This is a genomic window from Bradyrhizobium sp. Mp27 (assembly GCF_029953005.1).
Lineage (GTDB): Bacteria > Pseudomonadota > Alphaproteobacteria > Rhizobiales > Xanthobacteraceae > Bradyrhizobium > Bradyrhizobium barranii.
On record NZ_JASAUS010000063.1, the window covers coordinates 1 to 47,109 of the forward strand.

A 47,109-nucleotide genomic window follows, 5' to 3' on the forward strand; every position below is an offset into this window, starting at 1 on the left:
AGCACGCCTCAAGCACCTTGCGATCTTTCCTCGAAAGGTGGACTTCTCTTGCTTCGGGTATCATCCCGACCTTGAATCACGACTCACGTTCCAAGAAAAGTGGGTACTAGTGACGCTCAAGATTACGGTCGATGAAAAGAGTAGCGTCAGTCCTGGCGTCAGTTTCGTCGGCACGAATTTCTCGGCGCCAGTAGGGGCAACGGGCGGCGCCGGTGCCACTCGCATTGAGACGATAGCATTCAGCTACTCATTTGCTGATCTGCTTGCAGAAGACGCCTTGTTGAGAAAGAATAATTTCAATGCGGATGACTGCTCCTTGAATGAGAGAGGGATTTTGATCGAGAGCAATCTGAAGATAGGCGATTTCATTCGTGATAAGATGATAGTCGCAGCAAATCCCGGAGCGGTCCAAGGGAAGACGCTGGGGGCCCCACCTTTCTCGGTGTTCAGCTATCAAGCCACTTTCGTATCAAACTTCGGCGGGACTGCTACTCCAACTTGGAAATTTATCAAGACGAGCGTGGATAGCGCTTCGGCGCTTTTCTCAGCGAGCCGACAGAAAACCCATGATGTATCCATCACGCTTGGGCCCGCGCTGCCGGCGACGAAATCAAGTCCTGCACGTCTGTCCGGACAAGCGATTGCGACCCACGAGAGTGCCGTCAACGCGATGTTCATAAGCACTGCTATTCAAAGCCAACAACTTCCACGATAACGGAGCTCTGCATGGCCAAACCACCGCCTAATACCGAAGAAGAAGCTAGTCAGCATTGCACGTTCGTTCCGAACATTACGGATATGCACATTGAAAAATATGGAAAAGAAATAACCAGAGTGCCGAGATGCGCGGAATTGGGACCGCATCGCCTCTGCGAATCGTACATGAGTAGCGATGGCAAAACCGTGTTTGCTATCTATTGCGATGAGGGCGGCAACTGCCTACGTCGATATGAATGTCCGGCGTAAGCTAACGCTCGTCCGCTTTCCTTCAGACTAGTGGCAGGGCGCGCTCTCGCTCCGTAGCGCGCCGCGTGAGCTGATCGAGCTCTGCGGCTTGGCTGCGAAACGGCTGCGGTGTCCGATCCGCAACTGACTGGACATAAGAACAAGAACGGGGTTGGTCAGGTGCGCCCCGTACCCTTGATCAGACCTTTGAACGAACTCGCCCGCAGCAAGCCTTCCGACGTGATGTCCCGGCATTCAACATCGGCATAGTACTTCGGCTCATGTTGCCCTCGGGCACGCGCGAACGGGTCCTCAAACGAGTCCGCTACCGCCGCCGCTGCCTTCCCCTCAACGGATACTATTTCGATAAGCTGACAGCGCGTCTGCACGCCGCTCTACACATCTACCGGAATTTACTTTGCTGCGGTGATGTAGCCACACTATCCGGAGCTGGGACAGTGCGAGCGGCCAGCCCCCTTCAGCCGCACGTCCCGCAGCTGTCTGAACGCTCAACCGGGCGTTCTCATTACCGATAGAAGCCGATGGCTGGCGGTGATCCAGAAGGCTACTTCTCCAAAGATGAGGCGACACAACAAATGTTAGGTTGGAACTCCGAAAGACTTCACATAGAACTGCATTGAAATGCAGCCGCAACACCCCACATCGATGAGATGAAGCAATCTGATATTCTTAGAGAAAATGCCGACAACTGCCTACGGCTCGCCGAAGGTCGGTCGGATGAGCCGTCCTTCAAGCGCTTTCAGAGAATGGCAGCTAGTTGGCGGGCGTTGGCCGACGAACAGGACTGGCTTGATGGCGAAATCCATCCGACCCAACCACGGCCCTATTTTCGCGCCAGTCCCTTGAACGAACTCGCCCGCAGCAAGCCTTCCGATGTGATGTCCCGGTACTCTACATCGGCATAGAACTTTGGCTCGACCCACGTTGCCTTCGGCTTCCTGATAGGCTTGGTCAGCTTTGACTTAGGGCTGACCACGGTGTCGAGCTGCTTTCTGATCTGGCTCGAGACGGTGCGAGACCAGCCCGTGCCAACCTTGCCCATGTAAACGAGGTCTTTGCCTTCCTGTTTGCCGAGATACAGGGCGGCGACACCGCTCGGGTCTTTGACAAAGCCGACGACAGGGAATTTGCCTTTTTGCACGGCCTTGATCTTCAGCCAGTTCTCGTTTCGCTCCGACCGATACGGGGCGTCCGCCCGCTTGGAAATGATGCCCTCCCAATTCAGCTTGGCGGCATGCTCAAACATCTTCTGACCGTCGCCGACGAGATGTTCGGAAAACAGCACGGGCAGCTCGACATCGTTCTCGCCGAGGAGGTCTAGCAGCCGTTGCTTGCGCTCAATTTGCGGCAGCTTGCGGAGGTCGCCATTCCGCCAGAGGAGGTCGAAGGCGTAGTAGATCAGCCGGCCCTGCCTGCCTGCGGCCAGCTCTGCCTGTAGTTCCGAAAAGTTGGTACGCCCTTCGTGGACGACCACCACCTCCCCATCGATGATGGCTTCGCCCGAAATGGCCAGCGCGCCGGCAATCTCCGTGAAGCGCTTGGTCCAGTCCAGTCCGTTGCGGGTAAAGACTTTCTTGCGTGCCCGGTTGAGATGGACCTGAACACGATAGCCATCGTACTTGATCTCATGGAGCCACTGCTCGCCCTGGGGCGCTTTGGTCTTGAGGGTGGCGAGCTGGGGTTTAATAAACCCCGGCATCTCGATACGCTTTGGCACTCGGGAAACTCACAAAGGCCCGCACCTAGGAGGGCAATGGGAGCATTTTACTTACTTCCTGAAATTCCCGAACAATCAGGGGAAGTGCTTGGCGGTCGGTGCAATTATCCACAGCCACCATTCGCCGGGGTTCCGGCATCGCCGACTACCAGCCCTAGTGCAATTTGCGTTGCGCTATGCGACCCGCTTTGATGGGCGATGGCCACCAAGTCACGAGAAAGCATCTACGGCGCGTCGGTTCGTGCTGCAGCAGAACGGGCAGCGGAGGCGCGCGAGGCCGCCGACCGCTTGGCCTGCGAGGCATGGAATAAACGGATGCTCGGCTTTCAGGGACCGGCGCAGCCTTCTCCTGCGTTGGGCGACGCACTCAATGCCGGTTACCTCTATCTCGAAGTCAAATGCTTGGGCTGCAGCACGCACCAGGCAGTCGCGCTCAACATCGTTCGCCGACCCAAGACAACGCCAATCCATGAACTGGAGCGATACATGCGGTGCAAAGATTGCTCGCAACTTCAGGGACGGCCGTACAAAAGGAGCCATCTGGTTGCGCTGCGGCCGACCAAGATTTCCGCTAGTGGATCCGGCGTCAACATGGTGGCCGGGAGAGCGCTAAAGGGGTAGGCAAATGACAACCACTTCGACATTTGGGCCAGCGTGGTTTGGCTGGCAAGACTACAAGGCCTTTTCGGAGGCTGTCAGGAATACCCAGCGGTTCGTACGCTCTCCAGCCTCAGAGCAATTCCTAAACGAGGTCAGGGCTTCCTGCGCAAGTCGCAAGTTGACTGTTCCAAAGGAAAGGATTTTTTGGCGAGCGCGGATCGGCTGTGAATTGGGAAGACAAGAAGAGGAAGATTACCCTCCGAAAGAATTTCCATATGGTCGTGATGGCATGAAGCCGATACCGAACTGGCAGGCAGAAGGCCGAGCTAATCCGAGAGGTATTCCTGCTCTTTACATGGCGACTACACGCGACACCGCGCTTGCCGAAGTACGTCCTTGGATCGGCGCGAATATCTCTGTTGCTCAGTTGGTGACGGAGCGCGACCTGAATGTCATAGATTGCTCTAAATATCACGGACCGGAGCATTTGTTAGACACCTTCGACCACACAAAGTCGCGCCTGGACGGCATTTGGAGGGCAATTGATCGCGGATTTGCAACGCCCGTTAGCAAGGAAGATGAAGCTAAAGACTACATCCCAACGCAGGTTCTCGCAGAACTGTTCAAAGCTGAGGGATACGACGGGGTCGTTTTCAAAAGCCTTTTATCCGCTGACGGCTACAACGTTACTCTTTTCAATCTGGAAAACGCCAAGGTCATAAACAACTCACTCTTCACGCTCCACTCGATCGAGTTCAAATTCAGCGATACAGGCACGCAGGTCTTCTTTGGCTAGCTGTTGTTAAATTATGTGCAACCTTTACTCCATCACCACCAACCAAGCCGCCATCGCCGCGCTGTTCCGCGTCGTCAATCGCTATGTCGGAAACCTCGCGCCAATGCCGGGCGTCTTTCCGGATTATCCGGCTCCGGTAGTTCGCAACACCGACACCGGGCGCGAGCTGGCCATGATGCGCTGGGGCATGCCGCCGCCACCGCGCACCGGTGGACCACCGGTCACCAACGTGCGCAACACGTCATCACCGCACTGGCGGATGTGGCTGAAGCCGGAGAACCGCTGCTTGGTCCCCGTCAACAGCTTCGCCGAGTACGCGCCGGAGCCGAACCCCGAGACCAAGAAAAAGGACGTGGTGTGGTTCGCGTCGAACGAGGACAGACCTCTGCTCGCCTTCGCGGGCATCTGGACGGAGTTTAAAGGCGACCGAGGCACCAAATCCAAGCCGATCCCTGGACCGCATCAAGTCTACGGCTTCCTTACCACAACGCCGAATGCCGTCGTCGAGCCGATCCATCCCAAGGCGATGCCGGTCATCCTGACGACTGATGAGGAGCGTGATGTCTGGATGCGCGCGCCGTGGGATGAGGCGAAGGCGTTGCAGCGGCCTTTGCCGGATGATCTGCTGCGAATCGTTGCGCGTGGCGCTGACAAAGAAGATCAGGCAGCTCCGCCGAATGTTTGACCGTGAAATCGATCTAAAAAGGCCCGAAGGATCATGAAGCGACGCGTTATCGTGGTGGATGGTCCGCTCGCATTTGGCATGAGGCGATTTCGGGCAGCCCAAACGAATGAAGTCGGATTGGAGATACTGACATTACCCCTGCTTGCAGCGCGTCTCGCTGGAGGTTTTCGGCGTCTTGCCGACAGAGAGACGCTATCGTTGGCCGTTGCATGTGCCCTCCGCGACGGCGGATTTGCACATCTAGACGGCGTCAGGAATCTCCCAGGAATGGTCCGGGCCGTTCTGCTGTCGCTGGACCGCGCATGGAGGGCGGACCTGGATCTGGAAAATCTCTCCGCATCATCTCGAGTCGCCGATCTTGCAATGCTGCAGCGGAGGTTGAGCCAGCTTCTGCCGCGAGGAGGGATGTTGCCACGCCAATTGCGCGACGCAGCGCTGGAGCGCGTCCAGTTCGCCCCAAAATTGTTTGGCTGCATAAAATTGGACATGCTTGTCGACGTCGAGCCATTGTGGCGACCACTGCTGACTGCCTTATCGGCACAAATGGAGGTTTCGTGGGCTGGTTCTGTCGAGCTGGACAGAAGCTGGTTTCCTGGACGCATTGTCCTCGCCGAACCGGCAGAACCGAGGATAACGCGCGGCGAATTGTGCGCCGATCCCAGAGCCGAGGTCGTGGAGGCGCTGAGATGGGCGCGGCAGCTCCTCAGCGTCGGCACAAGCGCCAACGACATCGCGATCACCGCCGCTTCCACAGCGACTTGGGATGAACACATGCTGGTGTTGGCGACGGAGGCCGGCATGCCGGTTCACTTCTCCCACGGACTTCCCGCACTGAGTTCTTGGGAAGGACAATCGTGCGCTGCGTTGGCCGATGTGCTCGGCGACGGCCTGAGCCAGGAGCGCGTCAGACGATTGTTGATGCATTCGTCATCAAGCGCGGCGGATGCCTTGCCCGACGATTGGGCCACGGGCCTTCCACGGAAGGCCGGGCTCTTCACTGTAGATCAATGGCGGCGCGCGCTTAGATCAGCGCGGGACCGGCGCTCCGACGCGGACGCCGCCGAGCGGGCGCTCGTTCCGATGCTCGAATTGTTGGCTGCGGGATTTGAGAATGCCGAGCAGGCCGGCAAGACCTTTCTCGGCGGCGCGAGCCTCGGTCTGTGGCAGGATGCGCTTCGTAATGCACCACCTGCAGCCGTCGCGCTCTCACTTGATAGCCTACGCATCAGCGATTCCCGGGATCCGGCAAGCAGCGTTGTCTGGTGTCCCGCTTCCCATCTGGTCGGTGCGCCGCGCCGCTGGACGCGTCTGCTCGGCGTCGCCGGCGGAAGCTGGCCACGATCCGAGAGCGAGGATCCTCTTTTGCCCGATCATGTCCTATCTCGCCGTCGCCTTATTCCCGTTCCGATCTCCGAGCGCGACCGCCTGTGCTTCCAGCTGCTGCTTTCTCAGCGAGCGGAGGAGGTCGTGCTGTCGCGCAGCCGGCGCTCGGCGGACGGAGCGCTGCAATCCGCCAGCGCGTTGTGGCCCGTGACTGTGCCCGTCCGCACATGCGCGCGTACACGCGTTCCCGAACATTCGTTCAGCGAAGCCGACCGGCTGCTCGCAAGAGCGGCCGAAGCGGGAAGGTCCGGCCGCATCAAGACCGCGATGAGCTGCTGGCAAAATTGGGATCGGGAAGAGGCGACCCCGCACGACGGCGTGGTACGCGCCGGGCATCCGGCGGTCGCCCGCGCGGTGACACGACTGCATTCGGCGACTTCGCTAAGGCTAATGGCACGTGATCCGCTCGGCTTCTTGTGGCGGTATGCCCTGGACATGCAATCCGTCGACCTGTCCGAATTGCCGCTGGCGCTGGATCCACTCGCCTTTGGCGAACTGGTTCACGAACTGCTCTCGCGGACGATCGACGCGCTCGAACCCGAGCCTGGGTTTGTCCGCGCGTCGCGCGACGAAATCGAGCTCGCGTTGGCGAGCGCGGTCGATCACGTCGCCCAGCATTGGCCACTCGAACGCGCCGTACCGCCCATGCTGCTGTGGAAGCATTCGCTAGAGGAAGCCGCACGCCGAGGACTTAGAGGACTGACGGTAGACACGAGCTTCGAAGCCGACACTACCAGCTGGAGCGAGGTCGAATTTGGCTTGCCCGCAGTTCCGAAAGGCTCAGGCGCACATTCCCCTTGGCAGCTCGACGGCGAGATTCTGATCGGATCTTCGAAACTAAAGCTGACCGGTCGGATCGATCGAGTCGATTTCGCCGCCGGTGGTCGTGGCGTCAGGATTTCAGACTACAAGACCGGCGCCACGCCGCGGCATCCTGAAAGGATCGTCGTGGACCGGGGCAAGGAACTGCAGCGCGTGCTGTACGCGATGGCCGTTGGACAGCTCGTTCCGGAAGCTGCCAGGATCGTCTCCCGCCTCATTTACTTGGACGGTGTATCGCCTCCGTTTGCATTGAGCCGCGACATGTTGGAAGCCGCTGCCGCCAACGTTGCCGGTTTTCTCGACAAGGCCTGCGAGATGCTCTATCGCGGAGATTCGTGTCCAGGACCGGACGCGCGCGAGCCCTACAGCGACACGCGCCTTGCGCTGCCCGCCGACCTGGACGCCTACTTTCGGCGGAAGGCAAAGGCTTTCGGCCATCTGACCCGCGAACTCGATCCGCTCTGGAGCGCACCATGAAGCTCGCGGACCGCGAGCAGCGGCTAAGGGTCTTGACGGATTTCGACACGACGCTCCTAGTGGAGGCAGCAGCGGGAACCGGAAAGACCTCGCTCATTGCTGGCCGTGTGGTGATGCTGCTGGCGCGCGGTGCCGCGCCGTCACAGATCGCCGCCATCACCTTCACCGAACTTGCGGCTGGCGAGTTGGCGCTCCGCATCCGGGGATACGTCGCAGGCTTGCTCGCCGGCTTTGTCCCGGACGTGCTGAAGGATGCACTACCGCAAGGCCTGAGCGTGCAACAGAGGACGAAGCTAGCCTCCGCCGCCGAATACCTCGACGAGATCAGCACGTCGACCATCCACGGCTTCTGCCAGGAGATCATTAGAAGCTACGCGATCGAGGCCGCGCTGGATCCGGGATCGCGCGTGATGGATGCGCCCGGCGCCGACGCGATGTTTGAGGCCGTCTTCAGGGCGTGGCTGATCGACCGTCTTTCGGGTAAGGTCGGCGCTGACGATCCGGTCGTCGTACTCTCGCAACACGATCCTCTCAAAGTGGTCAAACTGGTCAAGGACCTCGCCGATCTAAAGAGGGATCATCCGAAGGCCAGCACCAGAAGAGCCAACTTCAAGCGTCGAACGGATATCGACTTGGTTGAAGCAGTGGATGCCTTCGTCCGTTGGTTCGCCGCGTATCCCGAAGAAAGCCGGACGGCAGCACTGCTCGAAGACCTTCGAACCCTGTCAGCATTCTTCTTCGATTGCTTCAAGACCGAGCCAACGTTTCGGGACCTTTGGCGACTCGGGCAGCCGCCACGGGTCGATGCTATGGAGAAAAAGAGCTTCCGACTCGGGTCCTACCGCCGCAAGACCGCCTGGGTGCGGAAGTACGGCGCCAACCGCGGCGAGGTGCTCAACCGCGAGGCTGAAGCGCATTTTTCGAACGTGGAGCGAGCCTATCGCGAGTTACTCGGCCAAATCGCTGACGGACTGGTCCACACGCTCTCCACCGTGCTCGACGACGTCGTCGCCGCTTACGCCGAGCGTAAGCAGAAAGCCGCGGTGTTGGATTTCGATGACCTTCTTACCATGGCCCACGAGCTGGTTTGTCGGCACGAACCCGTCAGGGCGGCGGTGAGCCGCAGATTCCAGCACGTCTTTGTCGACGAATTCCAGGACACCGACCGCATCCAGGCCGCGATCATCTTTTCAATCGTCGCGGAGGCAGCGCCGCAACGCTGGCAGGATGCACGACTTCGACGCGGTTCGCTGTTCCTCGTGGGTGATCCGAAACAGGCAATCTACCGTTTCCGTGGAGCCGACATAAAGGCCTACAACGAGGCGCGCGCGGCCATCGCCGCGCAGGCGGACGGCGCTGTAGTGGAAATCACCGCGAACTTCCGCTCGCAGGAGCAGATCATTGCGCACGTCAACCGTTGCTTCGAGCCCGTCCTCCAGTCGGAAGGGCAACCGGGTTATGTGCGCCTAACTGCGACGCTCGAGCATGCTGAACACGGCCTGCCCCCCGCCGCGAAAGTCACGGTTGCGATGCCCAAGGATCCGTCTGCGGACAGCCAGCGCGATGAGGAGGCCACGATCGTCGCGAGGATTTGCCGCAAGCTGGTCGGCTCGATCCGAGTGAAGCGCAGGGACGGATCGATCACGCCTCTTGCGGCCGGCGACATCGGCTTGCTGGCCCCCACGGGCAAAGATCTGTGGCGGTATGAAAAGGCGCTTGAGGCAGAAGGCCTGTCCGTCGCTTCGCAAGCAGGAAAAACACTTTTCCTGCAGCAGGAGACGCAGGACATCCTCGTACTGCTTCGCACACTCGCCGACGCTCGCGACACGCTCGCCTTCGGAGCATTCATGCGCGGGCCCATGGTCGGGCTCACCGATGAGGAATTGCTCGACATTGCCGAACAGCTCCGGGCAACCGGCGACGGCACGACGCCTGCTAACTTTAACGTCAGAACTCCGTTGGAACAGATTTCCCACCCCGTCGCAAAGGCGGTCTTAGCGGTGCTGCAGGATCTTCGGCGCCGCGCCGCGAGAACCACGCCGCGCGTATTGCTTTCCGAAGCGATTGAGCGTTTGCACCTGCGCGTCGTCCTTGCAGCCAGGCACCGAAGCCGCAGCGCCAGGGCACTCGCCAACCTCGATGCCCTGATCGAGATGGCGCGCCCCTACAACGTGTCGGGTCTGCGCGCCTTCGTCAGGAACCTGCAGTCGGACTGGGAAATCCGTTCACCGCGCTCAGAAGGGCGGATCGACGCTTCGAATGAGGCCGTTGAGATCGTCACGATTCATAGCTCCAAGGGCTTGGAATGGCCGGTCGTCATTCCGATCAATACGTCCACGGAGTTTCCGACGCCGCCGCAGTTCATCCATCGACGATCCGACGACACTCTGCATTGGATTCTCGGAGGAGTTATGCCGCCCGAACTTTCGATAGCCCGCGATGAAGAAAAGCGCGAGCAGATGCTCGAACGTCAACGCATGTGGTACGTGGCGTGTACCCGGGCCCGTGATTTGCTCATCATTCCTCATCTGCCCGAGGCTTCGTCGCAATCGTGGTCGAAGATCCTGAACTTGGGCCACGATACCCTGCCCGAAATCGACCTCACGGGACTGCCAGCGTCAACAGCGACGAACGAGGCTCAGCCCGTGAACGAACAGACGGCCGAATTGTTTGCCGAAGAAACAAGAACGATGGCGGAGGCTGCGCCGTCGCTGGTTTGGAAGACGCCAAGCGCTCAGGATCGCGATCGGACGGAAATGTTGGAACTTGTCGAGCGCAGGATCGACGATGCGTTCGAATTCATATCACCGATCGAAGGCGGGCGCACGCGGGGTATCGTGCTGCACAAACTCATGGAGGAGTTCCTTACCGGAGAGCTGGACGAGCGCAGTCTCAACCGGGTCGAGGCGCGCGCTAGAGATCTGCTAATCGAGCTGAAGAGTATGGAAGGAGCTGCATCAGCACCGGACCCTGACCCCGAGGAGATGGCGCGCACGGCCGTGGGCACGCTAAAATTTGCGGACGTCGCCGCGTTGAGACCGCATCTCGTTCCCGAAGTCTCCGTTTGGTCGAGTTTGGGCGACGGCAAATTGATCGCGGGCCGCGCCGACGCGGTGGCGGTGCGAGGTGAAGAGCGTCTGGCAGTTTTGGATTGGAAGAGCGACATATCGCCAAGTGGGGAAGACAGATCGAATCATATCGCGCAACTAAAGGACTACGTGAAGACGATCGGTGCTCCAAAGGGGGCCATCGTCTACATGAGCCTCGGCGAAGTGGTGTGGATAAAGTCCGGATCGACCATCTCAATCGCCTGATCGAATGTGGGTTACCGTATTTGCGCGGGTCTCCCTCAACTTGACATTATGCCATTTTCCTAGGCACTCATGCCTGACTATACTCGAAATAGGCGAGCAACCACCTTATAGTCGCGTCAAACGAGTGAATGGGGCAATTTGGTGTGAGCGCTCAAGTTGGGGAAGCGGTGGGCGGATTTCTAAAAATCACCTGCACCGCAGCGGACAACGCCAACGTGGCGTTCTACCAGAATGCCGTACCAATCATCCGTGAACTTGCGATCGAAAACACGCTGGGCCGCAATCTAACGGATATTTCCGTCCGTCTGACGGCAGAACCGCCGTTCTTGAACCCGGGCATTTGGCGCATTGAGAGCATCGCCGATAAAGCCGTCCACCATATCCGAAGCCTCGACCTAAAGCTCGATCCGACGTTCCTAGCCGGCATAAACGCCTCGCGGCGTGGCGAACTGCACATCCAGATCGAAGCCGGCGGGGCCGTACTTGCCGAACAGGCGGTCGAGATCAACCTCTTGCCGCCCTCGCACTGGGGCGGGGTCCATTCGGCACCGGAACTGCTGGCCGCCTTTGTACGGCCGACAGATCCGAGCGTCGACGTCATTTTGAGGGAGGCCTCCGACAAGCTCGCTGCCGCTGGCCGCGACGAGGCTATAGACGGCTATCGCAAGGGCACCAAGGCCCGCGCCTGGGAGATTGCCGACGCGATCTGGGCAGCGCTGGTGTCGCATTCGATCGCCTACGTCTTGCCGCCCAAGAGCTTCGAGCGCTCCGGCCAGATGGTGCGCGGCCCTAGCGACATACTGACGCGCAAGGTCGGCACCTGCCTCGATCTCACGCTGCTTTACGCATCCTGCCTCGAACAGGCGGGCCTGAACCCGGTCGTGGTGCTGACCGAGGGCCATTCCTTCGTTGGCATCTGGCTAGTGGACGAGGACTTCTCCGGCCTCGTGATCGACGACCCCCAGATGCTTCGCAAGCGCGTGCAGCTTGAGGAAATGGTCGTGGTCGAAACCACGCTCCTTACCGGATCGCACCCGGCCCGCTTCAAGCAGGCCGTCGAGGCCGCCAAGAAGCTGATTGCCGAGGACGCGGCATCCCCTTTCGAACTGGCCGTCGACGTCCGTCGCGCTCGCAGCGCCAAGATCCGCCCTCTGGACCTTTCCGGCTCCGCCGAGGCCGCCATCCGCCCCGTCGCCACCACCGTGACCGCCCAGGAAGTGGGCGAGACCCCACATTTCGAGGAGGACTTCGATAAGCGCCGCGATCCCGTGCCCGAACGGAACCTGGACCGGCTCGAGATCTGGAAGCGCAACCTTCTCGACCTCACGCTCAAAAACAGGCTGCTCAACTTCAAGGACTCGAAATCCACCATCGCGATCGAGTGTCCGGATCCGGGAGCGCTCGAGGACAAGCTTTCCGACGGCGAGCGCTTCAAGTTGCTCGGCAAAGCTACCGTGCTCGACGGCAGCGATGGCCGCGACGCCGCGCTGCTCGCTGACCGGCAGAACGAGGACGGACGCAAGGACTTCATTCTGGATGCCATGAAGCGTGGCGACCTTCATGCCAACGTCGCCGAGACCGAACTCGAAGGCCGACTTACCGACCTCTACCGGGCCTCCAAGCTCGCCTTCGAGGAAGGCGGCGCCAACATCCTCTATCTGTGCCTTGGTTTCCTGAAATGGACGCCGCAAGACGGCGCTGGCCCATATCGCGCACCGCTGATCCTCATTCCTGTCCAGCTCGAGCGCAAGAGCGTCCGCTCTGGGTTTAGGCTGGCGCTGCACGAGGACGAGGCGCGCTTCAACCCGACCTTGATGCAGATGCTGAAGCAGGACTTTGATCTGGCGATGCCGGAATTCGACATCGAACTACCCCAGGACGCTTCCGGGATCGACGTCGCCGGCATCTGGAAAACGGTCCGCCAGCACGTCAAGAGCATCAAGGGCTGGGAAGTCACCGAGCAGGTCACGCTTGCGACGCTTTCGTTCACCAAATACCTGATGTGGAAGGACCTCGTCGACCGCACCGAGCTGCTCAAGCGCAATCCGGTCGTGGCCCATCTGATCGACACGCCTACCCACACCTACGGTGGCTCGGGTGCAGGATTTATTGACGCCCGTACTATCGACGATGTTATCGATCCGGTCGACCTGTTCGCACCGCTGTCGGCCGATTCTTCGCAGGTTGCAGCCATCGTCGCCGCCCAACGCGGCGCCGACTATGTGCTGTTCGGGCCGCCCGGGACCGGCAAGAGCCAGACCATCGCCAACGCCATTACCAACTGTCTCGCACACGGCAAGACGGTTCTGTTCGTTTCGCAGAAGACCGCAGCACTGGAAGTCGTCCGGCAGCGCATGCAGGGCGTCGGGCTCGGCAACTATTGTCTCGAGGTCCACCCCACGAAAGCGCAGAAGTCGAACGTGCTGGAGCAGCTTGCGACCGCTTGGCGTGAACGCAATCTCGTCACCGAGGAGCACTGGTCGACCGCCGCCGGGGACCTCAAGAAAAAGCGCGATCAGTTGAACCGGCTGGTCTCGGCGCTCCATCGCAGGCGAGCCAACGGCATGACGGCCTACGAGGCCTTCGGGCGCGTGGTCGCCGATCGCGACCGCCTCGCCGATATTGGACTGGCTTGGCCGGCCGGCACCGTGCATTCGCCTGAACAACTCGCCCGGATGCGAGAGACCTGCGCCGACATCCGCACTGCGTTGGAGGCCGTCGGTGACCCGGCCGTCCATCCCTTGCAGGGTATCGAACAAACCCGCTGGAACCCAGCTTGGGTGCAGACCTTGCAGCTGACGATCGACCGCCTTCAGATCACGCTGCAGCGGATGCGGGTCGCTGCCGATGCGCTCGTCACCTCTCTCGGGCTGAACGAGATCACCGACGACAGCCTGTTGCCGCAGCTTGTTAAGCTCGTAGCCCTGATGCTGAACGCGAATGCCGCCGATGGCGTTCTGCTGCTGAACGAGGATGCCCCCGAACGCATCCGCACTCTCTTGGCAATGGCCGACATGGCAAGCCGAATCAACGAAAAGATGTCGGAATTGTCGACCGGATACGACCTGAAAGTTGTGCAACTCGATCTTCCGACCCTTCAGCGCGAATGGACCGAAGCGTGCGTCTCGAACGTGCTGATGCGCAGTGGCCGCAAGAAGAAAGTCCGCATTCAGCTGCAGCCCTATTGCACCGGCGAGCTGCCAGACGAGATCGGACGCGACTTGGTCGTGTTACAGGAACTGGGAGGCCAGTTGCGCGAACTTGAAGCGCTTCGGCCACAATTCCTTGGGATCGAACGGTTGTGGAAGGGACTGAATACCGACCCGGCACACGTCGCCGCCATGGTCAAATGGGCCGGAGACATGCAGCACGCGGTCGACGCCTTTCAAGTCGACGGCGTCCCAGCAGAGCGTCTGCTCGCGCATGTCGCTAGCCATCTCGCCCACGACATTTCACGCTTCCGCCCCGGTGGCCAGGTACGGCGAGCGTTTGACACTATGCATGAGGCCTTCCCCGCGATGCACCAAGCGGCCAAGGAGCTCGGCACCTGTATCGGTCTTGATCGACCCGAAGAAATCATCCGCCTCGAGCCGGGCTGGATCGAAGCGCTGCTTGAGCAAACCGCACGCTGGAAGGCCAATGTGATCAAGGCTCCGCAATGGGCAACCTGGCGCGGCGCGGCGAAGGCGGCGCGTCATGCCGGCCTTTCGCCGCTGGTCGACGCTGTCGAGGACGGCACCGTTACCGGGCACGAGATCGCCGGTGCATTCGATTTTGCCTACGCACGGTGGGTAGCGGAGACCATCGTCAACGAAGACGAAGTGCTGAGTGGCTTCCTTGCCGAAAAGCACGAAGCGGCCATCGAGGCCTTCGTAGCCGCCGACAAGAGGATCGGCGAACTTGCGAAACAGATCGTCAAGGCACGGATCGGCGCCGCGGTGCCGACCCAGACCAATTTTGGCAAGGACCCCGAATGGGGCACGCTGGCGCGCGAGATCAACAAGAAGGCGCGCCATATGCCGCTGCGTCAGCTCTTTGGACGGATCCCGAACGTGATGACCCAGCTCGCGCCTTGCGTCATGATGAGCCCGCTGTCGATCGCACAATATCTGCCGGCCGACGCCAAGCCGTTCGATGTCGTGATCTTCGACGAGGCCTCACAAATCCCGGTCTGGGACGCCATCGGCGCCATCGCCCGCGGCTCCCAGGTGATCATCGTCGGTGATCCGGAACAGCTGCCGCCGACCAGCGTCGGCCAGCGCGGCGTCGACGACGAGGATGACGACGGCTCCACAGTGCAAAGCCAGCAGAGCATTCTTGACGAGTGCCTCGCCTCGAACATCCCGAGCATGCGGCTGTCCTGGCACTACCGTAGCCGCCACGAGAGCCTGATCGCGTTCTCTAACGCCAAATACTATCGCGGCGAACTGATGACGTTCCCCTCGCCAGTGACCCGCGACACTGCCGTGCGCTACGTCCATGTCGAGGGCGGTATCTACGAGCGCGGCGGCGCCAAGGTGAACCGCAAGGAAGCCGAAGCGGTGGTCGCGGAAGTCGTCAAGCGCATGAAGACGTCGACCCAGTCGATCGGCGTCGTCACCTTCAACGGCGACCAGCAGCGACTGATCGAGAATATGCTCGATCAAGCCCGTCGCAGTGACCCTACGCTGGAGACGCATTTCGACAAGAACCAAACCCGAGAGCCGATCCTCGTCAAGAACATTGAGAACGTGCAGGGCGATGAGCGCGACGTGATCATCTTCTCCGTGGCCGTCGGTCCCGACAAGGCTGGCCGCATCACCGCGCAGATCTCCTCGCTAAACGGCGAAGGCGGCCACCGCCGGCTCAACGTCGCCGTCACCCGGGCGCGCAATGAGCTTCTGATATTCGCCACGTTGCGTCCCGAACAGATCGATCTCGGGCGTACGTCTGCCAAAGGGGTCGTCGACTTCAAGCATTTCCTCGAATTCGCCGAGCACGGCGCGCGTGCCATCGCAGAAGCCTTCTCGCCGACCGGACGCGCAACGGAATCTCCATTCGAGGATGCCGTATTGAGGGCGCTCGAGGACAAGGGATGGGAGATCCACCCCCAAGTCGGCGTGTCTTTCTTCCGGGTAGACCTCGGCGTCGTGCATCCGGATTTCCCCGGTCGCTACCTCGCCGGCGTCGAATGCGACGGCGCTACCTATCACCGCTCAGCCACCGCTCGCGACCGCGACCGACTGCGCGAGATGGTACTCAATGGTCTCGGCTGGAAGATCCGGCGCATCTGGAGCACAGAATGGTGGATGGACGCGGCGGCTGCGACCGATAAGATTCATACCCGGTTGACCGCCGATCTCGACGCCGATCGGTCTTCACGTGTGGTCGGGCAGATCCCGGAAGAACCCACGGCGGCCCTCGACGACGTGGCGATGGCCCCTTCTGCTTCGCTGTCCGCTGACCCGGCACCAGCACGACCGCCGCCGGCGATCCTTACCGAGCCGCCCGTGATACCGCCCGAACCAGCCAACGACCCCGAACCGATCGAGGAACCCAAGGTTTACGCGCGTGGACCGGATCCCATCGAAGCCAACACCGCTGCGGTCTCGTGCTACACTAAGGCCGATCCAAGCATCGTTGTGGTGCCCGATCGTGAGCGCTTCTATGACGTTGGTTACCGCAGCGACCTTCGCGCAATGATCGACCACGTGGTCGCGGTCGAAGGTCCGATCTATTTCGATATTCTGGTCGACCGTATTGCCCGTGCGCACGGATTCCAGCGCTCGGGCGAAACCGTGCAGAAGATCATCCGCGCAGCGTTGGGACGCAACCGCTTTCCATCGACAAGAGACGATGATCGCGAGATCATCTGGCCCCAGAACACCGTTACCAGCGACAAGACACTTTATCGCGGTGCCGGCGTCCGCGAGCACAGCGACATTCCATTGGCAGAGCTCGCCGGTCTTGCCGATATCTTGCGGTCGAGGGGGCTGGAGGATGACGAGGACCTAATTCGGGGCATGCAAGACCATTTTGAGCTAGGCCGGCTCGCGACTTCGACGCGTCAGCGATTTGAGGCAGCGATAAATTCAGTTCAGAGATAGACGATGGCGGGAGTTTCGACTGCTCACATTGGCTCGTTGGACAGCAGGCTGTTTACGCTGGGCAAACATCTACTCAAGATAAATCACCTGGACCGCCTCTATCTCACTGATAGCAAGGTAAAGTGGTGTGATTTCAATTCGTGTTTCGGAATGGCTTTGTTCTACCAAGTTTAGCCGTAGGAGCGTCCCATTGCTTCGTCCAGCCAAAGCACCTCGGTAAGTGGCGCCGCTCTTCGTATGAATTTCAACGAGATAGTCGTTAGCGGCACTCTGCTGGTCGATCATCTTCAAAATAGAGTCGAATTCCTCGAGATTCATCCTGTTTCCTCGTCCTGATGCATTCGACTCCGGTCCCTTAAAATAAAGCATCCGTCTAGCCAAAGGGCAGATCGGGACGCATTCTAAGGCTACCGAGCAAATCGCGTTATCAGTGAAAGCGGGGCTAGCGCTCTTGCTTCGCGGTTTTTCTGCTTGCTGGAAGAGTTGCCTCTCGTCAACTCCTATCTAACCGAGGACAGCACGATATCTGCTTTGCGGGAATGTCTTTTTTGCTGTCGTTGATTGCAGTCCGCTCGCCGACGAATTTCCGAGTGTAAACGCTTCACGGCGACGTCTAGCATGTGCGGCCAGGATGCTGCCCACGAGATCACGCGGCATCTGATACGGAACTGCCACCAAAAGTACCGGATATGATTGTGCCTTTGCGATGGGATGCATGACGCCGAGCGGCAGCATCGGTTACGTGCGCACGAGCGCTGGGGCTGTTCGACGAGCACTTTTCAGCTCGGATGCCAAAGTAGTCAGTGAGCCTTCCGCCCCTCGGCGCGGATCGCGGCTGTCTCTTCTTTAGCAACGGCTAAATCCAACAGTTCGCGACCTTCCTTGGGCAGGCCCGCGAGCGACAACTTTTCGACAACCATCATCTGCGTAAGCAGCGCCCGGATCTCCTCTAAAAGGTCGCCTTGGATCCGCTGCCCGACGCGCTCATGGGTGCTCAGTGCGCGACTGGCAACGCGGTGGATCAACAGCAACGTGCTGATCATCTCTGAATTGGTCGTTGCGGCTTCCTTGATTGCTGCGTCATTGGTCATCACTGCGCTCCTTCTGCGGATCAGATATACTGGCCGTAGTCACTCGAAACTGGAGGATTGGTATGATCAGCAACGGTAAACATCATGCTGGTTCGGCCGGCGGTGGTGAAGGAATCCCGCCGCCGAAGGACCAAGATCTGATGCTCGACGCCTGGCGCGAAGTGCTGGCGCAGGTTCTTCATACTCGCGATAACGAATGGAAACAGCAATTGCGGGCGATCAAAGCAGAAAGCTTGGCGGCGGTCGCGGAGATGCGGGCCAATGTCGCCGAGACCCGCAGCGCGATGGAAGACATGATAGCAAAGCGCCTCGCGCAAATTCGTGAGCCGGCTGACGGAGCGCGCGGCGAGCTCGGGCCACGCGGTGAACCGGGTCCGCCCGGCAAGATCGAGACCGTGCGCGCCTATGTTCACGGGGCAGTACACTACGAGCGCGATGTTGTGGTTCACGAGGGCTCCACCTACATGGCCAAGCACGATACTGCCCGCACGCCGCCGCATGATGACTGGCAGCTGATCGCCGCGCGAGGCCGCGATGCCGCAATGCCGAAGATCATGGGCACCTATCGCGAGGGCGAGAGCTATTCGTTCCTCAACATCGTTGCGCTCGGCGGTTCCAGCTTCGTCGCGCGCACCGACGATCCGGGGCCGTGTCCAGGTGAAGGCTGGCAGCTGATCGCGAGCGCAGGCCGCCCCGGCAAGCAAGGGCAGAAGGGCGAGCGCGGCGAACAGGGCCAGCGCGGAGAGCGCGGGGCGGTGGCGCCAACCATCCTCGGCTGGAAGATCGACCGCGAGCGCTACTGCGCCACGCCGATCATGTCCGACAATAGCGAGGTCGAGCCGCTGCAGCTGCGCGCCCTGTTCGAGCAATTCCATGACGAGGCGAGCTAGTTGCTTGGCGCAGCGCGCCGCCTGATCATCGCCGATCGCGCAGGAGTCACTGAGCCCAATCGAGAGCAAACTTGAACACTCACCCCTTGGCGGAAATACTGAAATTGCCGGAAAATGCCGCCTGATCGAATTCGGCATTTGCGGTATTTCCGCCATCAGAGAGGGAACTCAAAAAGACGCGGGTTGACCTCCCACCTTCGGGGTGGCCGCCCCGGTCCCGACACCTTCGCTGGGACCTCGTGCAACCAACCGGCGCGCACCAGCATGTCGAGCAGCGCCTGCGCCTCGTTGGCGTCGAGCCGCCGTGCCAGCGCGTCGCGGCGCACCTCCTCGCGCGACACCGTGGCCTTGTGGCCGGCGTGGAGCCAGCGCAGCACAGTGCGGGCATGGCCGTGCTTGTCGGAAAGCCCCACAAGGCGCAGCGCGGCGCGCCCGTGCGGCCACAGGTAGTCCTTCCACAGCAGCACGGCGCGCTCGACATGGCGCGCCTCGATCACCTGCGGCTCGACACCGCCGCTCCAGGCCCATTCGAGGAAACACAGCGTGCCCGACAGGCGCAGCACATGCCCCGTGCCCTTACACCAGTATTCGCGCTCGCGCCCGTCCAGCGATTGCCTTTCCCGGTGCGCAAATTCCGCGAATACCGCAAATTCCTGTCTGGCGTCCGCCGTCAGTGGAATGCTGCGCGGTGCGAACGCCTCGTAGTCGCCAGCCTGCAGGTTCGCCAGCCGGCTAAAGGCGTTGATGATCTCAGGATCGGTCTCGTCGGCATCGTCGGTCGGCTCACGAAATGACGCCTCCGGCGGCCAGGCATACAAAAAACGAGAATAAATGCCGTCGCTATCGCCGGCAAAACTGCGCGCCAGCAAATCCGGCTGGAATCCACCGACGACACCGACGAGAAGATGCGGCAGCATCACCGGCGGGCGGCCGAGCCGCTCCACGACGAAGGAATTGCCGTCCCAAGCCTCAAGCCAGAACGCGCGATCCGAACCACCGCTGTAGCGCTCGAGGTTCATGAACAGCCGCGCGAGTTCGTCGGCAACGTAGGTAATGCCACGCGGCCGCGCTTCGAGCAGCGGCGCCAGCCGCTCGATCGTGCAGTCGGAAACGTAAAGCCGCGGCACCACGAACGGGCGGACGTCCTGCGCCTCGGCCGGCTTGACCGGCGGCGGCTGGCCGGCGTCGACCGCTGCGGCAACGTCGTCCTTCCATTTCTTGAGCGCCGCCTTGGCGCGCTCGATGCGCGTCTCGTGCGCCAGTTGGCGCGCGGTGTTTTCCTGTTGCCGGCTGCGCTCCACTACCGACAAAGCCCGCTTGACCACGTCGAGCGATGGCGTCTTGCCCGACCCCGACAATCCGACCAAGCAGGTCCAGCACGTCATAGGCTGTTGCCACGAGCGGGTCGCCTGCACCCGGCGCGCCACGCCGATCAGGCCCGAGCCCATGCCGATCAGCGGTAGTGCGATGTGCCCGACGGTGACGCCAGCGCCACGCGCCGCCTCCAGCATCCAGCGATGCATGCTCTGCGGAAATACGTCGATCGGCAGGTCCGGCAGTTCGCCCCGGCGGTCGTCCAGGATCGACAGATCAGGATCGGTCCAATCACCGGTCTCGCGTTGCCGCTGTTTGCGCTCCTGCTTTGGTTGCTCCGGCTGCAGCTGCTGGTGTTGTTGGTGGTGGCTCGCGCTATTCCCGCCGCCCGCACGTGCGGCGCTATTGTCGCGGTCAGCGAGGTCGTCGTGCGGCGCATTGAGGCCATCGCGCAATCCGCTCTCGATCGTCTTCATCGTCGCGCGATGCCCGTGCTCGCGCAGGTAATGGTTGGCTTCGCAGGCCCGCACCAGCGTCTCGATAATCTCGCTTTCCACCAACCAGCCGCGCGCGGCCATGGTCGCGAGCCGGAACGCGGTCTTGTAGAGGCGTTCGTTGCGCTCGCCGGCCGGCGCCGCAGCGAGTTCGGCCTCGGTCCCGTTGAGCGCCGCCATTGCATAGGCACGACCGCGCTCGTCGTTGGTCTCGGTATTGCTTTGCTCGTGGGCTTCCTTTTGCTGCGGCGGTCGCAGGATCTCCTCGATCCAGTGCGGCAGTGGCGGTGCCTGATGGATCGGCATGCGTCCCGCCACCGCAGTCCAGCCGCGACCGTCCGGCAGGCGCGCACCGGGTGCGATCACAAAGCCGCCGGCCCCTCGCACGTCGATGCCGGGAGGCAGCGAGCCGCGGACGTTGCCCAACGCTTCGCCGTTCGGCTGTTTGAAAAACACATGAAGGCCGTTATTTGGGGTCGACACCACCGGCATGTTGCGCGGCAGGCCGCTATTGGCCGCGACCAGCTTCTTAAAGGCTTCTACACCATCGGGGCCGCCATGCCGGTCGCAATCGATCACGATCATTCCGTTCTGCCCGCACGCGATCGCGGGAAGCGCGGCCGAGTTGTCCCACCATGCTTTGATCTGATCGACGTTTGATGTCGCTGCTTCTTGCCATCCTTTAAGCAGTGGACGCTTGTCGGCTCCTGCGGGAAAAATCCGAATGCCGTGCGCAGCGAGCGCCAACGCGGTTTTGAGGTTGTCGTCCTGATGCTGCGCCATGGCGGGAGCTCCAGCATTGAAAATGGGAATGTGCGGCGGGAGAAGATGATCTCCCGCCCAGTCGCGCAGCGCTTAAAAGGGGATGTCGTCGTTCATGTCATCGACGTGCTTCGCCGCGGCTGGTGCCGTTGTCGGGCCAACCTCCGCCGCGGGCGGCTCACCGCTGTCCGGGATGTCATAGCCCGCCAGCGCCATAGTCTCGTTGAAACGCGATGCTGCGGCCCAGCCTGTCACCAGAATGACCGGCGTCTTGATGTAGCCGTATGCGCGATTTGGATGCTGATAGCCATCACTTGCGAGGCCGACAACAGGCAATTCGCCGAGCACGCGGCGCCGGTGCGCGGCATAGGTTCGAGTAAGCTTGCCAATCGCATCTCGCGCACCTTTCGATGAAGCGGCCAAGGTGAAGACTTCGCCGTCGTCGGCAACGACCATCGGAACGTAGCTCGTAAACTGCCACGGATCTTTCTTCTGGCCGCGATCGTCAATCTCCCAAGTTGACGGATCATTGTCGCCGAGTTCATGGCGGCGCGGCCACTGCAGGCCGCTGCTGACAATGACCATGGCGTGCTCGATAGGTTTGAAGTTTTCCCACCTAACCCATCCGGTAGCGAGGGCATGCATACCGACGATGAAGGTTTTTTGTTTAACCGGCTCACTATTCTCGCCGGCGAGCCAATCACCTTTCGAGAATTTCAAGAGCTTGCCAACGATGTGCTGTGGCGCGATCGCGTCGGCGAATGCCTGGAACGGATCGGCATCGTCAGCGATCGCGACGGCGGTATTAACAGACTTGACGATTTGGCTGGTTGTCATCTTCGTTTTCCCTTTGCTTCTTATTCTAGCTCCGAAACAGAGAAAGGCGCCGCGCAGTTTACGCGCGACGCCAAGCTGATTAATCCGCGGCGACGAGGGGAAGCTCGGACTCGGGCGCGGTAATGCGATCCAGCGCGCGCAAGATGCGATCGGCACCGAGCTTCAAGACGATGCGCTCGACGTTCGCATCGTTGACTGGGCCACGACGATGCTTGTTATGCAGGTCCGACAGCGCGAGGCGGCCGCACTCGAGCAGCACGCGTTCCTCGGCAGTGGCGGCGGCGATGGTGTTCACATAGGAGACCGAAACCCGCATCATCATTGCTGACTGCGGGCGGGTCGGATTGCGCAGCGATCCCTCCGAGAGTTGGTACGCCAGGAGGGCGCGCTCGGCGGGGCTGAGCCTGTTCAGGTGGCGGCTGAGCCAGACGCCGTCGATCTCCGTCCCGGTATCGAGCGCAATTGCACCGCCGTTGGTTGAGTTGTATATGTCCATTGTTGAAAGTCCCTTCTGCTGTATCCGGCCGGTGATCCCGTTTCCTCGCGAGGGCATAGGGATGACCGGCCGTAGTTTTGCCGGCAGTTGCGGATTCCGCGCGGGAGGCCGCCGACGTCGCCTCGCGCGGCAAAGCCGTTATGTCTCCGCTACGCTGCGGTGATTGGAAGACGCGCGCCGCCTGGCGAGACGGCGCTCACGCTGGGCGCGCAATTCCTGTCGGCGCTGCGGGGCCCTGGCATCGCGCTCCGCGATTCGCTCCTGCAGCCAAGCCTCGACCTCATGACGCAACCAGCGAGCATGCCGCCGCGCGCGGCCCGGCTCGCTGAACGAGATCGGCTGCGGAAAACCGGGATCTTCGTAAACCGAACTTTTGGAGCGGCAGGTCATTCTCATGACCTCCCGCAAATTGATGAAGTCCGGCGGCGTCGGCGTCGGATCGTCGTCTTTGGGGTTTGTCATGCGCGTCCTCCGCATACTGATGCGGACAGGATGCGCCCATTTATCGCGCTGTCACGACCCCCTGAAGTAGGTCGGTAGTAGTGTCGTTGCGACAGAGCCAAAGGCTAGTTTTGTCGCTTTCGTTTTTGATAGCGCTCGTAAGCCTTGGCAACGGCAACCAATGACTTGCCTCTGGCTTTCGCCACGAACCGCTTTGCTTTGGCGAGGTCCCCGCCAACTTCATACAGCGTGGCGACAAATGCCCCGGTATCTTCCCTCGGGCGATGCGGAGGTCGCTTTGCCACTTCGCGCTCCAGCAGTTCATGCAGCCGAGACAGCAGATCACGCAGGACGTCCAATTTTACTGAGTCGTACTCGTCGGGATGATCAAGCAGCTCCCGGACGAGAACGATCATCGTGCGGTCATCCACGACCGGCACCGCGCAATGCGACAACCTTCGCGCGGTCGGCGCGCGCAGGCTGCGAGGCGAGGAAGCCCGCCCATTGCTGCATAATCCTTCGGCGCTTCTCCAGCAGATCGCCGCGTGCATAGGCCGCTTCCGTCTGGTTGCCGATGGCATGGGCCAGCGCGACCTCCAGCAGCTCGCGCGGGACGTTGGTGCGCTCGCCGCCCCATGTCCTGAATGCGGATCGGAAGCCATGCACAGTGACGCGTTCGCCGCCATGACGATGCAGCGCCTTGCGAAGGCTCATCGCAACGATCGGCTTGCCTCCGTTGACGCTGAATAGATAGTCGCCATTGCGCGGCAGCCGCTCGATCAGCGCCAGTGCCTGCGGCGATAGCGGCACGCGATGCTCGCGCTTGCGCTTCATGCGGCTCGGGGGGACGATCCACAGCCTCGCATCTAGGTCGATCTCATCCCAGCGTGCGCCCCGCGCCTCTTGGCTCCGCGTTGCAGTCAGGATCGCGAATGCAAGACAGAGTTCGGGGATGGCGTCCGTGGCAGTCAGCTTCTGATGCAGGCCCGGCACCGCATCGTAGCCCATCGCCGGATGGTGTTCGACTGGCTTCAGCTCGCGCGGGTGCGGCAGCAATTTGTCGAAATGGTTTTTCCATCTTGTCGGGTTCGGCCCCGGCTTGCGCAGGCCGCGCACCTCTGCGAAGCCGAGCACCTCGCCGATGCGGCGGCGGACGCGATCCATGGTCTGTGGCGCGCGCTTCCACTCCGGCTCGATCACCTTGATGACCATCGCGGTATCGACGTCGCCGACCGCGACATCGAACAGCGGCTTGGCGTACGTAGCCATGCTATTGCGCCATTGGCTGGCATGCTTGGTACGCCAGCGGTCGCCATGGCTATCGAGCAGCTGGTCGAGCACTTGCTTGAACGTAGCGCTATGCAACTCGGCGGCGCGGGCCGCCATGCGTTCGGCATTGCGGTGACTGATCGGATCGATCCCAGCCGCCAACAGTTTGCGGGCGTCATTGGCCTTGGCGCGGGCCTCGGCGAGCGAAACCACCCGCGCAGAGCCGAGACCCATGAACCGCTCGCGCCGATCCAGCTGGTATCGGTAGAGCCACGCCTTGCTGACAACGCCCTTGGTCCTGGTCGGCGCGGCTTTCAGCATCAGCCCACCACCATCGTAGAATTTTCCGGCCTCCTTCAAGCTGCGCACGAAGGTCGCGCTGAGCCTGTCCCATGTCCGCATGTTCGATACCCCGATTGATCCCCCAGTCCCACGCTGGTACTGGGCGGACTTCGGCGCACATAATAGCCTTATGAGGAAAGGTGGGGAATGGCAGGAAGCCAAAAACCACTTATTTTACAGAGGCTTCCGTACTATTGCGGACTTCGGCGGACTTCGCCGGAAGGGCGATAGCCCGGATCGCTCATCCGGGCTACGCAGCGGTGCGGGCGGCCTACCGTCCCTGCCCGGCGAACTCGTGCTTGCTCTCGTGGCCGCCGACAAACACTAGGATGCCGGCGATCAGGGGCAGGACGGCCAGCACCAGCAAGCCGGTCGAGGTCTGGCCGGTGGCTTCCTTGACCCAGCCGATCAGGTACGGACCGCCGAAGCCAGCGAGGTTGCCGATCGAGTTGATCAGCGCGATGGCGCCGGCCGCCGCCGTGCCGGAGAGCCAGGCGGTCGGCAGGGTCCAGAACACGCCGAAGCAGCAGAACACGCCGATCGCAGCAACAGTGAGCACCACCATCGTCATGGTGGGATCGGTGAGGTAGGAGGAGACGCCAAGCGCGACGGCGGTGAGCAGCAGCGGCGCACCGACATGCATCACGCGCTCGCGCGTCGCATCGGAATGCCGTGCCCACAGGATCATGGCGACGGTGCCGAACAGATACGGGATCGCGGTGACGAAGCCGGTCTGCGCGTTGGTGAGGCCGAACGCCTTGACGATCTGCGGCAGCCAGAACTGCATGCCATAGAGCGCGCCGACGAAGCCGAAATAGACCAGGCTCAGCATGATCACCTTCGGCGACGACAGCGCCTCGCCGAGCGACAGATGCTTCACCGCCTGCTTGGCCGCGATTTCCGAATCGAGCCTGGACTTGAGCCAGGCCTTCTGATCGGCCGAGAGCCAGTCCGCCTTCTCCGGCTTGTCGGTGAGATAGAACCAGGTGACGATGCCCAGCAGCACCGAGGGGATGCCTTCGATGATGAACAGCCACTGCCAGCCCTTCAGCCCCATCGCGCCGTCGAGCCCGAGCAGCAGGCCCGAGACCGGCGCGCCGATCACGGTGGAGACCGGGACGGCGATGGCGAAGGCGGCGAGGAAGCGGGCGCGATACTCGGCCGGGTACCAGTAGGTGAGATAGAGGATGATGCCGGGAAAGAAGCCGGCCTCGGCGACGCCGAGCAGGAAGCGCAGCACGTAGAAGCTCGTCACCCCGCTGACCAGCGCCATCAGCGCCGAGATGATGCCCCAGGTCACCATGATGCGGGCGATCCAGCGGCTCGCGCCGAACTTTTCCAGCGCCAGATTGCTCGGCACCTCGAAAATGAAATAGCCGATGAAGAAGATGCCGGCGCCCCAGGAGAAGATCAGCGGCGTGAACTTCAGCTCCGCGTTCATGGTCAGCGCGGCGAAGCCGAGATTGACGCGGTCGAGATAGGAGAAGAAGTAGGCCAGCACCAGGAACGGAATCAGGCGCCAGGAGATGGCGCGAATCGTCGAGGTCTCGATTTCCGACTCGGCTGAGCCGGCGGAACCGGCATAGGTCGTGGTCTGGCTCATGGCTTTCCCCCCGGGGTTGTTGCTTTTATGGGCTGATCCGGGGTTTTCAGCATCGCCGCGAAAGAGTCAATGGAGCAAGCAATGCACGGGGCGCAACCGGTCAACACCGTTGCGCTGCGACAGAAATCATTGATCCGCGCCGCCCTTGCGCTGGTCGTGATCGCCTGCGGGCTGTCCTTGCGCTGGTACGGCCTTCTACTCGGGCTTCCCGCCTTCGTCGTGAAATATGGCGGCTCGCTGCTGTGGGCGACGATGGTGTTTTTGCTGGTCGGAGTGTTGCTGCCGGGGATGTCGCGGAGCCGACTTGCAGCCATCGCCGTGGCGATCGCGATCGCCGTCGAGTTCTCCCGTCTGGTGCATGCGCCCTGGCTCGATGCGTTTCGGCTCACCACCGCGGGCGCGCTGCTGTTAGGACGGATCTTCTCGCTGTGGAATCTGGTGGCCTATGCGGTCGGGATTGCGTTCGGCGCGTGGATTGATGGTCTTGTAAGGTGAGCAAAGGCGCGTTAGCGCCGTGCCCACCATTCTCCTTCGCGGACCACGATGGTGGGTACGCTTCCGCCTTCGCTCTTCGAGCTACGGCGGACAAGTCGCTTTGCCCACCCTACGAGACCGGCGCCACGGCGAGCGGCCCTCACTCCGCGAGCTGAAACCGCTCGAAGCGATCGAGCTCCTCCTCGATCACGCGCTTCAGCTCCTTGCGCCCCGCCGTCTTCTTTCCCTGCCCGACCCAGGTCCATTTCTGCATCAACAGCTTCTTCGCCTGACGGTCGGTCTTGAGGTCAAGCGCCGCGACGATCTCGTCGCCCACCAGCACGGGCAACGCGAAATAGCCGAGCTTGCGCTTGGCCTTCGGCACATAGGCTTCGAACAGATGGTTGTAGCCGAAGAACAGATTGGTGCGCTTGCGCTGGATGATCAGGGGATCGAACGGCGAGAGGATGTGAACGAGATCGGGCGCGGCGCCCTCACCCGGCTCCAGCGCCGCAGGCACGACCCAATGCTCCTGCTTGCCGGCGCCCTCGATCGCAACGGGCACGAGCTCGCCGCGACGGACGCGCGAGGCGATCAGCTGTGCGATCGCCTTCTTGCTCGGCGCATCGAGGTGGCAGATCGAATCCAGACTGACCACGCCCTGCGACCGCAGCGCGCGGTCGAGCAGATAGGCCGTGATGTCCCTTGCCGACGCCGGCCTCGGCAGCTTGTCCCAGCCGAAGTGCCGCGTCATCAGCTCGTAGGTCTTGAGCATGCCCTGGCGCGCGCTGACGGTCGCGACGCCGGTGTAGAAGGCGAGCTGCAAAGCCCGCTTCGAGGGTTTTCGGCTCTGCCAGAGATGCTCCTTCTCGGTGAGCACGTCGTCCTCGATATCGCGGATCGTCAGCGGACCGGCGCGCAGGAGCCGCATCACCTTGCGCGTATCGGCCGGCGTGACCGAGGCGTACCATTTGTGTCCCTCGCGCCGGTGCTCGCGCATTGCCGGCAGAAAGAAGCGAAAATCGTTCGCCGGCACATAGGACAGCGCATGGGTCCAGTATTCGAACACGCTCCGGTCGACGCTCTGGGCCTGGCGCAGATCGGCACGCCGGTAGGACGGAATGCGGCTGAACAGGATGTGGTGGTGGCTGCGCTCGATCACATTGATGGTGTCGATCTGCACATAACCGAGATGGGCGATCGTATCCGCCACCGCGTGCGCGCCCTCTCCGAACGGCGCGCGCTCGTCCAGCCGCTGGGCATGCAGCCAGATCTGCCGGGCCTGTGTCGTGGGGATCGGAAAGGGTTTGGGCGCGCGTGACATTGCAGGAGGCAATGTAGCCGGATTCGCGCCAGGAAAAAGGGAGGCTGAAGAGAAGAAAAAGCCGCGCTGCCATCTGCTGCCAGCGCGGCCCGGTCACGCCAGATTGGCGCGAGGTTACTTCATCGCCATCGCCTTCTCGGCGTTCACGTAGTGCGTGCAGGCGCCGCGCATGTTGCCTTTGCTCATGTCGGAATTGGCCGAGGCCATCGACTTGCGCGCCGCGATCTTGCCCGGCGTGTCTTCACCGCCCAACCCGACAACGAGCTTGGCCATGTTCGCGCTGGTGCATGACATCTTGGCGGCCGACGCGGGAGACAGGGCAAGTGCGGCGAACGCCGCCACGAGCAACAGGATCTTCATCAAGCTTCTCCTCCGGAAAACGAAGCCGGCGTGATGCCGGCCTGCGCAGCATCTATTTTTCCGGGATAGCGCTTCACAGAGAAGGAATTTCATCGTTCTAGCGTGCGGCTTTTGATCGCTCCCCGACGCTGCCTGTGGCGACATCGGGCTCGCAGGACGCTTTGCCACGCCCTTCCGCCTGGCAGCGATAGACGCTGCCGGTGAGGCGGTCGACCAGCCACATGTTCTCGTCGTTCGGACCGTCGAGGCCGACGTAACGGCTGCTCAGCCCGGTGATCAGCGTGGACAGCAGGATCGCCACCGCGATCATCGCCGCACCGACATAGATGGGCATTGAGCTCAGAAAGACTGTCCGATCCTGCGGCCCGCCACGATAGAACTGGTAATCACTCGGCCTGGGCACTGGACTGAACTCGGCTCCCTTCCTCGGCGGTTATTGGACGCGGAGTCCTGCTAGGCGCCCAACTGGCCGAATTCTTGTTCGCACGCGGGCCATCACGCGACGGCTTTGCGACGATCGGTGAGCAAGGGTTTCCGGAACAAATTGGCGGCCCGAAGCGGGCCGCCTGTTGCTTGCCGGCCGGCTCAGCGGCGGCCGAACAACCCGCCCATCATACCGCCGAACAGACCGCCGGGGCCGCCTGGCGGACCGGCACCGCCGCCGCCGTAATGGCGCCGGCCGCCACCGCCGGAGGACCGGCGACGCGCCGGCTCGTCGTCTGCCTGTTCGGAGGAGGCCGCGCGGGTCGAGACAATCTCCGACAGTAGGGCCTTGTGCTGGAGCTTGTTGAGATAACCGGTCGCAGGATAGCCACGAGCAGCCTGCCACCGCCTCATCACGGAACGGGTCTCATCGTCGAACTTGCCCGTCGCCTTGACGTCGAAGCCGAGCCCGGTGAGGCGGCGCTGCACGTCGCGGCGCTGGTTCTTGTCCAGACCGATCTGGTCTTCAGACACCTGGTTGGCTTCTTCCGTAAAGGTCGCGGGGTCGATCCCGGCCGAGAGGTTGCGGGTGGTGATGGATGGACCATCCTGCAACGCCGCGATGCGGGCGAGTGCGATCGATTTGAACGTGCCGTTGGGATAGCTGGTGAGATAGGCGTTGAGCTCCTCGACCTTGTTGGAGTCCCTGATCGAGCGCCAGAACTCGAGCTCGACGTCGGAGCCTTGCTTGCTCGCGGCCGACACTGATGCGTTCGACGGGTCGGTCGTGGCCGCAGCCGGCACGCCAACCGGATTGAGATAGACGTTGCCCGTGAGGTTGGTGTGCCCCCAGGGCAATTGCCCCTTGCTGGTCTCGTCACTGACCTGGGCACGCACCTTGGTCATCGCCTGCTGGATCTCGATCCCGGGCTGGGCAATGTTCGCGACGAGCGCGCGGGTGAACGGGCTGTTGGTGCCGGCTTCGCCGTCGAGCGCGGTCTGGCCGGGGCCGGTGGCAAAGGCAATCAGCGTGCCCTCGCCCGACTTCATCTCGGCAAGACCGGTCTGGACGTTGACGGAGCGGGTGGCCCTGGCCGAGCGGATCTTTGCTGCGAACGGATTGTCGCGGCAGGCGTCCAGGAATACGAGCTTCACCTTCGCGTCCGACATGGTCTGATCGAGCGTGAGGTCGACATTGATCGCCGCGCCCAGCTTGACGTCCATCTCGGATTTCAGGTCTGCATCGACCGGCAACAGGTAGTTGACGCCGTTCACGGCGATCCCGTGGCCGGCATAGAAGAACACCGCGACGTCGGCGCCTTCGCTCTTCTTGCCGAACTCCAGCAGCTTTGCAGTCATGGCATCGCGAGTGAGGTTGGCGCCCTCGACGACGTCGAAGCCGACGTTGCGCAGCACCCTGGCCATCGCCTTGGAGTCGATCGCGGGGTTGGGAAGCTGCGGGACGTTCTTGTAGGCGGCGTTGCCGACCACGAAGGCGACGCGCTTGTCCGCGAAGGCCGCGTTGCCGCTGACGAGAAATACTGCGATTGAAATTGCTGCGATCAAGAAGCGCATGATCATTCTCCCCTGATCCAAACTTCCTCGCTGCTCTCGGTTCGGCCTGAGCCGATCCGATGAGAGCAATCTGATCCAGTTCACAACGACGCACTGTGATCTGGATCACTCGGGGATTTCTGCTGCTCGAACCGAGCTGAGAGTCGCTGCGACGGTCGCTTTTCGGGCTGCTGACGCAGCTGGCAATACGGCTGGTGACGAACAATGGCCGAAAGATTGTACCTGCGCGGGCTGCAAGTCCAGCCGGTTCAGCAATCCGCTGTCGATGCCAAATGAGATAGCGGTTCTTCCCGGTGGCAGGGCACCGCCGCCGGCCCGACATGCCATGGATGCCGATCGGCGCCGGCGCCAGGATGCACGGGTCATTTCGGCCATCTGGAATGTGACCCGCATCACATCGAGGCTGTTGAACCTTCCCTACGCTCGCAACATCAAATCGCCGTCAGGCGTAACAGCGAGGATACGACAATGACCCGTTTTGATAAGTTTTTTGGATTGAAGGCGATTACAATCACGGCCGCGCTGTCGATGACGGCGGGCCTGGCTTTCGCCGGCGATAACGTCTCCGCCAACCAGATTCTGGATGCGCTGAGGCCGAAGCCGGCGACCCGCGGCTTGTCCGTCGGTCCGCAGGCCGATCCGACCGCGCAGGCCAAGGAAGCGACGTTCCTGAACACGGTGCGCAACCGCTCGACCCGGTCGCTCTCGATGGGCGAGCGCGAGCAGATCGCCGAGCTCGCCGCCACCAAGCCGAAGATCGATCTGGAGATCCAGTTCGACTACAACTCGGCCGACATCGCCAAGAATTCGGTACCGTCGGTGCAGGCGCTCGGCAAGGCGCTGTCCGATCCGTCGCTGAAAGGCTCAACCTTCGTGGTCGCCGGCCACACCGATGCGATCGGCGGCGAAGAGTACAATCAAGGCCTCTCCGAACGTCGCGCCGACACCATCAAGAAGTACCTGATGCAGAACTATGGTCTCAACGGCACCGATCTCGTCACCGTCGGCTATGGCAAGACCAAGCTGAAGGACGCCGCCAACGGCGCCGACCCGATCAACCGCCGCGTCCAGGTCGTCAACATGGAAGCCAAGACGACGGCGTCCAAGTGAAATTGTCCAAGTGAGTTTCAAGTGAGCTTCAAGTCATCGCCGCGTGAAACACGCCGCCTGCCATGATCGTGACAGGCGGCGATTTCATATCCAGCTCTGGAACAGCATCAACCGGTTGAACGTCTGCATCGACGTGCCGATGAAGGCCGCCGAGATCGGCAGCATCGCCGCAAAGCCGATCGCCGCGACCCCGACATAGGCCCACAGCAGCCAGCGCGGCAGCCCCTCTCGTCGCAGCACATAGACCAGCGCAAGCGACGCCACGGTTGCGGCCGGCAGATAATAGTAGAGGAAGCCGAGCGTGCGCGGCAGCAAAGCCCAGGCAAGCCACGAGCCGAAATAGAACGCCGCGATCAGGAACGCATCCCAGCGGCGCGCGACGATGAAGTCGCGCAGCACGACGGCGAGCGCGAGCAGCGCCGGCCAGGCGACCAGCGGATTGCCGAGGAAGACGATCGCGGAGACATTGTTCTCCGAGGTCTTGTCGAACAGGAACCACACCGGGCGCGCGAGCAGCGGCCAGGATGGCCACGCGCTCATATAGGTATGGCCGGCGATCGCGGTCGTGGTGTTGTCGGCGAATATCCGGCGCTGCGCCTCGATCAGATCCGGCAGCGACGCTCCGTAGAGCGGCACGAAAGCGGCAAGATATGTCAGCGCCGGCAGCACGGCGAAGCAGAGCGCGACATGCTGCACGCGAAGATCGGGCCAGAGATCGGGCCGATACCAGTCGCTCGGCTTCGCGTCGGCGAACAGCGTGCGCCAGCCCTGCATCAGCCGGATCACCGCAACCACAACGATGCAGATGCCGAGCGGAAACAGGCCGCTCCATTTGCAAGCCGCGGCGAGGCCAAACAACGCGCCCGCGAGCGCGAACAGAGCATGCGGGCGCTCTCTTCGAAAGCCGTGCATGAAGGCGGCAATCGCGAGCAGGCCGAATCCGAGCGCGCAGATGTCGAGCATGGCGATGCGCGCCTGCACGTAAACCATCTGGTTGAAGCCTGCGATCGACGCGGCGGCAATCGCAGACCCTTGCGCGGAGAACAGCGCGAGCCCGCACAGATAGATCGCAACGATCGCGAGCGCGCCGAACAAGGTCGACGGATAGCGCCAGCCAAGCGCATTGTCGCCGAAGGCTGCGATCGATGCCGCGATCAGCTCCTTGGCCAGCGGCGGATGCATCGGGTTGAGCATCGGTTGCGATAGCGTGGGTGCCAGCATCTGCCGTGCCGCGGGCACGTAATGCACTTCATCGAAGACGAACTTCTCCGGCGCCGTCAGGCCGATCAGCAGCGCGAGATGCGCGACCAGGAAAATCGCGACAGCGATCACTGCGCTCTGCGACACCTTCGGAACCGCGGGCAATTCGAACTGCTGCTGTGGGGCTATTTTACGTGGCAAATCTGCTTCACCGCGGAGAAAAACAAAGACGGCACTTTTCATTGAACGCATTCTGCCGCAACTGTCACTAAGCATAACGCACGTCCAGCGCCGCTTGTGATAATTTCGCCACATCAGAAGCGCGCGCGATCCGGTACGATCAGGGACATATCGATCGGTTGCGAAATGAATTTGCGTTTCTGGCTTTTCCCAACTCTGTTGTCGGCACTCGTCTGCGCGGCGCCCTGCGCGCAGGCGCAGACGCGCGTCGGCGAAGCCGTCGTGATCCAGAACGACGTGGTGCGCGTGGCCACGACCACGACGCCGATCAGTGTCGGCGACAGCATGCTGCGCGACGAGACCGTGCGCACCGGCACCGACAGCGCCGCGCGCTTCGTCATGGCCGACAGCACCAACCTCTCGCTGGGCCCGAGCGCCACGCTGAAGCTCGACCGCACCGTCTTCAACGACGAGCACAGCTATCGCGACGTCGCGATCCGCATGACCACGGGCGCATTCCGTTTCGTCACCGGACATTCGGAAAAGACCGCCTACAAGATCACGACACCGCTCGCGACCATCGGCGTGCGCGGCACCACGCTCGACATCCTCTCCCAGCGCGGCCGCTCCGTCGTCGTGCTCCAGGACGGTGCCGCCAGCGTCTGCACGACGAGCTCCCAGTGCGTGCAGCTCACCCAGCCCGGCGACACCGCAATCATCACCTCGACCGGCGGTAAGGTCAGCATCACCAAGACCAACACGCCGCCCTGGACCTTTGCCGCCAATTGCGCCGCAAGCGCCGGGCTGTGCTCGGTCAACCAGTATGCGGACGCCTCGCCGACCATCACGCCTGCCGTCCACGACGACGGCATGCTGTGCGGGCGGTGATGATGGCGAAACTCGACGTCAGGCGCTTCGTCCTCGCCGCCGCGCTGACCGCAACCGCTGCGTTTGCGTTCTTCGCGTTCAATGCGCGACCGGCGGCAGCGCAGGCGTCTTGCGAGTCCGGATGCGGTGGGCCGACGCCCTCTCCGTCGCCGACCTATTCACCGTCGCCGACACCCACGCCGACCCCCTCCCCTTCGCCAAGCCCCTATCCGTCGTCCTCGCCGAGCCCGTATCCACCGCCTCCACCTTCGGGCCCGACCGGCGCGGACTCCAGCGGCAATTCGATCGGCGGCCTCGCCAACCAGCGCTTCAACCAGATGATCACCAACCGGGTGCTCGGCACGGTGCTGCTCGGCGTCAACGAGCAGGTCAATTGCAGCGACTGCATCAGCGCATTCGGCTCGGCCGGCTCGTTCTCGGCCGGTATTCACGGCCGCAAGGAGCTGACCAACAACCTGTCGCTGCTCGCCGGCATCGCCTACACGCAATACAGCGAGGGCGGCTACAACATCACCAGCGCGCCGATCGGCGCCTTCGCTCTGCGCTATGATTTCAACGACTGGGGCTCGTCGCGCCCGTTCTTCGACGTCGGCACCATCCTGACGCCCTGGGAGAAGGCGCGCTACACCCGCAGCTACAACACCAGCCTCGGGCCGGTGAGTGTCACGAGCTCGACCAACGCGTCGAACTACGCCGTCTATGGCCGTGCCGGCTGGATGAGCCGCGTGTCCCCGCGCGACGAATTCGCGGCCTCGATCGAAGTCTGGCAGCTCTGGCAACGCGTCTCCGGCTATTCGGACAGCGCCGTGGCGTTCAATCCGTTCGACGCCACCATCGCTACCGGCACCGACCGCACCAGCCTGGTCAAGATCGGCGGCCAGTGGACGCACCTCTTCGGCAGCAACATCGAGACCAACATCAATGGCGGCTGGGTGCAGTCCTTCGCCAGCCATGGCGGCATCGTCGCCACCGTGACCGGCGACGGCCTAGTGGTGCCGACGATGGGCAACCAGGGCTGGTTCGAATATGGCGGCCGCCTCGGCTTCCGCGTGCAGAAGGGCTGGATCGTCGACCTGTTCGCCAACGGCACGCTGGGCCCGCAGCCGGTGGGAAACACCATCCATGGCGGCGTGGGATTACGGATCAATTATTAGCCGGGCACGCACGGTCTCGTAGGGTGGGCAAAGCGAAGCGTGCCCACCACCTCTCTCAACCGTAGACGGACCGTGGGCACGGCGCTGTCGCGCCTTTGCCCACCCTACGGCACCGATCGTGTGGCGAGCGCTCCCGCCTCACGCCGCCGACTTGCCCTCGAACGCACGCCGCAGCACTTCCACGTCCAGCTTCACCATCTTCATCATGGCTTGCATCGCGCGCGCAGCCGCGGCCTTGTCGGGGCTCGACAGGAATTCGAACATCACCTTCGGCACCACCTGCCAGGATACGCCCCAGCGATCGCTGATCCATCCGCACTGCTGCTCCTTGCCTCCATGAGCAAGGAACGCGCTCCAGACGCTGTCGACCTGAGCTTGGTCGTCGCAATGGATCATCAGCGAGATTGCGTGGGTATATTCCACCTTCATGCCGCCGTTGAGCGCGACCAGGAGCTGCCCGGCCACCGTGAACTCGACGACGAGCACGGAGCCTGTCTTGCCGGACGGGCCGTCCGAAACGTTGCGCTGGACGTGCGTGATTTCCGAGTTCGGAACGAGCGACACGTAGAACTTCGCGGCTTCCTCGGCATCGCCGTTGAACCACATGCAGGGCACGAGCTTGGACATCGTGAATGCTCCTCTTCAGATGGTCGATGTTCGTTGGCTTCGGTCAGGCGTTCGCCATGTCGGACTGCGCGGCGAAGGCTGCCATGTCCATCCAGTTCACGCCCCACATATGACCGTCCGGATCCTCGAAGCTGCGGCCGTACATGAAGCTGTACTCATCCTTCGGGCTTGGATCGGCCACACCGCCCGCGGCCTCGGCCTTGCCGACGACGTCATCGACCTCGTCGCGGCTGTCGGCCGACAGACAGAGCAGCACCTGGTTCGAGGTCTTGGCATCCGCGATCGGCTTCGGCGTGAACTTGCGGAATTTGTCGTGGGTCAGGAGCATGGCGAAGATGGTCTCGGAGAAGACCATGCAGCTCGCCGTCTCGTCGCTGAATTGCGGGTTCCTGACCGCACCGACCGCCTCGTAAAAGGCCGTCGCGCGCTTGAGGTCGGTCACCGGCAGATTGACGAAGATCATTTTGGGCATCGGAGGCTCCTTGGGCGGGGTTCTGCCCAAGGACGGATGGCCCAGCGGTCATCCGACATCGCTTCCGGATATTTTTTAAAGGCTGTGCCTGCGTGGTTCTGTCGCACAAAACCAGCAGGCTTTCAGGCCCTTACTTCTTCTCGTTGGGATCCCGGTGCACGGGGTCGATCCATAGCACGGTCTCGGGCTTCTCGACCGGCTCGATGTCGAGGTTGATCGCGACCGCCTCGCCGTCGCTGCGCACCAGCACGCATTCCAGCACCTCGTCCCGGCTGGCGTTGATCTCCTGATGCGGCACGTAAGGCGGGACGAAAATGAAATCGCCGGGGCCGGCCTCCGCGGTGAATTGCAGGCTCTCGCCCCAGCGCATCCGCGCCTTGCCCTTCACCACGTAGATGACGCTTTCGAGATGGCCGTGGTGATGCGCACCGGTCTTGGCGTCCGGCTTGATGCTGACCGTGCCCGCCCACAATTTCTGCGCGCCGACGCGCGCGAAATTGATTGCGGCCGCGCGGTCCATGCCGGCCGTCGACGGCACGTTGGTATCGAGCTGATTGCCGGGAATGACGCGCACGCCGTCATGCTTCCAGCGATCGTCATGATCGTGGTCATGGTGGGAATGCGTGTGGTCATGGCCGGTCATGGGACTTGCTTTCTGTTGGTTCCGTGCGCGGCAAGCTAACCAAAGCGGGCCTATCAAGCCATACCCAAAATCGGAACTCTCGTAGTCGGCAGGCGCTGTTTTCGCGAGCCAACTGGAAGGAGAGTTTCATGGGTAGCACGAGCGACAAGATCAAGGGCACCGCCAACGAGGCCATCGGCAAGGCCAAGCAGGGCATCGGTGAAGCCACCGGTTCCGATCGCCTGAAGGGCGAAGGCGTGGTCCAGGAAGTGAAGGGCAAGGGCCAGCAGGCCATGGGCGACGCCAAGGACGCCGCGAAGGAAGCAATCGATCGCGCCGCGGCTGCGGCAAAGCGCGCGGCGGAGTGACGCGCGTCAGTCTGAAAGCGAAAAGACCGGCCGCGAGGCTGGTCTTTTTGTTTTGCGCTGATCTCTATCCGTCATGGCCGGGCCTGTCCCGGCCATCCACGTCTTGGCTGCACGAAGGAGAGAACGTGGATGCCCGGGACAAGCCCGGGCATGACGAAGTAGGCTCACTTCACCGCGAGCAATTCCACGTCGAACATCAAAGTCGCGTTCGGCGGGATCACGCCACCGGCGCCGCGCGCGCCATAGCCGAGCTGCGGCGGGATGATCAGCGTGCGCTTGCCGCCGACCTTCATCGTGGCAACGCCCTCGTCCCAACCGGCGATGACGCGGCCCTTGCCGATCGGAAACTCGAACGGCTCGTTACGGTCGACCGACGAGTCGAATTTCTTGCCCTTCTGGCCGTTCTCGTAGAGCCAGCCGGTGTAGTGCATCACGCAGATCTGGCCGGGCTTCGGCGAGGCGCCGGTGCCGACAACGCTATCAATGGTCTGCAAGCCTGAAGCTGTGGTCATGGGTTTTCCTGCGGTCTGGGCCGAGGCCGTGGTGGAAACGAATGTCGACACGCTGCCGATCACGGTGATCGCGAGTGCCGACATGATGGCGAGGAGTGCGCGCTGGAAACGCTGCATAAGAGACCTTCCGTTTGAGGCGGAAGGTGTCTAGCGCAACGAAGCAATCGTTTCCAGCCCTCGGGCCCCGCTTAATAGCCCAGCGCGCAGCCGTCCTTGCGCGGATCGGAACCGCCGGTGAGCGTGCCCTTGTCCCAGTCGATCCAGATCGCCTGGGCGCCGCCGAGCGGGCCGACCACGCTGGTGGTCTTGTGGCCGAGCTTCTTGAGGCCCTCGACGATATCGGCAGGCACGCTGTCCTCGAGCTGGTACTGGCCCTCGTAGTGCAGACCGCGCGGCATGTCGATCGCCTCCTGCACGTCGCAGCCATAGTCGAGGATGTTGGTCACCACGTGGGTCTGGCCGACCGGCTGGTACTGTCCGCCCATCACCGCGAACGGCATCACGGAGCGGCCGCCCTTGCTGAGGAGGCTCGGCATGATCGTGTGCAGCGGGCGCTTGCCCCCGGCGATGCAATTGGGATGGCCGGGCTGGATGCGGAAGCCGCCGGCGCGGTTCTGGAACAGCACGCCGGTCTTGTTCGAGACGATCGCCGAGCCGAAGGAATGCGCAATCGAGTTGATGAACGAGCAGACGTTGCGGTCCTTGTCGACGACCGTGATGTAGATGGTCGAGGGATTCATCGGCGGCGCGACGTTCGGCAGGTCGAGCATGCCGTCCATACGGATCTTGCTGATGTACTCGTCGGCAAAGCCCTTCGCGAGCATTTCGGCAACGTCGATCTTCATATGCTCGGGATCGGCGACATGCATCTCGCGATTCATGTAGGCGATGCGCGCGGCTTCGGCTTCGAGATGGAAGCGCTCGATGCTGAGTGGCGCGTACTTGGTCAGATCGAACCGCGACAGGATGTTGAGCATCAAGAGCGCGGTGACGCCCGGGCCGTTCGGCGGGCACTGCCAGACGTCGTAACCCTTGTAATTGGTGCCGATCGGCGTCGTCGTCTCGGTGGTGTGGGCGGCGAAATCGTCGAGCGTGTGCAGGCCGCCGATCCCCCTGAGGGTCTCGACCATGTCCTCCGCGATCGCGCCCTTGTAGAAGGCATCGCGGCCGTCCTTGGCGATCGCGCGCAGCGTCTTGCCGAGTTCGGCCTGGCGGATGACGTCGCCGGCGACCGGCGGCTTGCCGCCCGGCAGCAGGTAACGCACCGTGTTGGTGCCACCCTTCAGCTTCTCGAACTGGTTCTTCCAGTCGAAGGCGATGCGCGGGGCAACGACGTAGCCTTCTTCCGCGGCCTTGATCGCGGGCTGGAGCAGGCGGTCGAAGCCGAACTTGCCGTGATCGCGCAGCACGGTCGCGAAGGCGTCGATCACGCCCGGGATCGAGACCGCATGCGCCGAGGTCAGCGGCACGGAATTGATCTTGCGCTCGAGATACCAGTCGGCGTTCGCCGCCTTCGGGGCCCGGCCGGAGCCGTTATAGGCGATGATATTGCCCTCGCCACGCGGCTGGATCAGCGCAAAGCAATCGCCGCCGATGCCGGTCGATTGCGGCTCGATCACGCCGAGCAGCGCCGAACCCGCCACCGCCGCATCCACCGCCGTACCGCCCTCGCGCAGCACCTCGATCGCGGCCAGGGAGGCCTGCGGATGCGAGGTCGCGACCATCGCGTTGGTGGCGTGGACGGTGGACCTGCCGGGGAAATGGAAGTTTCTCATCGAAGTTCTGCTCTCTCAGGGCTCTCTTGGGGGGCTCTCTTGGGCCGTCGACGCGGAGGGCGCGCAGTCTCGGAAAAACCGGCTCGGAAAAACCGGGCCTACATGACACATTCCGGCCCGCCGGGGCAATGCTGGCATACCAGCGAAATAGCTGCCATCCGCTGGGCGTATAGACCTTTTGCCGTCCGGAGCCATGCGGGTTTTCTGGGCGGCGGCCGCCTGCTAAACGAGCCGCCATGATCCACAAGGTCGCCGCCTTTTACCAATTCGCCGCCCTGCCCGATTACCGCGCGCTGCGCGAGCCGTTGCGCGCGTTCTGCGCTGGCCTTGCGCTCAAGGGCAGCGTGCTGCTCGCCCAGGAAGGTATCAACGGCACGATTGCGGGTGCGCCCGAGGCGATCGACGCCTTCGTCCAAGAGCTAGCCCACGGCGCCCTGTTCGGCGGCCGGCTGAACAATCTCGAGCTGAAATTCTCGAGTGCCGAAGCAATGCCGTTCGGCCGGCTCAAGGTGCGGCTGAAGAAGGAGATCGTCACGCTCGGCGACGAGGCCGCGGATCCGACGCGGCAGGTCGGCACTTATGTCGAGGCTGCCGAATGGAACGCACTGATCGCAGCACCCGACACGCTGGTGCTCGACACCCGCAACGCCTTCGAGGTCGCGATGGGCACGTTCGAGGGCGCGGTCGATCCTGGCATCAGGAGTTTCGGGCAGTTCAAGGATTTTACTGCAAAGCAGCTCGATCCGGCGAAGCACCGCAGGATCGCGATGTTCTGCACCGGCGGCATCCGCTGCGAGAAGGCGAGCGCGCATCTGCTCGCGCGCGGCTTTGCCGAGGTCTATCACCTCAAGGGCGGTATCCTCAAATATCTCGAAGAGGTGCCGGAGGCGCAGAGCCGCTGGCGCGGTGAATGTTTTGTATTCGACGAGCGCGTCGCACTTGGTCATGGCTTGCGCGAACGGGGCCTACGCGAACAGGAATTGGGGCACGACCGTGACGAGTGACATCAAGGCGCTGGGCGAACGGATCGACACGCTGGAGACACGCATCGCCTATCAGGACGATACGATCGAGACGCTCAACCAGACGATCACCGCGCAGTGGAAGCAGATCGACGCGCTGACGCGGAAGATCGCGGAGCTCGGCGAGCGACTTCAGGAAGCCGAGACGAATGCGCCGGGGCCCGCCAACGAGCCCCCGCCGCATTATTGAGGATGATGAGCTACAGCCCTGACGCCTTCGGCAGCAGGCTCGCCACCTCGACCGACATCATCAGGCGGTCGCGCCCACCCTGCTTCGCCGCATAGAGCGCCTGATCGGCGGCCTCAACGAGCGAGCCCACGCCGGCGGTGCGTTCCAGCGCAGGCCGGCAGGCCGCGCCGCCGAGCGAAGCGGTGACGCAACCCGACGCGTGATTGGTGCTGTGGACGAGACCCGCCTCACGGATCGCCCGGCGGATCCGCTCGCCGATCCGCGAGCAGCCGGCGGCATCGGTGTTCGGCAGCAGCATAGCGAATTCCTCGCCACCGTAGCGCGCAGCCAGATCTCCGGCGCGCTGCATCTCGGCCGCGATGACCTTCGCCACCACGCGCAGACAGGCATCGCCCGCGGGATGGCCGTATTCGTCGTTGTAGGCCTTGAAGTGGTCGACGTCGATCATCAGCAAAGCGAGGCTGGAGCGGTCGCGGTAGGCGCGCGCCCATTCCTCCTTCAACCGTTCGTCGAAGCGGCGGCGGTTGGCGAGCCCGGTGAGGCTGTCCTCGATCGCGAGCGTCTCGAGCCTGGTCTCCAGCTTCTTCTGCTCGGTGATGTCGCGCGAGATCGCGACCACCCCGTCGACACTGCCGTTTTCCTTGCGCGTCACCCGCATGGTCGATTCGAGCCAGACTTCCGAGTTTTGCCGGTGCGCGTTGCGATAGGTGACGCGCGCCTCGTCCTTTTCACCACGCTTCATGGCATCGACGAGCGCCTGGACCTGCGGCCGATCATCCGCATGGATGCCGGCGAGCGCCGGCGTTCCGATCAGCTGATTGGGCCGCCAGCCGACGACGCGGACTGACGAGGGCGAGACATAGCGGAGCCGCTCGTCGAGCCCGATGCGGGTCACCATGTCGCTGGAGCCTTCCGCGAGCAGGCGGAAATGCGCCTCTTTCTCCACCAGGGCCGCGGCCATGCGCTGGCCCCGCTGCAACTGCCGCACCAGCACCGCGCCGATGACCGCAATCAGCACGACCAGCGCGAGCACATAGAGCATGCGGGAGATCGCCGCGGCGCGCCAGGGCGCCAGCAGCTCGGCCTTGTCGACCGTGGCAAGCAGGACGAGCGGATAACGGCCAGAGCGCTTGAAGAAACTAACGCGCTCGGCGCCATCCAGCGGCGATTTGAAGTGATAGGCGCCGGCCGATTTTTGCAGGTTGGCGTCGCGGAACATCGGGGTGTCAGCGACGCTGCGGCCGACGAATTTATCGTTGCCGGGGTTGCGCGCGATGATCAGGCCGTCGGCATACATCAGCGCAACGGAGCTGTTACGGCCGATCTCGAATTGCTCATAGAAGTGTGAAAGATATTTCGAGCTGATGGCCGCGAGCACGACACCGCCAAAGCTGCCGTCCAGCTTGTTGAAGCGGCGCGACAAAGTGACCACCCATTCGCCGTCGAGCAGGCTCTTAACGGGGCGGCCGACATAGGGCTCGCGCTTCGGTGAAAGCTGGTGATGACGGAAGAACGCGTCGTCGCTGAGCGTCGAGCTGATGGTGCCCGGCGAGGTCAGCCAATTGCCCTGGTCGTCGATGATGGCAAGGCTGTGCACGCGCTCCATCGCCTTCTTGCGCGCCTCCAAGAGGGTGCGCAGCTTGGCGATCGTGGCGGGTTCGGCGCCGTCCATCTCCAGCCGGCTGACGACGCCGACGACACCGGAATCCAGAAGGTCGAGGCTGTCCTCCGCATGCTGCGTCAGCGAGCGCGCAACATTCGCCATCTCGGTCTCGGCGCCCTTGAGCACGGCATCGCGCGCGGCCCATTCCCGCCAGCCGCTGACGCCGAGGATGGTCGCACAAGTGAGCACGACGAACGCCGCCGCGCGCAACGGCAGGCGGCTCCATCCGGCTCTTTGTGAGGCGACGGTCATGCGGCAGAAGTCTCCGATCGCCGGAACTTCCACCGCTTCTGTTATTGAACCCTGAAACGCTTGCCGACATTCGCAGCGTTATGCGGGTTTTCCCGTACTCCTACGGACTGGAGCGTCGCTGGATCGCTAACAATGCGTTAGCGACCCTATCGGAAACCGAGCGCCGCGGCGCTCGTTGAACGTCGGCCTTAGCTGAAGATCGACTTAACCTTGTCCCACAGCGAGGGACTGTCGGCATCCGCATCGGCCTTCGATGGTGTCGGCTGTGCAGCGCTGACGGGATCGGACGCAGGGAAACTGTCCTCCAGCCCGGCTTCAAGCCTGGTATGGCGATCGGCGGCCAGCGTCTTGCCAAGATCATCAGCGTGCTTGTCGTGCGGTGCGGGATTGAATGTCTCAGCCATGGAGTCCTCCTCGATTGGGAGGTCAACGCGGCGCATTTGCGCTGGTTCCACTGTTCCGCTCCGGCTCCCGGCAGTGTATCAGGAACCTCAATCTTGATAGGACCGTCCGTGCCCCAGTCTGCGACAAAGCCCTTCATCGACGTGCTCTCCGGCCAGCGCCAGGCTACCCCGCCCATGTGGATGATGCGGCAGGCCGGGCGCTATCTGCCGGAATATCGAGAGGTGCGGGCCAAGGCCGGCGGCTTCCTCGATCTCTGCTTCAACCCGGAGCTTGCCGCCGAAGTGACACTGCAGCCGATCCGCAGGTTCGGCTTCGATGCAGCGATCATCTTCTCCGACATCCTGGTGATCCCCTATGCGCTCGGCCGTTCCGTGCGGTTCGAGGTTGGCGAGGGTCCGCGGCTGGAGCCGCTGGATGATCCCGCAAAAGTCGCGACACTCGCCGCACACGCCGACTTCGGCAAGCTCAAGCCAGTGTTCGAGGCGCTCAGAATCGTGCGCGCTGCGCTCGATCCCAAGACCGCACTGATCGGCTTCTGCGGGGCGCCATGGACGGTGGCGACCTACATGGTCGCCGGCCAAGGCACGCCCGACCAGGCGCCGGCGCGGATGATGGCCTACCGGCATCCGGAGGCGTTTGCGAAAATCATCGACGTGCTCGTGGAGAACTCGATCGCATATCTGCTGGCGCAACTCGCGGCCGGCGCCGATGCGTTGCAGATCTTCGACACCTGGGCCGGCGTGCTGCCGCCGGCCGAGTTCGCGCGCTGGTCGGTCGAGCCGACCCGGCGCATCGTCGAAGGCGTGCGCGCAAAGGTGCCCAATGCGAAGATCATCGGTTTTCCGCGCGGGGCCGGCGCGCAACTGCCGGGTTATGTCGAAGCGACCGGCGTCAATGCCGTCAGCATCGACTGGACTGCCGAGCCGGCCTTCATCCGCGAGCGCGTGCAGAGCCGCGTCGCCGTGCAGGGTAATCTCGATCCGCTGGTGCTGATCACGGGCGGCGCGGCGCTCGACCGCGCAGTGGACAACGTGCTGGCGAACTTTGCGCAAGGGCGCTTCATCTTCAATCTCGGCCACGGCATCCAGCCGGAGACGCCGATCGCCCATGTCGAGCAGATGCTGAAGCGCGTGCGGGGCTAATTTGTTGCGTCCCGGAGGGGAGCGGAAACAAAAACCGCGAAAACAACCCCATGCACAGTACAGAGACCACGCCCGATCAATGACTTAGAGGGCACTGAAATCTGATGCGCAGTCATCGCACTAGATTGCGCCAACGTTTGACACGTCGGGCAAAACAGGAGCAGGATAGCATCATCCCGCCGATTGCGATTTCACAGGCCAGCTAGCGCGGCCGGCTGCGCTCGATGATCTCGGCGGCGCCCTTCGTCAGCAGATCCAGTCCCACCGCACGGCCGAGCTCGCGCGGGCGGTGGGCGGGGCCCGTGTGCGAGGCTTCGATGATGGTGTTGCCGGAGAGATCGAGCACGGACGCCGTCAGCGACATCTGATCGCCTGCGATGGTCGAAAAACCCGCCACCGGCGAATTGCAATGGCCGTTGAGCACCCACAGCACCTCGCGCTCGGCATCGGCAGAAGCGCGCGCAGAGGGATCGTCGATCGATGCCAGGATCTGCCGCGTCTGCCAGTCCTGAGCCGCGCATTCCACCGCGACGATGCCCTGCCCTGCCGCGGGCAGCATCTCCGCCGCGGAGAATTCATAGGCGATACGGTGCGAGAGGCCGACGCGGTCAAGACCGGAACGCGCCATGATCAGCGCATCGGCAGGACCAACCGCGCCACCATCCGGCAACTTCTGCTTCTCGCCATTGTCGAGTTTTCGCACGCGGGTGTCAGCGGCGCCGCGGAAGTGGATCACTTCGACATCAGGAAACAGCCGCCGCGCATAGGCGGCGCGGCGCACGGCGTTGGTGCCGATCTTGAAACCCTTGCCGCGGGACTGGCGCAGCGCTTCCAGCGTCACCCCATCGCGCAGCACCAGCGCGTCACTCGGGGGATCGCGCGATAGCGTAGCGCCGATGACGAGGCCGGGCGTGTCCTCATTGCCGGGCATGTCCTTCAGCGAATGCATCGCGGCCTGCAATTCGCCGGAGAGCACGGCAGCGCGGATCTGCGCCACGAAGGCGCCGCCCTTGCCGCCATGCGGCAGCAGCTTGCTGGTCTGATCGAGATCGCCCGTGGTGTCGAACTTGACGATCTCGACATCGAGATCGGGCATGGCGGCGGTCAGGCGGCGCGCAATCTCTTCCGTCTGCGCCAGCGCCATCGCGCTCTTGCGTGTGCCGATCTTCAGTCGCGTAGCCAAGTCGAATGTCCTTTCAGCGCAATGTTTATCGCGCATCCTCCAATATCATGTCGGAGGCCTTTTCGGCGATCATGATGATCGGCGCGTTGGTATTCCCCGACACGAGGTCCGGCATGATCGAACCGTCGACGATGCGAAGGCCTTCGAGCCCCCTCACCTTCAGCCGCTGGTCCACCACCGCCAGCGCGTCATTGCCCATACGACAGGTCGAGGTCGGATGGTAGATGGTGCTGCCGCGCTCACGGCAATAATCCAGAATCTCGGCGTCCGTGGATACCTTCGCGCCAGGATCGTACTCGCTGACCACGAACGGCTTCAGCGCCGGTGCATTCAGGATCTTGCGCAGGATCTTCAGACCTTCGACGTTAGTGGTGCGATCGGTCTCGGTCGACATGTAGTTGATGCGGATCTCCGGCGGCACGGTCGGGTCCGCACTCCGGATGCGCAAGGTCCCGCGGCTTTCGGGCCGGAGCTGGCACACCGACGCCGTGAACCCGGAAAAATCATGCAGCTTCTCCCCCATCTTGTCGGTCGAGAACGGCAGGAAGTGCACCTGGATGTCGGGCGAGGCCAGCCGCGGACTGGTCTTGAAGAAGGCGCCGGCCGTGCCGGCCGCGATCGTCAGCCAACCCTTCCGGAACAGCGCATAGCGCGCACCGGCCAACGTGCGGCGGAACGGATGATTGACGGTGTCGTTGAGCGTGATCTTCTGCGAGCAACGCATCACGATGCGGACCTGCATGTGGTCCTGGAGATCGTGGCCGACGCCCGGCGCGTCCAGCACGACATCGATGCCGTGCTTGCGCAAGAGCTCGGCAGGGCCGACGCCGGAGAGCTGAAGAAGCTGCGGCGAATTGTAGGCACCGCTCGACAGCACGACCTCCCTGCGCGCGCGGGCGCGACGCACGGTTGCGCCTTGCCGGTATTCGACGCCGACCGCGCGGCGGCCCTCGAACAGCACGCGCTGGCCGAGCGCCTCCGTCTCGACCTTGAGATTGCTGCGCGTCTTCGCGGGTCCGAGATAGGCCACGGCCGTCGAGGCACGGCGGCCGTTCCGCGTCGTGGTCTGGAACAGGCCGACGCCTTCCTGCGTGGCGCCGTTGAAGTCAGGGTTATAGGGCAGACCGGTCTCGACCGCGGCATCCATGAAAGCCTTCGACAGCGGATCGGTCACGACCATGTTGGAGACCGGCAGCGGTCCGCCGCTGCCGTGATATTGATCGGCGCCGCGCGCCTGGTTCTCGGCCTTCTTGAAATAGGGCAGCACGTCGTCATAGCCCCAGCCGGCATTGCCGTGCTGGCGCCAGCGATCGTAATCCTCGTGCTGGCCGCGGACATAAAGCAGGCCGTTGATCGAGCTCGATCCGCCCAGCGTTTTGCCGCGCGGCTGGAACACCTGGCGCCCCTTCAGTTCAGGCTCCGGCTCGGTCTGGTACATCCAGTTGACGGTCTTCTCCTTGAACAGTTTTCCGTAGCCGAGCGGCACGTGGATCCAGATGTTGGAATCCTTAGGTCCCGCCTCGAGCAGCAGCACGCTGTGCTTGCCGTTCGCAGAGAGCCTGTTGGCGAGCACGCAGCCGGCAGAGCCGGCGCCGACGATGATGTAGTCGAACTCGGGATCGGACGGCGCGAGGGAGGAATTTGCGTTCATGCGCTGCTGTTCTTCTTGTTGGTGGGCGTTTCCGGTTCGTCACTAGCCCGTCTTATTCGTAAGAGTGCGCCTGAGGGGTAAAGCGCTGATGCGGCGTAGGATTCGGTTGCGAAGCCAACCCCATCACCTCCAACCGCGAACGCCACGCCCGC

40 protein-coding genes and 1 pseudogene are annotated in these 47,109 nt (G+C 62.6%); 17 read left to right on the forward strand and 24 right to left on the reverse strand.

The features are described from left to right. A partial coding sequence (locus QJT78_RS27410) for a hypothetical protein (protein ID WP_281460367.1) occupies positions 1 to 715 on the forward strand: 715 nt, incomplete at its 5' end. Positions 716 to 1,789: 1,074 nt separating this feature from the next. Here QJT78_RS27410 and ligD read toward each other — a convergent pair. Next, entirely contained in the window at positions 1,790 to 2,683 is an 894-nt protein-coding gene (gene ligD, locus QJT78_RS27415) for a non-homologous end-joining DNA ligase (protein WP_038943132.1), read from the reverse strand. A gap of 198 nt (positions 2,684 to 2,881) precedes the next feature. On the opposite strand from ligD, the pseudogene QJT78_RS27420 reads away from it, so the two are divergent. From QJT78_RS27420 to QJT78_RS27445, 6 genes and pseudogenes are all read left to right on the forward strand, one after another. Beyond that, positions 2,882 to 3,296 (forward strand): annotated as a pseudogene (locus tag QJT78_RS27420) (hypothetical protein). Between the two features lie 12 nt (positions 3,297 to 3,308). Beyond that, entirely contained in the window at positions 3,309 to 4,079 is a 771-nt protein-coding gene (locus QJT78_RS27425; protein WP_080586564.1) for an RES family NAD+ phosphorylase, read from the forward strand. 13 nt (positions 4,080 to 4,092) lie between these two features. Further along, positions 4,093 to 4,764, forward strand: coding sequence for an SOS response-associated peptidase (locus QJT78_RS27430; protein WP_038943129.1), 672 nt, complete (start codon positions 4,093 to 4,095; stop codon positions 4,762 to 4,764). Positions 4,765 to 5,031: 267 nt separating this feature from the next. Next, the gene (locus tag QJT78_RS27435) at positions 5,032 to 7,446 is read left to right on the forward strand and encodes a PD-(D/E)XK nuclease family protein (RefSeq protein ID WP_157790177.1); all 2,415 of its coding nucleotides are present in this window, start codon (positions 5,032 to 5,034) and stop codon (positions 7,444 to 7,446) included. Then, positions 7,443 to 10,760, forward strand: coding sequence for a UvrD-helicase domain-containing protein (locus tag QJT78_RS27440; protein WP_038952922.1), 3,318 nt, complete (start codon positions 7,443 to 7,445; stop codon positions 10,758 to 10,760). The genes QJT78_RS27435 and QJT78_RS27440 overlap by 4 nt, the downstream gene beginning before the upstream one ends. A gap of 143 nt (positions 10,761 to 10,903) precedes the next feature. After that, a complete protein-coding gene (locus tag QJT78_RS27445) occupies positions 10,904 to 16,846 on the forward strand; it encodes a DUF3320 domain-containing protein (RefSeq protein WP_281460368.1) in 5,943 nt (1,980 codons plus the stop codon). Positions 16,847 to 16,915: 69 nt separating this feature from the next. Here QJT78_RS27445 and QJT78_RS27450 read toward each other — a convergent pair whose 3' ends face one another. Then, positions 16,916 to 17,164: a hypothetical protein gene (locus QJT78_RS27450; protein ID WP_038943125.1), complete on the reverse strand. Its 249-nt coding sequence runs from the start codon at positions 17,162 to 17,164 to the stop codon at positions 16,916 to 16,918. Positions 17,165 to 17,646: 482 nt separating this feature from the next. Continuing rightward, positions 17,647 to 17,937 (reverse strand): hypothetical protein, encoded by a 291-nt coding sequence (locus QJT78_RS27455; RefSeq protein WP_038943124.1) that lies wholly within the window; start codon positions 17,935 to 17,937, stop codon positions 17,647 to 17,649. Between QJT78_RS27455 and QJT78_RS27460 the strand changes: the two genes are divergently transcribed. Then, entirely contained in the window at positions 17,919 to 18,827 is a 909-nt protein-coding gene (locus QJT78_RS27460; protein ID WP_157791143.1) for a collagen-like protein, read from the forward strand. The genes QJT78_RS27455 and QJT78_RS27460 overlap by 19 nt on opposite strands. A gap of 155 nt (positions 18,828 to 18,982) precedes the next feature. On the opposite strand, the gene QJT78_RS27465 is transcribed toward QJT78_RS27460, so the two are convergent. The 7 genes from QJT78_RS27465 to QJT78_RS27495 form a co-directional block, all read right to left on the reverse strand. After that, the gene (locus tag QJT78_RS27465) at positions 18,983 to 21,418 is read right to left on the reverse strand and encodes a DUF3987 domain-containing protein (protein ID WP_281460369.1); all 2,436 of its coding nucleotides are present in this window, start codon (positions 21,416 to 21,418) and stop codon (positions 18,983 to 18,985) included. Positions 21,419 to 21,490: 72 nt separating this feature from the next. Further along, positions 21,491 to 22,234, reverse strand: a complete 744-nt coding sequence (locus tag QJT78_RS27470) for a hypothetical protein (protein ID WP_038943119.1) — start codon at positions 22,232 to 22,234, stop codon at positions 21,491 to 21,493. Between the two features lie 79 nt (positions 22,235 to 22,313). Then, positions 22,314 to 22,730 carry a hypothetical protein gene (locus QJT78_RS27475; protein WP_038943118.1) on the reverse strand — a complete coding sequence of 139 codons (417 nt, stop codon included), beginning with the start codon at positions 22,728 to 22,730 and terminating at the stop codon, positions 22,314 to 22,316. A 138-nt stretch (positions 22,731 to 22,868) separates the two neighbouring features. After that, positions 22,869 to 23,192 (reverse strand): AlpA family phage regulatory protein, encoded by a 324-nt coding sequence (locus QJT78_RS27480; protein WP_038943117.1) that lies wholly within the window; start codon positions 23,190 to 23,192, stop codon positions 22,869 to 22,871. A gap of 104 nt (positions 23,193 to 23,296) precedes the next feature. Beyond that, positions 23,297 to 23,587, reverse strand: coding sequence for a hypothetical protein (locus QJT78_RS27485; protein WP_157790179.1), 291 nt, complete (start codon positions 23,585 to 23,587; stop codon positions 23,297 to 23,299). Between the two features lie 7 nt (positions 23,588 to 23,594). Then, entirely contained in the window at positions 23,595 to 24,842 is a 1,248-nt protein-coding gene (locus tag QJT78_RS27490; protein WP_038952925.1) for an integrase arm-type DNA-binding domain-containing protein, read from the reverse strand. 211 nt (positions 24,843 to 25,053) lie between these two features. Beyond that, positions 25,054 to 26,385: an MFS transporter gene (locus tag QJT78_RS27495; RefSeq protein ID WP_038943114.1), complete on the reverse strand. Its 1,332-nt coding sequence runs from the start codon at positions 26,383 to 26,385 to the stop codon at positions 25,054 to 25,056. Positions 26,386 to 26,466: 81 nt separating this feature from the next. Here QJT78_RS27495 and QJT78_RS27500 point away from each other — a divergent pair, with 81 nt between their 5' ends. Beyond that, positions 26,467 to 26,880, forward strand: coding sequence for a DUF2809 domain-containing protein (locus QJT78_RS27500; protein WP_038943112.1), 414 nt, complete (start codon positions 26,467 to 26,469; stop codon positions 26,878 to 26,880). Between the two features lie 139 nt (positions 26,881 to 27,019). Here QJT78_RS27500 and QJT78_RS27505 read toward each other — a convergent pair whose 3' ends face one another. The 4 genes from QJT78_RS27505 to QJT78_RS27520 all read right to left on the reverse strand — a co-directional run bounded on the left by QJT78_RS27505 (position 27,020) and on the right by QJT78_RS27520 (position 30,541). Further along, positions 27,020 to 28,183 carry a crosslink repair DNA glycosylase YcaQ family protein gene (locus QJT78_RS27505; protein WP_038943111.1) on the reverse strand — a complete coding sequence of 388 codons (1,164 nt, stop codon included), beginning with the start codon at positions 28,181 to 28,183 and terminating at the stop codon, positions 27,020 to 27,022. 114 nt (positions 28,184 to 28,297) lie between these two features. Continuing rightward, complete coding sequence (locus tag QJT78_RS27510; protein ID WP_028148591.1) at positions 28,298 to 28,543, reverse strand: hypothetical protein; 246 nt, start codon at positions 28,541 to 28,543, stop codon at positions 28,298 to 28,300. A gap of 97 nt (positions 28,544 to 28,640) precedes the next feature. Beyond that, positions 28,641 to 28,877 carry a hypothetical protein gene (locus tag QJT78_RS27515; protein ID WP_014497465.1) on the reverse strand — a complete coding sequence of 79 codons (237 nt, stop codon included), beginning with the start codon at positions 28,875 to 28,877 and terminating at the stop codon, positions 28,641 to 28,643. Between the two features lie 251 nt (positions 28,878 to 29,128). Beyond that, positions 29,129 to 30,541, reverse strand: a complete 1,413-nt coding sequence (locus QJT78_RS27520) for a caspase family protein (RefSeq protein WP_028148590.1) — start codon at positions 30,539 to 30,541, stop codon at positions 29,129 to 29,131. Positions 30,542 to 31,009: 468 nt separating this feature from the next. Between QJT78_RS27520 and QJT78_RS27525 the strand changes: the two genes are divergently transcribed. Continuing rightward, complete coding sequence (locus QJT78_RS27525) at positions 31,010 to 31,651, forward strand: OmpA family protein (protein WP_028148589.1); 642 nt, start codon at positions 31,010 to 31,012, stop codon at positions 31,649 to 31,651. A gap of 84 nt (positions 31,652 to 31,735) precedes the next feature. Here the strand turns inward: QJT78_RS27525 and QJT78_RS27530 are convergent, their stop codons facing one another. Then, complete coding sequence (locus QJT78_RS27530) at positions 31,736 to 33,166, reverse strand: glycosyltransferase family 39 protein (protein ID WP_085965541.1); 1,431 nt, start codon at positions 33,164 to 33,166, stop codon at positions 31,736 to 31,738. A gap of 51 nt (positions 33,167 to 33,217) precedes the next feature. Here QJT78_RS27530 and QJT78_RS27535 point away from each other — a divergent pair, with 51 nt between their 5' ends. Continuing rightward, complete coding sequence (locus QJT78_RS27535; RefSeq protein WP_028148587.1) at positions 33,218 to 33,919, forward strand: FecR family protein; 702 nt, start codon at positions 33,218 to 33,220, stop codon at positions 33,917 to 33,919. A gap of 2 nt (positions 33,920 to 33,921) precedes the next feature. After that, complete coding sequence (locus tag QJT78_RS27540; RefSeq protein ID WP_028148586.1) at positions 33,922 to 35,073, forward strand: hypothetical protein; 1,152 nt, start codon at positions 33,922 to 33,924, stop codon at positions 35,071 to 35,073. A gap of 138 nt (positions 35,074 to 35,211) precedes the next feature. Here the strand turns inward: QJT78_RS27540 and QJT78_RS27545 are convergent, their stop codons facing one another. From QJT78_RS27545 to QJT78_RS27555, 3 genes are all read right to left on the reverse strand, one after another. Further along, positions 35,212 to 35,700 carry a VOC family protein gene (locus QJT78_RS27545; RefSeq protein ID WP_028148585.1) on the reverse strand — a complete coding sequence of 163 codons (489 nt, stop codon included), beginning with the start codon at positions 35,698 to 35,700 and terminating at the stop codon, positions 35,212 to 35,214. Between the two features lie 43 nt (positions 35,701 to 35,743). Then, positions 35,744 to 36,172: a VOC family protein gene (locus QJT78_RS27550; RefSeq protein WP_014497472.1), complete on the reverse strand. Its 429-nt coding sequence runs from the start codon at positions 36,170 to 36,172 to the stop codon at positions 35,744 to 35,746. 130 nt (positions 36,173 to 36,302) lie between these two features. Continuing rightward, entirely contained in the window at positions 36,303 to 36,815 is a 513-nt protein-coding gene (locus QJT78_RS27555; protein ID WP_028148584.1) for a cupin domain-containing protein, read from the reverse strand. A gap of 128 nt (positions 36,816 to 36,943) precedes the next feature. Here QJT78_RS27555 and QJT78_RS27560 point away from each other — a divergent pair, with 128 nt between their 5' ends. Then, positions 36,944 to 37,162 (forward strand): CsbD family protein, encoded by a 219-nt coding sequence (locus QJT78_RS27560; RefSeq protein ID WP_028148583.1) that lies wholly within the window; start codon positions 36,944 to 36,946, stop codon positions 37,160 to 37,162. A 164-nt stretch (positions 37,163 to 37,326) separates the two neighbouring features. On the opposite strand, the gene QJT78_RS27565 is transcribed toward QJT78_RS27560, so the two are convergent. Continuing rightward, positions 37,327 to 37,737, reverse strand: coding sequence for an FKBP-type peptidyl-prolyl cis-trans isomerase (locus QJT78_RS27565; protein ID WP_234678579.1), 411 nt, complete (start codon positions 37,735 to 37,737; stop codon positions 37,327 to 37,329). Here QJT78_RS27565 and QJT78_RS27570 point away from each other — a divergent pair. Further along, positions 37,673 to 37,825 (forward strand): hypothetical protein, encoded by a 153-nt coding sequence (locus QJT78_RS27570; protein ID WP_224517873.1) that lies wholly within the window; start codon positions 37,673 to 37,675, stop codon positions 37,823 to 37,825. The genes QJT78_RS27565 and QJT78_RS27570 overlap by 65 nt on opposite strands. Before the next feature lie 37 nt (positions 37,826 to 37,862). On the opposite strand, the gene ggt is transcribed toward QJT78_RS27570, so the two are convergent. Beyond that, the gene (gene ggt, locus QJT78_RS27575) at positions 37,863 to 39,449 is read right to left on the reverse strand and encodes a gamma-glutamyltransferase (RefSeq protein WP_028148581.1); all 1,587 of its coding nucleotides are present in this window, start codon (positions 39,447 to 39,449) and stop codon (positions 37,863 to 37,865) included. 236 nt (positions 39,450 to 39,685) lie between these two features. Between ggt and QJT78_RS27580 the strand changes: the two genes are divergently transcribed. Both QJT78_RS27580 and QJT78_RS27585 read left to right on the forward strand, forming a co-directional pair. Beyond that, on the forward strand, positions 39,686 to 40,453 hold the full coding sequence (locus QJT78_RS27580; protein ID WP_080586563.1) for a rhodanese-related sulfurtransferase: 768 nt from the start codon (positions 39,686 to 39,688) through the stop codon (positions 40,451 to 40,453). Continuing rightward, positions 40,443 to 40,661 carry a SlyX family protein gene (locus tag QJT78_RS27585; protein WP_028148580.1) on the forward strand — a complete coding sequence of 73 codons (219 nt, stop codon included), beginning with the start codon at positions 40,443 to 40,445 and terminating at the stop codon, positions 40,659 to 40,661. The genes QJT78_RS27580 and QJT78_RS27585 overlap by 11 nt, the downstream gene beginning before the upstream one ends. Positions 40,662 to 40,671: 10 nt before the next feature. Here QJT78_RS27585 and QJT78_RS27590 read toward each other — a convergent pair whose 3' ends face one another. Next, on the reverse strand, positions 40,672 to 42,576 hold the full coding sequence (locus QJT78_RS27590; RefSeq protein ID WP_028148579.1) for a diguanylate cyclase: 1,905 nt from the start codon (positions 42,574 to 42,576) through the stop codon (positions 40,672 to 40,674). 188 nt (positions 42,577 to 42,764) lie between these two features. After that, positions 42,765 to 42,980, reverse strand: a complete 216-nt coding sequence (locus tag QJT78_RS27595; protein ID WP_028148578.1) for a hypothetical protein — start codon at positions 42,978 to 42,980, stop codon at positions 42,765 to 42,767. Positions 42,981 to 43,088: 108 nt separating this feature from the next. On the opposite strand from QJT78_RS27595, the gene hemE reads away from it, so the two are divergent. Beyond that, positions 43,089 to 44,123, forward strand: a complete 1,035-nt coding sequence (gene hemE, locus QJT78_RS27600) for a uroporphyrinogen decarboxylase (RefSeq protein WP_028148577.1) — start codon at positions 43,089 to 43,091, stop codon at positions 44,121 to 44,123. 202 nt (positions 44,124 to 44,325) lie between these two features. Here the strand turns inward: hemE and hemC are convergent, their stop codons facing one another. Both hemC and QJT78_RS27610 read right to left on the reverse strand, forming a co-directional pair. Then, positions 44,326 to 45,306: a hydroxymethylbilane synthase gene (hemC, locus tag QJT78_RS27605; RefSeq protein WP_038943108.1), complete on the reverse strand. Its 981-nt coding sequence runs from the start codon at positions 45,304 to 45,306 to the stop codon at positions 44,326 to 44,328. A gap of 25 nt (positions 45,307 to 45,331) precedes the next feature. After that, positions 45,332 to 46,957, reverse strand: coding sequence for a choline dehydrogenase (locus QJT78_RS27610; RefSeq protein WP_028148575.1), 1,626 nt, complete (start codon positions 46,955 to 46,957; stop codon positions 45,332 to 45,334). Positions 46,958 to 47,109: the final 152 nt, after the last annotated feature.

What these genes read in the sequence shown, in the direction of transcription:
- QJT78_RS27425 (WP_080586564.1), top strand. Translation starts at nt 3,309, where the DNA reads ATGACAACCACTTCGACATTTGGGCCAGCGTGGTTTGGCTGGCAAGAC.
- QJT78_RS27430 (WP_038943129.1), top strand. Translation starts at nt 4,093, where the DNA reads ATGTGCAACCTTTACTCCATCACCACCAACCAAGCCGCCATCGCCGCG.
- QJT78_RS27435 (WP_157790177.1), top strand. Translation starts at nt 5,032, where the DNA reads ATGGTCCGGGCCGTTCTGCTGTCGCTGGACCGCGCATGGAGGGCGGAC.
- QJT78_RS27440 (WP_038952922.1), top strand. Translation starts at nt 7,443, where the DNA reads ATGAAGCTCGCGGACCGCGAGCAGCGGCTAAGGGTCTTGACGGATTTC.
- QJT78_RS27450 (WP_038943125.1), bottom strand. Translation starts at nt 17,164, where the DNA reads ATGAATCTCGAGGAATTCGACTCTATTTTGAAGATGATCGACCAGCAG.
- QJT78_RS27455 (WP_038943124.1), bottom strand. Translation starts at nt 17,937, where the DNA reads ATGACCAATGACGCAGCAATCAAGGAAGCCGCAACGACCAATTCAGAG.
- QJT78_RS27465 (WP_281460369.1), bottom strand. Translation starts at nt 21,418, where the DNA reads ATGGCGCAGCATCAGGACGACAACCTCAAAACCGCGTTGGCGCTCGCT.
- QJT78_RS27470 (WP_038943119.1), bottom strand. Translation starts at nt 22,234, where the DNA reads ATGACAACCAGCCAAATCGTCAAGTCTGTTAATACCGCCGTCGCGATC.
- QJT78_RS27475 (WP_038943118.1), bottom strand. Translation starts at nt 22,730, where the DNA reads ATGGACATATACAACTCAACCAACGGCGGTGCAATTGCGCTCGATACC.
- QJT78_RS27480 (WP_038943117.1), bottom strand. Translation starts at nt 23,192, where the DNA reads ATGACAAACCCCAAAGACGACGATCCGACGCCGACGCCGCCGGACTTC.
- QJT78_RS27485 (WP_157790179.1), bottom strand. Translation starts at nt 23,587, where the DNA reads ATGATCGTTCTCGTCCGGGAGCTGCTTGATCATCCCGACGAGTACGAC.
- QJT78_RS27490 (WP_038952925.1), bottom strand. Translation starts at nt 24,842, where the DNA reads ATGCGGACATGGGACAGGCTCAGCGCGACCTTCGTGCGCAGCTTGAAG.
- QJT78_RS27495 (WP_038943114.1), bottom strand. Translation starts at nt 26,385, where the DNA reads ATGAGCCAGACCACGACCTATGCCGGTTCCGCCGGCTCAGCCGAGTCG.
- QJT78_RS27500 (WP_038943112.1), top strand. Translation starts at nt 26,467, where the DNA reads ATGCACGGGGCGCAACCGGTCAACACCGTTGCGCTGCGACAGAAATCA.
- QJT78_RS27505 (WP_038943111.1), bottom strand. Translation starts at nt 28,183, where the DNA reads ATGTCACGCGCGCCCAAACCCTTTCCGATCCCCACGACACAGGCCCGG.
- QJT78_RS27510 (WP_028148591.1), bottom strand. Translation starts at nt 28,543, where the DNA reads ATGAAGATCCTGTTGCTCGTGGCGGCGTTCGCCGCACTTGCCCTGTCT.
- QJT78_RS27515 (WP_014497465.1), bottom strand. Translation starts at nt 28,877, where the DNA reads ATGCCCATCTATGTCGGTGCGGCGATGATCGCGGTGGCGATCCTGCTG.
- QJT78_RS27520 (WP_028148590.1), bottom strand. Translation starts at nt 30,541, where the DNA reads ATGCGCTTCTTGATCGCAGCAATTTCAATCGCAGTATTTCTCGTCAGC.
- QJT78_RS27525 (WP_028148589.1), top strand. Translation starts at nt 31,010, where the DNA reads ATGACCCGTTTTGATAAGTTTTTTGGATTGAAGGCGATTACAATCACG.
- QJT78_RS27530 (WP_085965541.1), bottom strand. Translation starts at nt 33,166, where the DNA reads ATGTGGCGAAATTATCACAAGCGGCGCTGGACGTGCGTTATGCTTAGT.
- QJT78_RS27535 (WP_028148587.1), top strand. Translation starts at nt 33,218, where the DNA reads ATGAATTTGCGTTTCTGGCTTTTCCCAACTCTGTTGTCGGCACTCGTC.
- QJT78_RS27540 (WP_028148586.1), top strand. Translation starts at nt 33,922, where the DNA reads ATGGCGAAACTCGACGTCAGGCGCTTCGTCCTCGCCGCCGCGCTGACC.
- QJT78_RS27545 (WP_028148585.1), bottom strand. Translation starts at nt 35,700, where the DNA reads ATGTCCAAGCTCGTGCCCTGCATGTGGTTCAACGGCGATGCCGAGGAA.
- QJT78_RS27550 (WP_014497472.1), bottom strand. Translation starts at nt 36,172, where the DNA reads ATGCCCAAAATGATCTTCGTCAATCTGCCGGTGACCGACCTCAAGCGC.
- QJT78_RS27555 (WP_028148584.1), bottom strand. Translation starts at nt 36,815, where the DNA reads ATGACCGGCCATGACCACACGCATTCCCACCATGACCACGATCATGAC.
- QJT78_RS27560 (WP_028148583.1), top strand. Translation starts at nt 36,944, where the DNA reads ATGGGTAGCACGAGCGACAAGATCAAGGGCACCGCCAACGAGGCCATC.
- QJT78_RS27570 (WP_224517873.1), top strand. Translation starts at nt 37,673, where the DNA reads ATGGGTTTTCCTGCGGTCTGGGCCGAGGCCGTGGTGGAAACGAATGTC.
- ggt (WP_028148581.1), bottom strand. Translation starts at nt 39,449, where the DNA reads ATGAGAAACTTCCATTTCCCCGGCAGGTCCACCGTCCACGCCACCAAC.
- QJT78_RS27580 (WP_080586563.1), top strand. Translation starts at nt 39,686, where the DNA reads ATGATCCACAAGGTCGCCGCCTTTTACCAATTCGCCGCCCTGCCCGAT.
- QJT78_RS27590 (WP_028148579.1), bottom strand. Translation starts at nt 42,576, where the DNA reads ATGACCGTCGCCTCACAAAGAGCCGGATGGAGCCGCCTGCCGTTGCGC.
- QJT78_RS27595 (WP_028148578.1), bottom strand. Translation starts at nt 42,980, where the DNA reads ATGGCTGAGACATTCAATCCCGCACCGCACGACAAGCACGCTGATGAT.
- QJT78_RS27610 (WP_028148575.1), bottom strand. Translation starts at nt 46,957, where the DNA reads ATGAACGCAAATTCCTCCCTCGCGCCGTCCGATCCCGAGTTCGACTAC.